This window comes from Clostridium vincentii (assembly GCF_002995745.1).
Classification (GTDB): domain Bacteria; phylum Bacillota; class Clostridia; order Clostridiales; family Clostridiaceae; genus Clostridium; species Clostridium vincentii.
This window is the reverse complement of the sequence record NZ_PVXQ01000017.1, coordinates 1-57,671: the sequence shown is the minus strand read 5'-3', so window position 1 is coordinate 57,671 and position 57,671 is coordinate 1. Positions and strand designations below refer to the sequence as shown.

Below are 57,671 nucleotides of genomic sequence, written 5' to 3'. Positions count from 1 at the left end.
AGATGGGATGAAGGACGGAAAGATATATGGAAGATTTTCTAGACTAAAGATTATGAAGCTTGGAGCATTTAGAATGATAAGAAGTTTTGCACTAAAACAGGCTCTAAAGTTTTTAGAAGGTAGTGGGGTAGAAGTTAATAAAGACAGACTAATAATAGATGTTAATAAGATTCTAGATAAAAATTGCTTTGTGAGCTTGGAAATTGTAGGGGTATATTTAAAAGAAAATTTTTTGTATGCAGAAGTTGAAGAGCTAAATATATCAGTTAAGGGTGAACTTACTAAAGAAAAAATAGAGAAACCAGATGAGACTGAGATAGTTTTAGCACCTCCAATAAAAAAAATAGAGGATAGCTATACAAGTGGAAGAAAAATCCTTCTGAATAAACTGCCAAAGAGTGCGAAACTTGCTAAGGATATAATATTCATAGTACCAGATATAATTGCCTTATTAATTAGAATGCTAAAGGATCCTAGAGTTCCAATTAAAACAAAGGTAGCTTTATCAGCATCACTTGTATATATAGTGTCACCTATTGATATAATACCTGATAGGATACCTTTAATAGGTAGTATAGATGATGTAGCTGTAATATTGTTTGCACTAAATAGAATAGCAACTGATGTAGACATAACTGTAATTATGGAAAATTGGCAAGGTAATAATGAAGTATTACTAACACTAAAAAGTGGACTTAGCTATTTGATGAACTTTACTGGAGCAAAAAATGTAGAGAAAATTTATAATTTAATAGATGGACTAAGCACATTGTAGAAGGGAATTTATAATATGGCAAAATATTATTCAGTATATAGAGGGAAGTCAGGAGTTACTAAAATCCTTAGAAGTTGGGATGAATGTAAAGAAGAGGTAAAAGGATGCAAGGGAGCAATATATAAAAGCTTTAAAACAGAAAAGGAAGCTATTGAGTTTCTATCTTTAAATTCTCAGGGGAAAGTTACCTCTACAAAGAAAGGTAGCAATGAGGAAGAGTTAGATTTGGAAAATATGGGTTTAGTAATATATGTTGATGGGAGCTTTTCTTTAGAAAAAAACAATTATTCCTATGGATTAGTTGCTATAAATAATGGAGAGGTAATTCATGAAGAATCTGGAGCTGGTGAAGATGAAGATGCTGTTTTATTACGCAATGTAGCTGGAGAAATATTAGGCTCTTTAAAAGCAGCTGAATATACTATTAAAAATGGATTTAAAGAGGTTGTTATAATTTATGATTATAAAGGGATAGAATGTTGGGCTCTTGGAACATGGAAAAGAAATAAGGAACTCACACAAAATTATAATAAAACAATGCAAGAAAATATGAAAAAAGTAAAAATTACATTCTTAAAGGTTAAGGGACATTCGGGAGATAAATATAATGATATAGCAGATAAACTAGCAAAAAGAATTCTGGGAATTATTTCATAGGGTAAAAAATCTAATACTGCACAATATAAATAAAGAATATTTAAAAATAATTATTAAGAGGTGTCGTATATGAATAGGTACATTAATGGAATGATTGCTGGAATAGTTGTTGGAGCTACCGTGGGAATAATGGTTTTACCCCAACTAGATAGAAAAACTCAAAAATCAGTAAGAAGAGCAGGGAAAAAAATAATTGATATTGCAGAAGATTCTTATGATAGCGTACGTGAAATGATTTAGGCAATGAGATTGTAAAATAGAGTCGAAAGACTCTATTTTTTTATAATAAATTAGTAATTATAACGACTTATTAAGGGCTTTTCACTAAAATTATTACATTTTGTTGCTTACTTTTACAAAATTATGATATAATTTAGTTATTAAACATAGAAATTATTTTAATTGGTAATAATACAAAAAAAGGTGAGGGTGTAATGGAAATTCTGTCATTAGGTGAAAAGATAAAAACAAAGAGAAAAGAATTAAATATGACATTGAAGGATTTAGCAAAGAATAGAATTACCCCTGGGCAGATAAGTTTAGTAGAATCAGGAAGATCCAATCCATCAATGGATTTATTAGAATATTTATCTGTAAATTTAAAGACTACTGTAGAATATTTAATGGAATCAGAAGAAAGCCAAGCTGAAACCATAAGTACGTATTATTTGCAAATGGCAGAATCTTATATAATAAGTGGAAATTTAAATTCGGCAGAAGAGTATATAGAAAAATCTTTAGTATATGTTGAGAAATATAATTTAGAGTATAGGAAAGGTAAAATACTTTTTTTATGTGCAAAAATAAATATTTATAATGGAGAATTTGCATTGGCACAACAATTTTTTCTATCAGCTAATGTAATTTTTGTTAGAAATAATAAGCATGAAGAAATAGTACAAATCTTCTTAAATCTAGGAATTATAACTTTAAGATTAAAAGCCTATCATTCAGCCAATAGTTATTTAAGGCAAGCAGAGAAGGTTTATTTGGATAATAATATAGGGGATGAATATATTATTGGAGAAATATATTATTATATGGCAAAAACTTTTTTTGCAGTTGAAAATAAAGCAAAGGCAAAGGAATATACAAATCTAGCTAAGAATAAATTTAATGGAGTTTATGATAAAGAAAAATATGCAGAGTCATTACTTCGAATTTCTGAAGAATATAATAAAAAAGATGATTTAGTAAATGCTCTAAAGTATTCTAATAAGACCTTAGAGGTATATGAAGAAATAAGTCATTTGAAAAATATTTCTAAAATAGAAAATAATTTAGGTAAGCTATTTTATAATTTCGAAAACATAGGAGAATCTTTTAAAAGATATGATTTAGCAAAAGAAGCTGTTTCTAAAAAAGATAAAAATGAAAGAGTAGAAACAATCTTAAATATTTGTAAGAATCATATTAAACTAAAGAATATAGTTGAATGTGAAGCACTTCTTAAAGAGGTATATCACCAAATTACAGAAGATAATATTGAAGGAAAGATTGAGTATAACTTGATTAGAAGCAGAGTACACATGATTGAGCAACAATTCGATGAGGCAGAAAGTGTTTTAATTCAGACTTATAAGTATGCAAAGGAAAAAGATATGTCAAAGAGAACAGGTGAATTAGCTATTATGCTTGGAAAACATTTTATGGATATGAAACAAATGGAAAGCGCAACGGAATACTTAGAACAAGGTGTAGCTATATTCAAAGAACTTGGAATTATAGAAAACTAAAATAAGATGGGTGATTTTTATGGAAATATTGTCTACTGGAGAAAAAATTAAAAGAGCAAGAGTTTATAATGGCATAACATTAAAAGAATTATGTGGAGATAAAATCTCAATTTCAAAAATGAGTTGCATTGAGAATGGGAAGGTTAAGGCTGATAATGCAACCATTAAATTTATAGCAGAAAAGATTGGAATTGAGTATGAATATATTGTTCATGATGTTTATGAACAAATAACTACGAATTTAGCTGTTATCAAGGATAGTACTAGTAAAGATAAGAATATAGAAGAAAATATTAAACATAATCTAGAGTATGCTGTGGATTATGAATATTATGAACTAGCATTTGAATTAATACATATATTATTTTCATATTATCTTAAGGAAGAAAAATATGAAAAGATACAATTAATAGTATCTCAATATTATGATTTATATCAAAAGGATAACAAAGAAGAAAATACTATAATTTATTTTAGCGATATGGCTAAATATTTATTGCAAAACAATGAGTATAATGAGGCGATAGCTTACTATAGTAGGTTAAGGGATGTAATTAAGGTTAATAGTGATGCAGAGAAATCAACATATTCCAATATAGCTTATTATGAAGGAATCTGTTACTGTTCAATAAATCAATTAGATAAGGGGTATGAGCTACTTTCACAAGCTGTAAAGTATTCAGATGCTATAGATGATATTACTATTCGGGGCAGAATATTTAAACAATACGCATTAGTTTGTATATTGTTAAAAAATTCTCAGGCTGAAGAATATATTGAAAAAACATTTAAATGTCAAAAAGATGACCCAACATTAGTAGCTACTGCTAAGGGGGAATATGGTAAAGCGTATTTTACAGCAGGTGAATATGATAGAGCTATTATGGAAATTACAGATGGCATAAATATATTTCCTCAACACGATAAAGAAAAGTATGTTGAATTTTTGAATGAATGTATATATACATTATATAAAAATAGGCAATATGATAAAGCTTATGAATTAATAGGACATGCTTTAAACCTAGCTATTGAAACTGGTGATATAAGGCTTATAGAAAGAGATTATTATTTCAAAGGGAGCATTCTTCAAAAGCAGGGCAAATATATTGAGGCTGAGATGTATATGAATATTTCCTTAGATTCAATATTAAAGTTTGGAACCACTGAACAAAGAAATCAAAGATATTTAGATATGGCTAATATGTACTATAATTTAGGGGATGTTCAGGATTCAATAAAGTATTTTTCATTAGCAATGAATAAAGATAAATTAATATAAAAAAAGGGCATTCCTTCAGGAATGCCTTTGATTTTTGACTTTTTTGCCCATAGGACGTACTATAATCAATGTTGCTCCAAAGCCTTTTAATTGAGTAATTATATTTAGAACAGAACTTTTCTTAGCATATTTAAATTCAATTTTAGGAAAAGATGCTTTAGATAAAATCTCCTTTTCCCCTATACTTAATCTATCAGGTTTACCCATAGAGAGCCAATAATTATAGGAGGATCCAGTTTTCTCGTTTATTTCATAGAAGATTATCCTAGAGTCTTTGTTAACATTAGTGAGATTTAAGGATATCTTTTTTTCAATAGTTTTAGAAATACCACGTTTAGTTAGTATACTTTCTGTATCTAGAAGGTTATCTAACAATTCATCGTAGGTATATAATAATATGTTAAACCCTTCAGAATTTTTAGTTACTATATACCCATTGTCTTTTGAAACTACTTCACCAGATAACTTGCTCATTAAATAATATGCATAATATGAAGGTTTTCTAATTGCCATATCATTAATTAAACCTGAGGAACCTATAAAGACTTCGTTATTTAAGTAGGTCTCTCTCTCAAGAACATCAAAGGCACGCAGAGAGCTCATATCATCATTCTTAAATATTTCCTTGTGAATTATATAAGGAAGCATATAGGCAGTATCATATAAGGCATTAAGTCTTCGGTTTTGAGTGAAAATATTAATTAACACTTCATAATTTAAAATTTCACTAATGTGATTTCTTAAAGCTGACTTAAGTTCATCATCTAAATTAGATCCAATTTGGAATTTAATTAAAGAAAGATCTACTGTCTCTATATCTAAAAAATAAGAGAAAAAGCTGTTTAATACCTTTTTGTAATCCTCAATGGAGAAACTTTTATTATCTAATACTATTAGAGGATTGATATTAATAAAATCTAGAAATTCTAAAACGGTTCGGGCTCTATTCCAATTATAAAAGTTACCACCCTTAAAAACCCCCATATCTTCATTAAAGAAATTCTCTAATCTTCCATGAATAAAATGGATTTCTCCCTGAAGCTCTTCTAAAATATCTCGATTATCATCTATCAACAAATCAAAGGCATCCCCAAGACTTATTATATCTCTGAATTTTTCTCTGAATTTACCTTGAGAATTAGCCATATCAACATGAATACTCCAAAGTTTGTTTTCATAATTATATCTTTCATAATCTTCAAGATATGAGGAGATAAAAGTAATGGACTCATCTAAAGGGAGATCGGTAACACTTTTCAGTTTTTCATATTCTTCAAATGAGACCTTATTTTTTCTCTTAAATTGGAGAGGAGTGCAATTATAACGAATTTTAAAATGTTTGTTTAAATATCTAACGTGAGAAAATCCAACCTCATCTGAAATTTCCGATATACTCATGTCACTAGCTAATAAGAGCTTGATAGATTCCTCAATCCTAGTTAAATTAAGAATATCGGTAAAGTTAGATCCTGTAGCATATTTTATTTCATGTGAAAGATAATGAGGACTCAAAAATTCCTTTTTAGCAATCTCTTGAAGCGTTATATTTTTGTTATAGTTAGTATAAATATATGTAGAAATTCTATGATATCTTTCAAGTTGTGCTTTATTATCTTTTAGTTCTTCCTGCTCATAGAGCAAATAATGAAAATTATTGATTAAGTGGAATAATAGATTAATTAATATACTTTCAATTTCTTCATCATAGTTTTCTTGCTTTTGAACATATTCATACAAAAGCTCTGATAAGAAAATCCTTAATTCATTGTATTCATCACCTGTTTGTGAGTCTATGCTACTTGAATCAGTATAGAAAAATATATTAGCTACATCCTTATAATATTTAGCGAAAAATAAGGGGTCTATATGAAAGAGTAAAAGCTTATTTTCATCATCAGAGCTAATACTATGAGCTTCATCTATATTAATTATTTCTAATTGATTTTCACTAATCTCAAAGTTGTCAGTATTACTTGAAATTTTAATTCGACCTTTTAACACGTAAATTATTTCTATGCAGTTATGCCAATGTAGGGGATATTCCTGTACAGAGGAATAGAAAATTTTTACAGGCAGTTCTGAATTAAAAGAAATATATTCTTTTCTCATAAGGTACCTCCTAATATTTTTGGTCTATTTAAATTATAGCAATTATTAGTATTTTACAAAAGAAAAAAATAATTCAATAATACTTTGACTTTCTTTGACCTTAGTATTATTATAAGAGTATAGATAAAATTTTTATTAAAAGGAGGATTTATTTATGAATGTAGATAAAATGACTTTAAGAGTTCAACAAGCATTAAATGAGGCGAATTTAACAGCTGTAAAATATAATCATCAACAAATTGAAATTGTTCATCTTTTTTCTGCTCTTATAGAACAAGAAGATGGATTAATTCCAAATATTTTCACTAAAATGGATATTGAGGTTAAAGATTTGAAGGGAAATATAAATCAGAAACTTAAATCTATGCCTAAAGTATTAGGTGAAGGCGCAGATTCTTCAGGAGTCTATATTACAAGGAAAGTTGAAGAGGTTTTAGTAAAAGCAGAAGATATTTCTACAAAGTTTAAAGACTCATATGTGAGTGTAGAACATTTAATGCTTGCCATTATGGAGGTTGACAGTAAAGGTACAGTTGGAGAAATTCTTAAAAAATTTAATGTAACAAAAAAAGATTTTATGAAGGTTTTAGAAGAGGTTCGTGGTAATCAAAGAGTTGAAACTCAAGATCCAGAAGGAACCTATGATGCTTTAAGTAAGTATGGTATAAACCTAGTAAATCTAGCTAAGAAGCACAAACTTGATCCTGTAATAGGAAGAGATGAAGAAATAAGAAGAATAGTTACAACTTTAGCTAGAAGAACAAAAAATAATCCGGTTTTAATAGGCGAGCCGGGAGTTGGTAAAACAGCTATAGTTGAAGGTTTAGCAGAAAGAATAGTAAAGGGCGATGTGCCAGAAGGATTAAAGGATAAGATAATATTTTCTTTAGACATGGGTTCATTAATAGCTGGAGCTAAGTATAGAGGTGAATTTGAGGAAAGATTAAAAGCTGTTTTAAAAGAGGTACAAAGTAGTGAGGGAAAGATAATATTATTTATAGATGAAATTCACACTATTGTAGGTGCAGGAAAAACTGAGGGTGCTATGGATGCAGGTAATTTAATTAAACCTTTGCTTGCAAGAGGAGAACTTCATTGTATTGGTGCTACAACCTTTGATGAATATAGACAATACATTGAGAAGGATAAGGCTTTAGAGAGAAGATTTCAACCTGTAATAATCAATGAACCAACTGTAGAGGATACAATATCAATTTTAAGAGGTCTTAAAGAAAAATTTGAAATTCATCATGGTATAAGAATTCATGATAATGCAATTGTTGCTGCTGCAAAGCTTTCTCATAGATATATTCAAGATAGATTTTTACCAGATAAGGCAATAGATTTAATTGATGAAGCTGGAGCTATGATAAGAACTCAAATAGATTCCCTTCCAGCAGAATTAGATGTTATTAGAAGAAAATTATTTCAACTAGAGATTGAAAAGGGTGCTTTGGAAAAGGAAAAGGATGAAGGTTCTAAAAAAAGACTTAAAGATATTGTAAAGGAAGCAGCTGAACTTAAAGAGAAAAATGATGAGATGACAGCTAAGTATGAAAAAGAAAAGGGGCATATTACTTCATTAAAAGAATTAAAAACTAAACTTGATAATACTCGAGGCGATGTGGAAATATATGAAAGAGCTTATGATTATAATAAGGTAGCAGAGATTAAGTATTCAACAATCCCAGGTCTTGAAGAAGAAATTGAGAAAAAAGAAAAGGAAGTTAAAGAAAATTATAAGGGAGCTCTTTTAAAGGAAGAGGTTACTGAGGAAGAAATTTCAAAAGTTCTTTCTAAATGGACTGGTATTCCAGTATCTAATTTATTAGAGGGTGAAAGAGATAAGCTTTTAAGATTAGATAAGGAATTGCAAAAGAGAGTAATAGGTCAAGATGCAGCAGTTGAGTCAGTAACTAGTGCTATATTAAGAGCAAGAGCTGGCCTTAAAGATGAGAATAAACCGATTGGATCTTTTATATTCCTTGGACCTACTGGAGTAGGTAAAACAGAGCTTGCGAAAACTTTAGCAAGAACTTTATTTGATAGTGAGAAAGCTATGATAAGAATTGATATGTCAGAATATATGGAAAAGCATTCTGTATCAAGATTAGTTGGAGCACCCCCAGGATATGTAGGATATGAGGAGGGCGGCCAATTAACAGAAGCTGTTAGAAGAAAACCATATTGTGTTTTACTTTTTGATGAAATTGAAAAAGCTCATGAAGATGTATTTAATATATTTCTTCAGATTTTAGATGAAGGTAGATTAACAGATAATAAAGGAAAGACCGTTGATTTTAAAAATACAATTATAATAATGACTTCTAATATAGGATCTCAATACTTGCTAGATAATGATAATGAAGATGAGGTAAGTGTAGAAAGTAAAAAGTTGGTTATGGGAGCTTTAAAAAATAAATTTAAACCAGAATTTTTAAATAGAGTAGATGACACTATTATGTTTAAGCCATTATCAGAAAGTGGAATTAAGAAAATAATTGATATTTTCTTAGATGAAGTAAGATATAGATTAAAAGAAAAAAATATTGAACTTGAGGTTACTGATAAGGCTAAGGATATTTTGGCAAGAGAAGGCTACGATGTTGTATATGGAGCAAGACCTCTTAAGAGATATATCCAAAATACCCTAGAAAATAATTTGGCTAGAAAAATCATAAAGGGTGATGTTCATTATGGATCAAAGGTAGTAGTGGATGGAGAAGAGGATAATTTAAAAATTTATACAAGGTAAAAATAGCTTGTATAGGAAGAGCTAAAAGTGCAGAAAATAGAATATAATTAAAAAGGGATGCATCTTAATGTATCCCTTTTTCTTTAAATTTTATGACATTTAGGAGAGATGAATATGAATTACATTACGCCAGTGAATAGTTATTTAGTTTTAATGCCATCAGGTAATATCAGAGGATTTAAAGATGTAGATCATGCTAGAGGATTAATTCAAGAATATTACTTAAAAAAAACTTTAAGTAGTATTCATAATGGGGAAGAAGGTTCACAGGATATGCATGAGGACTTCAATGATATAGGAATAGTTGCTGGAGTTGAAGACGGAGAATGTCAGATATATAATTTAGATGACTTTATGGATAAAATACGTAATTCAGATATATTTCAAGAAGAAAAAGATGAGCTGATTTCAGAGTTACTTAAGGAAAATATTAAATTAAATGTGTATGATTATGGAGTATATGATTTGTTATCTGATGTGGATGTAGAGTTGTCGTAGACAACTTCTTTAAAGAATTTAAGTTACATAACAAATTCCAAAAGTTGGTATTAATTATATTGAATTACTTGACACGTGTTAAATACGTGTTACAATAAGAGTATAAGTAAATTAGGAGATGGTACAAATGGTAAAAGACAATTACAACTATCCAATGATATTCACATATTTAGACAAAGAAGTAAAGATAAGAGCTGTAGATTTCGAAGAATGTTCTACATCTGTAGAGGGAGAAAAGGATCAAATACAAGCTGCAATGGATTTACTATCGGAGTCAATAATGGATTATGAAAAGAAAAAGAAAAAACTACCAAGCACAACTGATATTTCTAATATAGAATTAAAAGAGAATGAAAAATTATTGTATGTAAATGCTTGGATGCCATATTTTAGAAATAGAGATTAGGTAAAACAAAAATCTTATTTTTAGAAAATTATTGCAACACGTACATTGTACGTGTTATGGTAAATGTATAAAAAATAAGAGGTGCTAAAAATGTTAAAAGATACTTATAATTATCCTATGATTTTTACATATTCAGAGGATGAAGTTAAAATAAGAGCTGTAGATTTTGAAGAATGTTATTCCTTTGTAGAAAAAGAAAAGGATGCTGTTGAATATGCAATGGAAATTCTATCTAGAACAATAATAAGTTATGAAAGTAAAAAAATAGAACTACCAAGTTCAACTCAGATTTTTAAAATAGAACTAAAAGATAATGAAAAATTATTGTATCTAAATGTATGGATGCCATATTTTAGAGGTAGAGTAAAAGACACTTATGTTAAGAAGACTTTAACTATTCCAAGTTGGTTAGATATATTAGCAAAAAATCATAATATAAATTTCTCCAGTGTGTTAGTAAAAGCTTTGAAAAAAGAGTTGAATATAGAAAAATAATTGTAATAATTAAATGAATTAAAATATATAATTATACATCACATTTAGATATGTGTTTTTTTTTATACTAAAGTCAATATATAGAGTAAATGTTCTGCAGAACATGGTAGTAGAATGCGGGGTTAAGAGTTATAATAAATAAAACTGATATAAGAAAGGTAGTGATATGCATGGGATTTTTACGTTGGCTAGGAGGAATAGTAATAATCATCTGGTTATTGGGGTTATTACTTAGAATTGGTGGAGGCGTTATACATATTTTGCTTGTTGTCGCTGTGGTAGCATTTATTTTTGATTTCCTTTTTGGAAGAAGAAAATAATAGAAAGTAATTAGTAATACAAACTAGGAGGAGTGATTAACAATGGAAAAACGTGATTTGTATTTACAAAAAATTGATGCTCAGATAGATGAATATAGCGCTAAGCTAAAAGTGATGCGTAGTAAAGCTACTGTAGTTCATGTTGATATGAAGTTGGAATATCTTAATCAAGTTGAGAAGCTTGAAGAAAAGAGAGACGATTTGAAGAAAAAATACAAAGAAATTAGTAAAGCTAGCGAAAGTTCATGGGAAGATATTAAAGAGGGAACTGAAAATGCTTGGAATGATCTTAAGGAATCTCTCGATAAAGCAATAAAACATTTTAAATAATGAAAGGTCACGGTATAAACCGTGACCTTAATTTTTTTATGTACTACTTAATTCCTGTCTCGTACTGTTGAACCATTCTCTTAACCATTTCTCCACCAACACTTCCGCATTGTTTTGAAGAAAGATTTCCATTGTAGTCAGTGAAAGGAACACCCATTTCTGAAGCTACCTCACTTTTAAATTTTGATATTCCGCTTTTTGCTTCTGGTACTAGTGTTTGTGCCATAATAAATTCCTCCTCTAACGATTTATTTTTATTTGCTAAGCATTACTTGCTTGCAGTATTATTATATGTAAACCGAAAATATATAACCTATGATTATATAGGTAATGGAGGAAAAATGTACAAACTCTAATTAAGTAAAATCAATAGATAAATCAAAGTGTGCAAGTGTTAATACTGTGCATATTAAATCCTTATAAAGAATAAAGGTCACGGTATAAACCGTGACCTAAACATTTCTTAAATTATGTAATTACTTAATTCCTGTTTCGTACTGTTGAACCATTCTCTTAACCATTTCTCCGCCAACGCTTCCGCATTGTTTTGAAGAAAGATTTCCGTTGTAATCAGTGAAAGGAACACCCATTTCTGAAGCTACCTCACTCTTAAATTTTGTTATTCCGTTTTTTGCTTCTGGTACTAGTGTTTGTGCCATAATAAATTCCTCCTCTAACTTTTTTTTATTTGCTAAGCATTACTTGCTTGCAGTATTATTATATGCAAACATAATAGATATAACCTATGATTAAATAGGGAATAGAGGAAAAAAGTACAAACTATTATTAATTGAGAACACATTGATAATATAAGCAATTTCAATGGATAGAGGCTATTTTTTCAAAAATTTTGTTAGCCTAGTAACAACAGGAACTATTATGATAACAGATATTATACATTCAGGAACGCCGTTAGTTAAAGCTATAGTTCCTAATATACCAGCAACAGAGCTAGAGCTTATATCCTTTAAAGATGCATATTGTTCAGCAAAAACCAAATAAGTAAGTCCTAAAACTCCGACAGTGTTGGTAATAGTACCAACTACAGCAGCAAAGCCAAAGGCAATTTTTGGAGTGTTGAATCTATTCTTTATAAATTTATAAATATAGTATGAAGTAATTCCTATTAATAGTCTTGGAATAATCGCAACTATAGGATTCATAAAAACAGGAGATAAAAGAGTTGGGGCAGTAATGTTTTGGTAAATTGAAAAAAGACCAAATACTAATCCAACTGTAGCACCTACTATAGGACCTTCTATGATAGCACCAATAATAACTGGGATATGCATTATAGTAGCTTTCATAAAAGGAAGAGGAATAAATCCTAATCCTGTAAGTCCCATAAAAATAGATATTCCAGATAACATTCCAATTGTAGTTAATTGTCTAACTCCAAAAATTTGTTTGTTATGATTTTTTAGCATTATATGTCCTCCATTTTTAATTTATAATTAATATAATTTGGTGGATAATTAATAAAAAATTGCAAAAAAATATCGTCGCTTTTTATTGTACCATTATAAATATAAGTATCAACATAAAAAAAAGGAAGCAAATTATAAATTCGCTTCCAAAATGTTAAATTTATTGAAAATTATTTGGATTATTAAATATATCGCTTTTGTCAGGCATAATCAATGCAGCAATTATGTATAAAGCTATACCTGTACCTAAAGCACAAACAGCTAAAACCCATAGAATTCTAATTAATGTGACATCTGCTCCAAGGTATTCAGCAACACCTGCACAAACACCTAATATTTTTCCTTCATTCTTAATTTTATATAGTTTTTTACCAGTAGTCATGAAATTTGACCCCCTAAATTTTATTAAATAAATAATAAAAATATTCTTATATATAATTATAATCAATAAAATGAAAAAGTATAGCAGTTAGTGGTTATAATAATAAAAAAATAAGAATTTAATAAGGAAAACACAATAAGTCATTTTATAATAAAGGAGATAGTTTATGAGAGATAGATGTGAAGAGCTTTTAAAAGATATGCTAGGACATAATTCCATTTTTCATGATGGTCAATATGAGGCAATTGAATCGGCTTTGGATAGTAAGCGAACCTTAGTAGTACAAAGAACTGGATGGGGCAAAAGTATTGTATATTTTATTGCAGCTAAAATGTTAAAGGAAAGGCGTGGGGGTATAACGATTTTAGTTAGTCCTCTATTATCTCTTATGAGAAATCAAATAGAAACTGCGAAAAAAATAGGAATACGAGCTGTTACTATAAATAGTGAAAATGAAGATGATTGGGAAGAAATTGAGTCAACTTTAATTAACGGTGAATGTGAGATTGTTTTAATAGCACCAGAAAGATTAGCAAATAAAAAATTTATTAATAGGATTATACCGGCAATAAAGGATGGTCCTAATATGATAGTTATAGATGAGGCTCATTGTATATCAGATTGGGGGCATGACTTTAGACCAGATTACAGTAGAATAGTTGAAATTATAAGAACATTACCTCCTAATATACCTGTAATAGCTACAACGGCAACTGCTAATAATAGGGTTGTTGATGATATTAAAAGACAACTTGGAGATGATATTAAGATAATTAAAGGCTCATTAATGAGAGAATCTTTGAATATACAGGTGATAAAATTGCCAACTCAAGGGGAACGAATGGCTTGGATTGCAGAAAATATAATTAAGATAGAGGGATCTGGAATTATATACTGCTCAACTACTAGAGATTGTAATAGAATTTCCGATTGGTTACAAGAAAATAATATTAATGCATTGCCATATCATGCAAAGCTATCTTCGGATAGGAATGAAGCAAGAATTTTAAGAGAAGAACGGGAAAAGTTATTAATAGAAAATAAAGTAAAAGCATTGGTATCTACAGTAGCATTAGGAATGGGATTTGATAAAGGAGATTTATCATTTGTTATACATTTTCAAATGCCTCAAAATATAATAAGATATTATCAAGAAATAGGAAGAGCTGGGAGGAAACTAAAAGATGCCTATGCTATCCTTTTAGTAGGTAAAGAAGATAGAGAAATTGCAGAGTATTTTATAAATAACGGTTCGCCTAAGAGAGAACAATTAGAGAAAGTGCTGGATTTTATAGAAAACTCTAAAGAGGGACTGAGTTCATATGACTTAAGAAAAGTTATGAATACAAGTAATAGCAGTATAGAAAAGTGCTTAAAATTACTTGATTTGCATAATGTTGTTGCAAAGGTGAAATCAAAGTATATTAGAACACTACATCCATATGATTACGATGACTTTAATGTAGAACAAATTCTAGAAACTAGATATAAAGAGCTCCAGCTTATGGAGAAATATACCGATACAGATAAATGTTACATGAAATTCATTGCTAATGAGCTAGATGATAATACTTGTAAAGAATGCGGAAAGTGTTGTAATTGCATAGGAAAAGAGTATTTTAACAGTAATGTAAATACGGATCTATTAAAACAAGCAGAAATCTTTAGTAGAAGTAGATCAATAAAAATAAAAGTTAGAAAGCAGTGGCCAGCAGGAACTGTAGCTAACAGTGCAAAGAATATGTTAAAACAAGAATTAAATGAACCGGGGAGAGCGTTATCGTATTTTGGAAGCTCTAAATTTGGGAAACTTGTTGAAGATAATAGAGATAAAAATGAATATTTTTGTGATGAATTAGTTAAAGCTAGTATAGACTTGATAAAGAATAGGTGGAAGGAATTAGAACATATAGATTGTGTTGCAGCAGTTCCGTCCTTAAGAAGACCTGTAGTGGTTAAATCTTTTGCTATAAGAGTCGCGGAAGCTTTAGAAGTACCTTTCATAGATATGATAACAAAACCTATAGAAACTCCGAAACAAAAAACTATGGAAAATACAAATATGCAGAGCAAAAATGCTTATAATGGCTTTAAGGTTAATGGAACAGTTAAATATGAAAATGTGTTGCTAATAGATGATATTGTTGACTCTAGTTGGACATTAACTGTTTGTGGCTTTTTATTAAATATAAATGGAGCAAGCAGAATATTTCCATATGCACTAGCAGCTACAACTAATGGCGGAGGGGATGACTAATTGAATAACGAGGAATTTAATAATAATAGTTTAGCAATAATATTATTATGTAGTAATTTGGCAATAAATCATAAAGTTGATACGATAAAACCATTTACTATGGTTGAATGGAGTAAACTTGCAAAAATAATATGGAGTTCTTCAATTAAGGAACCATCAAATTTATTTAATCTATCAAAAGAACAAATTGAAAAAGAACTTCTTATTGAAGAAAAGGAAAGTGAGAGAATTATAAAGTTATTATCAAAGGCTGGGCAATTAACTTTTGAATTAAATGAACTAAAAAAATTAGGTATTAATATAACTACAAGAGCAGATAAAACTTATCCGAAAATTCTAAGAGAACGACTTAAACAGAAGTGTCCACCAATGATATATTATTGTGGCAATATAGAAATTTTGTGCAATAATTTAGTTGGAGTAGTTGGTTTGAAATCTGTAGATGAATATGATATAGAATTTACTAAGCAGTTAGCTGACAAAATAGTTAAGGATAAATATTCTTTGATATGTGGAAATGCAGATGGTGTGGACAGTGTTTCACAGGTTCAGGTGTTAAAAAACAATGGTAAAGTAGTACAATTTATAGGAGATAGCATGATAAATAGAATAAAAAAGAAAGAAGTAAGAGAGGATATAGTTAAAGGAAATCTTTTACTTATGAGTGATAGTAATCCTAGAAGTGGAATTTCAGTATACTCAGCTATGGATAGAAATAAGTATATTTATGGTTTGTCAGAGCTTACGGTTGTAGTTTCAGCAGATTATAATAAAGGTGAAACTTGGACAGGCGCTGCTGAAAATCTACAAAATCAATGGACTCCAACATTGGTTAGATTTGATGAAAATGTACCAAAGGGGAATTTAGAATTAATAAAGATAGGTGGAAAGAAATTTATTGAGGAGTCCTTTGAGAAGGACTTCACTCAAACTATTTAATGATATCCACAGTTCCTTCTTTTTTAGATCTAGCATGTGGTATATTACCTGAAGAATATCCAATAGAAGCTGAGCCGCAGACTATATAATTCTTTGGTATACCTAGTTCAGTTAGTATCATTCTGACTTTTGGTTCATCACAAAACCAAGCTAATTGATTAATCCAACATGAACCTAAATCTAATGAATGGGCAACAAGAAAAATATTTTCAAGAGCGACAGAGCAATCTGCCATGGCATTAGAATATTTCCTGTCGTTAGATACGATTATTAAAGTAGGTGCATAATAGTAAAAGCTATATCTTGGATCTATGGAGGCTTGTTTACCTGATATCTTTGATTTATAAGTCATTTTGTCAACATTCATATTTAAAAATGCTTCTTTAACAGCTTCATTAAGATCTTCAAGAAGATTAGTTTTTTGCAGTACTGTAAAAATTCTGGACTGAGAATTACCTCCACTTGGTGCATAGATGCCAGCATTGATGAGGTCAGCAAGGGATACATCAGGTATTTGTTTAGTGCTATAAGAACGTATACTTCTACGAGCTATAATATTATTCAAAATGTCATTCATTATAAAATCATCCTTTCTACATATAAAATCATAATTATATTGTTTTTATTTTTAACAGTATTTTAATCTGGTTCTATTTTACACCTTTACTAGACCTCAATCAAATATAGTATGTTAAAATGAACAAAGAAGATACTTATTAGCGATTAAACATTAACAAATTCTTAAATTTAGATATATTCCTGTCAATTGATTATAATATAGTATAATGTAGATAGTAAATAAATTATATACACGGAGGAAAATTACGATGAGATTAATAGATGTTGTTCAACTAACTAATAGTGAATATTTAAATATGTACAAATTAAAATTAATAAATAAGAAGGGTACTCCAAAGGATTACTATGTAGCAAGTAGGAGGAAAAGAGAAGAGATGTCATGTAATACAAAGAAACATGACGTTTGTGACGGAGTTATGATAATTCCAGTTACAGAGAATGATGAAATAGTAATGTTAAAACAATATAGACCTGCTATATCAGATTATCTTTATGAACTTCCAGCTGGAATGATAGATAAGGGTGAGACTATAGAACAGGCTGCAAGAAGAGAATTATACGAGGAAACTGGATTAAGAGGGAAAAGCTATGAGCTTATTCTTAAACCAAGTTATTCATCAGTAGGATTAACTGATGAGACTACAGCTATAGTAAAAATGGTTGTTGAGGGTGAAATGACAAATTATAATACTGAAGAGGATGAGGAAATAGAAGTGTTTAAGATAAAGAAATGCGATGCTAAAGACTTTGTGAAAAATCATCATGTTTCAGTAAAAGGAGCACTTGTTCTTTTAAGCATGTAGAAATAATTGTTAAGTTTAGGTATTATGATGTTTCATGGTGTTTTTCAGAACAAAACAGTTGTTTTCCTTAGGAGAACATGGTATTATGATAGCGGTATTATAATACAAAAAATTCATACAAAAGAATGTGCACATAATAAATACTTGGGGTGATAAAATGAAGTTTCAAAGTACAAGAGGCTTAGAAAGTGGAGTAGCTTCTGCTGAAGCAATAGTTAGAGGAATTGCTAAGGATGGAGGGTTATATGTTCCAGAATCTTTTCCTAATCTGTATGACTCTTTAAAAAAAGAAAAGACTTTATCTTATGAGGAATTAGCTTTTAAGATAATAAAAGAGTATTTTACTGATATTAAAGAAGAAGAATTAATGGATGCAATTAACGAGGCGTATAATGACCGATTTAATGTTGAAGTTAATAAGAATTTTTTAGAATTGTATCATGGACCTACATGTGCATTTAAGGATGCAGCTTTATTATTTCTTCCACAAGTAATGAGAAGAGCAAGAAAAGCTTTAGGACTCAAGGAAGAGGTAGTTATATTAACTGCAACATCTGGAGATACTGGAAAAGCAGCTTTAGAAGGTTTTAAAGATGTTGAAGGCTTCAAGGTTATAGTTTATTATCCTAAAAAGGGTGTAAGTGCTATACAAGAAAGACAAATGTCAACCCAAGAAGGTAAAAATGTTAAGGTTTATGGTATTACAGGTAATTTTGATAATGCACAAAATGGAGTTAAAGAAATCTTTGGTGATGAAAAATTTAAGGAAGAATTAAAGAAAGAGGGTTATCTTTTATCTTCTGCAAATTCTATAAATATTGGACGACTTGTACCTCAAATTGTATATTATTTCTATGGATACTTTAAGCTTGTTAAAGAAGGCAAGATTAAGGAAGATGAAAAGATTAATGTGGTTGTACCTACAGGGAATTTTGGTAATATTTTAGCTGCATATTATGCTAAGAGAATGGGGTTACCAGTTGAAAAATTCATTTGTGCTTCAAATGATAATAAAGTATTAACAGATTTTTTCCATACTGGGGTTTATGATAAAAGACGAGAACTTATTTTAACTGAATCACCATCTATGGATATCTTAGTATCTTCAAATTTAGAAAGATTATTATTTGAAGGTAGTGGAAAAGATGGAGAAGAAATAAAGAAGCTTATGGATTCTTTAATTAAAGAGGGAATTTATGAAGTTTCTGATAAGTTAAAAGAATTTTTAAAAGATTTTTACGGAAACTTCGCAACTCAAGAAGAAGTTTCTAAAGCAATAAGCGATATGTATAATAAAGAGGGCTATCTAATAGATACACATACTGCAGTTGCCCAGGTTGTTTATGAGAAGTATGTAAAAGAAACTGGGGCCAATAAACAAGTTTTAATAGCATCAACTGCAAGTCCATATAAATTCCCAAGAAGTATTTGTAATGCACTTGAAATTGATGTTGAGGGAATAGATGATTTTAAGGTATTAAATAAACTTTTTGAGAAAACAAAAATTGAAATTCCAACAAACCTTAGGGACTTGGATAAGAAACAAATATTACATGAAGAAGTTTGGGATAAAGATGAGATGAAAGAAGCTATTTTATCTTATTTAAAATAGGAGGCAATGAAATGATTAAAGTAAGAGTGCCTGCTACGTCAGCTAATATGGGTCCTGGATTTGATTCAATTGGGATAGCGCTAAATATCTACAATGTTTTTGGATTTAAAGAAACGGAAGATGGGCTTACTTTCAAGGGAGTACCAGAAGAGTTTTGTAATGAAGATAACGTAGTATATGAAGCGATGATGAAATGTTTTGATCGCGGTGGATATTCTCCAAGGGGCTTAGAGATATCAACACTTATTCAAGATGTACCAGTTTCAAGGGGGCTTGGAAGTAGCTCTACCTGTATAGTTGGGGGACTAGTTGGAGCTAATGAAATAATGGGAAAAAGATTTTCTCAAGATGAAATACTTGAAATGGCAGTAGAGATGGAAGGCCATCCAGATAATGTAGCACCAGCCTTGTTAGGTGGATTAGTGGTTGCTATTATTGAAGAAGGAAAGGTATATTATGAAACAATAAATGTTCATGAGAATATTAAATTTGTTCCTATTATACCTGACTTTAGGCTTTCTACTAAGGAGGCAAGAGAAGTCTTGCCAGATAAAATATCCTTAAAGGATGGAGTTTATAATGTAGGAAGAGCTGCACTTTTAGTAGCAGCTATGACAAGTGGGAAAACAGAATTACTTAAATTCGCTTGCAAAGATGCTTTTCATGAGAACTATAGAAGTGAACTTATAGAAGGATTTGAAGAGGTGAAAAGTGAGGCCTATAGAGTTGGGGCTATGGCTTCATATTTAAGTGGGGCTGGACCTACAATTATGACTATGATTTCAGAAAATCAGGTTGGCTTTAGCAATAAGATTAAAGAATTTTTACAGACAAAGGGATTAAGTTGGACTTTGCATGAACTTTCTATTGATGCAGTGGGGGCCATTGTAATGGAAGGTGAAAAGTAATGGAAGGTAATTTTTTTCTAATAGATAAAAGGGCTTTACCAGAAGTATATGAAAAAGTTGTAAATGCAAAAAAATTATTACAGGAAGGTAAAGCAAAAGAAATAACAGAAGCGACAAAAATAGCTGGGGTTAGTAGAAGTGTATATTACAAGTACAAGGATTTGGTTTTTGAATTTTCAGAGAGTCAAAAGGGAAGAAAAGCCACATTTAATGTAATGATTGTAGATGGAACAGGGGTCCTTTCAAATATACTAAATTATGTTTCTAGTATTAAGGGGAATATTCTTACAATAAATCAAGGAATACCTTTAAATGGATATGCATATATTAGTTTGACAATTGATATAAGTGATCTAAATGGTGATATAAAGACTTTAGTTCAAGACTTAAGCAAATTAGATAGAGTAGAAAAAGTGGATTTTATAGCTATGGAATAGTTATAAGATAATCATAATACAATATTTTATATTAAAAAGTTATTTAGGTTAAACACTAAATAGCTTTTTTTATGGAATAAATTTGATAAAATTTGTTAAAAAATTCACTAATAATCTTGACAGCAATATAAGGATATATTATTATAAAAGCATAGTTTAATAATTTAGCGTGCTAAATCAATAAAGCATAAGGGGGTTTATTATGAGCAAAAAATATATAACACCAGAGGGTACTAGAGATTTAGTACTTGGGGAGTGTAAAATTAAGAGAAATCTACAAAATAAAATTGAAAATGTTTTAGATAAGTGGGGATATAATGAGGTTGTTACTCCTACTATAGAGTTTTATGAAACCTTTAATTCAGGGTTCCAAAATCTTAGGGAAGAGGATGTTTATAAGTTCTTTGATAATAAAGGTAGAATACTTGTCTTAAGACCAGATATGACAATTCCAATTGCAAGGGTTGTAGCAACAAAGTTTAAGGATGTAGCTGATCCGATCAGGTTTAGATATAGTGCAGATGTTTTTAGAGTAAATCAAAGTTTAGGTGGAAAGAAAAATGAATATACTGATTGCGGAGTAGAACTTATAGGGGTTAAGGATTCATCTTCAGATTTAGAAATATTAGTCACAGCATTAGATGTATTAAAGATCTTAGAAGAAAGTGAAATAAAACTTGAAATAGGTAATATAAATTTCTTTAATTCAGCAGTAAAGAATTTAAATTTGCAAGAAGAGGAACGATTAAAGTTAGCTCAACTAATAGATAAAAAAAGTTTGAAGGAACTAGAAGACTTTTTAGCTCAACTTAAAGTTACAGAAGATTATAAAGAATTTTTCACGAAGCTTCCATGGCTTTTTGGAGGACGTGAAGTTCTAGAAAAAGCTAAGGAATATTCCTTTAATGATGAGCTTAAGGAGAGTATAGAATACTTAGAAAAATTAGCATCTACATTAGATGAATTAGGATATGGAGATTGTATATCCTTTGATTTAGGAATGGTACAAAGGCTTAACTATTATACAGGTATAACCTTTAGAGGATATGTTGAAGGCGTTGGTGCAATTGCATTAAGTGGTGGTAGATATGATAATTTAATTGCTCTCTTTGGAGAAGATAGACCAGCAGTTGGTTTTTCTATAAATTTAGATTCTTTACTTGATATTATGAAGGATAAAAATATGAATATTAAGGAAAGCTATAAGTTATATTATGGAAATGAAAGTATGGTAGAAGCATTTAAACAAGGTGAAATGCTTAGACAAGAAGGTTATGTTGTAGAAATGATTTTTGATGAGACCTTAATCGGAGGAGTTAAAAAAGAGAAAGTGGGGAAAAAAATATGAGTATAAGTATTGCCTTAACTAAAGGTAGGTTAGAGACGGAAACAGTAAAGCTACTAGATAAAGCTAATTATGGAACTGATGAATTAAAGGATAAGGGAAGAAAGCTTGTATTTAATGATACTAAAGAAGATATAAGATATTTTTTAGTTAAAGCAGCAGATTCAATTACCTATGTGGAGCACGGAGTAGCTGATATTGGAGTAGTTGGAAAGGATACATTGCTTGAAGCTGACGATGATTACTATGAAGTTTTGGATTTAGGTCTTGGAAAGTGTAAATTTATTGTAGCCTCATCACCTGAAAATGATTTTTTTAATAAGATTGGACATATAAAAATTGGTACAAAATATCCAACAGTTGCAGGAGAATATTTCAAGAAAAAGGGTATGGATGTTGAAATAATAAAAATAGAGGGTTCAGTAGAGCTTGCACCTATTCTAGGCTTATGTGATGCTATTGTGGATATTATGGAAACTGGGACAACTTTAAAAGAAAATGGACTTATAGTATATGATACTATTTGTGATATAAGCGCAAGAGTAATAGTAAATAAGGCTAGCTTTAAGTTAAAAAAGAAAGAGATAGAGTCTTTTATTAAAAGAATAAAAGCAATTTTATAGATGAATACAGAATAATTTAAAATGGGAGGTTGGAGAAATGTTAAAACTTTTCAACTTAGAAGAAGAAGGAATGGAACTTCTTTTAAAAGAGTTAAAGGATAGAGCAGAAGACACAAATGAACAAATTATTGGAACTGTTTCTAAGGTTCTAAGGGATGTTTCATTAAGAGGTGATAGTGCCTTAAGAGAGTATACTGAAAAATTTGATAAGGTTAAGCTAGAAAACTTTCAGGTTACTAAAGAAGAAATTGAAGAATGCTTTAACAAGGTTAACAAGGTTGATAAGGAATTTATCAATAACTTAAAGGAAGCAAAAGACAATATAGAATTTTATCATAAGGCACAAGTAAAGAACGGATTTATATTAAATAAGGAAAGAGGAGTGTTTTTAGGTCAAAGAGTTTTACCTCTTGAAACTGTGGGAGTATATGTCCCAGGGGGAACAGCTGCATATCCCTCTTCAGTTCTTATGAATGTAATTCCAGCAAAAGTTGCAGGAGTTGAAGAAATTATTATGGTAACTCCTCCTGATAAAGATGGCGGTATTAATCCTTATATTGGGGTTGCTGCGAAAATTTCAGGTATAGATAAGATATATAAGGTAGGAGGAGCACAGGCAATAGGTGCTTTAGCATATGGAACAGAAACAATTAAAAAGGTTGATAAGATAGTTGGCCCTGGAAATATTTTTGTAGCTACAGCTAAGAAACTTGTATTTGGAAAAGTAGATATTGATATGATCGCAGGACCTAGTGAAATACTAATAATTGCAGATGAAAATGCAGATGCGAGTTATGTTGCAGCAGATTTAATGTCCCAGGCTGAACATGATGTATTAGCCTCATCAATATTGGTTACTACATCAGAAAAACTCTATAAAGAAGTAGAAAAAGAGATTGAAAAGCAAATACAAACCTTGGAGAGAAAGGAAATAATTAAAGAATCTCTCATTAATCATGGAAAAGTTATTATTTGTAATAGTATTGATGAATGTATAGAGATCTCAAATATGGTTGCACCAGAACATTTAGAACTTATGGTTGCAAATTCTATGGAACTTTTAGGAAAGGTTAAACATGCTGGCTCTGTATTTTTAGGATACAATACAGCAGAGCCAATCGGAGATTATTTTGGAGGAACAAACCATGTATTACCTACTAGTGGTACTGCTAAATTCTTCTCAGCATTATCTGTAGATAGCTTTGTAAAAAAATCCTCCTTTTTATATTACTCAGAGGAAGCAATAAAGGCTGATGGCGAAAAAATTATAAATATAGCAAATAAAGAAGGTCTTACAGCTCATGCAAATTCAATCAAGGTGAGGTTGAAATAATGATAGAAAGAATTGCTAGTATAACTAGAGAAACAAAGGAAACCCAAATCAGTTTAACTATTAATCTTGATGGAAAAGGTAATAGCAATATTAATACTGGAGTAGGATTTTTTGATCATATGTTAACATTAATGGCTTTTCATGGGGGTTTTGATTTAGAGGTAAAGGCTAAGGGTGATATAGAAGTTTGTGATCATCACTTAGTTGAAGATGTTGGAATAACCTTAGGAGAAGCTGTTTTAAAGGCTTTAGGAGATAAAAGAGGAATAAAAAGATATGGAACATTCTTTATACCAATGGATGAGACTTTGGCACAGGTATCTTTAGATATTAGTGGAAGAAGCTTTTTAGCATTTGATTGTAGCTTTGCAAGAGAAAGTATTGGTAGTTTTTCAACCGAGATGGTTAAGGAATTTTTTAGAGCTTTTGCTTTTAATTCGGGCATAACATTACATGGTAGAGTTTTATATGGAGAAAATGATCATCATAAAGTTGAGGCTTTATTTAAGGCATTAGGAAGAGCTCTTAGAGAAGCTAAAGAAATTGATGAAAATAACATGCAATTACCATCTACTAAAGGAAAGTTATAGGAGGTTAGCTATGATAGTTATAATAGACTACGGAATGGGGAATTTAAAAAGTGTTTATAATGCATTAATAAAAATTGGCTGTGAATGTAAGATATCTTCTGATATAGGAGAATTAAGAAAAGCTGATGGACTAATATTACCAGGGGTTGGAGCTTTTAAGGATTGTATGGACAATCTTAAAAAAGCTAATCTTATAGATGTAATAAGGGAAGAGGCAGCGAAGGGAAAACCCTTACTTGGAATTTGTCTTGGAATGCAGGTATTATTCCAAAAGGGATATGAAGGTGAAGCAATGGAAGGTCTTGGTATCTTAAAGGGTGAAATAGTTAAGATGGTAGATCCTAATGTGAAGATTCCTCATATAGGGTGGAATAATCTTGAAAAAAATAAAGAAGATAAATTATTAGTAGGATTAAAGAAAGATGCTTTTGTCTATTATGTTCATTCATATTATGCACAAGGCTACGATGATACGGATTTGGTAGGATATTCAAGATACGGAACTTTGAAAATTCCAGGATTGGTTAGAAAAAACAATGTTATGGGAGCGCAATTCCATCCAGAGAAAAGTGGAACGATCGGACTTGAAATTCTTAAAAACTTTAAGGAGCTGATATTATGATAATAATACCTGCTATAGATATTATAGATGGAAAACCAGTTAGACTTTATCAAGGAGATTATAATAAAAAGGAAATAGTTGCTGAGGATATTTTAGAGACAGCAAAATCATTTCAAGACCTTGGAGCAGAGTATCTTCATTTAGTTGATTTAGATGGAGCTAAAAAAGGTGAATTAGTTAATGGAGATATAATTATAAAGGTTGCAAAGACTTTAGATATTCCTGTAGAAGTTGGTGGTGGGATTAGAAACTTTGAAACCATAGAATACTTAATTAATAACGGAGTATCAAGAGTTATCCTTGGGACAAGTGCCATGGAGGATGAAGAGCTTGTAAAGAAAGCTGTAGCATCATTTGGAGAAAAAATAGCTGTAGGTATAGATTGTAAGGATGGATATGCTTATGGACGAGGTTGGCTTGAAGGAAGTTCTCTTTATTACATAGATTTTGCTAAAAAGTTAAAGGAACTGGGTATAACGAATGTTATAGTTACTGATATTACTAAGGATGGCACGTTGCAAGGCCCTAATGTAGAAATGCTTAAAAACCTTAAGGATGAAGTTGATATTAAAATTACTGCATCTGGTGGTATTAGAGATATAGAGAATATTCAGGAACTAAAGGATATGGGGCTTTATGGAGCTATAACAGGAAAAGCTATATATGCAGATACCCTTTCTTTAGAGGAGGCAATTAAGCTAACAAAGGAGGAGAAATAGATGCTTACAAAGAGAATTATACCTTGTTTAGATGTTAGAGCTGGCAAAGTAGTTAAAGGAATAAACTTTGTAGATATTAAAGAAGTTGGAGATCCAGTTGCCTTGGCAGAATATTATTATAAGCAGGGTGCGGATGAATTAGTGTTTTTAGATATAACTGCTACTCATGAAGATAGAGGAATAATGAGAAATGTTGTTGAACGGGTAGCTGAGAAGATATTTATTCCTTTTACTGTAGGTGGAGGATTAAGATCTATAGATGATATAAAGACAATATTAAGAGCCGGTGCTGATAAGATAAGTTTAAATTCAGCTGCAGTAAGGGATAAAAATTTAATAAGAGATGGAGCTTTTACATTTGGAAATCAATGTATTGTACTTGCAGTAGATGCTAAAAAAAGGGTAGATAATACTGGATGGAATGTTGTTATTAATGGTGGAAGAATTGATACTGGACTAGATGCATTAAAGTGGATAGAAGAAGCTACAAATCTTGGAGCTGGTGAAATACTACTTACATCCATGGATGCCGATGGAACCAAGCAGGGGTTTGATATAGAACTTACAAAGTCAGTATCTAATATTACAAATGTTCCTGTTATAGCATCGGGAGGATGTGGTAGTCTTGAGCATTTTCATGAGGTGTTTGAAAAAGCATCAGCAGATGCAGCTTTAGCAGCCTCACTATTTCATTATGGAGAACTTACAGTTGATGATGTTAAGAAATATCTTAGAGAGAAAAATATTCCAGTAAGGTTATAAGGAGAAGGACATGAAAGAAGAAATATTAAAAAAAGTTGAACAGGTTGATTTTGAAAAGAGTGGAGGTTTGATTCCTGCCATTGCTCAAGATTTTAAAACAAAAGAAGTTTTGATGCTTGCTTATATGTCTAAGGAAAGTTTAATTAAAACTTTAGAAGGAGATACTGCATGGTATTATAGTAGAAGTCGAGATGAACTTTGGAATAAGGGTGCAACCTCAGGACATCTGCAATATGTGAAAGAAATAAAGCTGGATTGTGATAATGATACACTATTACTTTTAGTAGAGCAGGTTGGAGCAGCTTGTCATACTGGTAACAGAACTTGTTTTTATAAAGATTTATAGGAGGAATTTAAAATGGATAATGTAATAAAGGAATTATACTCAAAAATAATAGACAGAAAAAATGGTGGAGAGGAAGGTTCTTACACTGTATATTTATTTGAAAAAGGGAAAGAAAAGATTTTGAAGAAAGTTGGGGAAGAAGCAACTGAAGTTATAATAAGCAGTATGGGTGATAATAAAGAAGATCAGGTTAGTGAAATATGCGATTTAACTTATCATCTATTAGTTTTGATGGCAGAATTAAATATACCTATTGAACTAGTTGGGGAAGAACTAACTAAGAGAAGTAATAAAATAAATAATTTTAAGGGTGAAAGACCTACAATAGACAATGTATAAATTTTTGAAATCAATACTATAATTAAGATATTAAATTAACCATATATAACAGAAAAACATAGTCTTATAAAATAAGGCTATGTTTTTCTTTCTATTTATCCTAATTAAAGAGTGAAGTTATGGAATTTCATAGGGGTTGTTTTTAAAAATTCGTTTCCATGATCCTGACTATGATATATTTGCTCATTACCTGAATATACTATTAAAATATTTAATGGAACCTTATTCCAGAAAAAACTATTTTCTAAAGGAACACTTACAAAGCAATAATAGTCCTCTTGACTTGAGACATATAGTAGCTCTTGAATATTTGTATAAGCGTAAAATTGTTCAGTATCATATATTAAAAGGGTAAGTTTATTACCCTGAGATAAGTCTTTTGTTATGGAATCTATAACTTCACATCTTTCTTTACTATTTAATGGGTTACCTTTTTCTTGTGTTTTTTTGTTTATACAATCGACTAGATATAGAAGGATACATTCGCTATCTGTTTCTCCAAGTTGCTTGTCCCTAAAAGGTAGTAGCTGTGAGCCTGTATAAATATTGCCATTGTGTGCAAGAGTCCATCTGCGACCAGTACAATCATTAGTTGTAAAGGGATGACTATTTTTATCACTCATCAATCCAACTGTTGCAGTACGTATATGGCCAATAGAAACTTTGCTTTCTATTGGGTGACTTAAAATATCTTGTAATAGGTCACTGTCATTTGCTGATTTACCCTCATTGTAAATTGTAATTTCAGATTTATCATTCCAATAAGATAGACCCCATCCTTTAGGATTTTGAGCGCTGTGTTTGTAAAACAATTTTAAACTTTCATTTAGAGAAATAGGTTTGTTGCTGATAATTCCATATAATTCGCACATATAATTCACCTCACCATATTCAACAATATATTTATCTAAGATATAACACTTGGATAAATTGTTAAATATTATATTTATAGAATGTAGTAGATTTTCTCTTTATCTAAATGTTAAAATTGTCAAAGTTACTAAGAGTGGCTTTTATAAATTCATTACCATGATTCTTGCCAGAATATATCTGGTTAATACCAGAATATACTAGAAGACTATTTAATGGAACCTTGTCCCACAAATAAATATTTTCTAAAGGCATAGTTGAAAAACAATAGTAGCCATCTTGGCGAGAAAAATATAATGTGTCTTTGATGTTTGTATGAACATAATATTGTTCAGAATCATATATTAACAGATTAAGTCTATTACCAAGGGATAGCTCAGCTACAATTGAATCTACAACGCCACATCTTTCTTGGCTATTTAATGATCTGCCCTTTTCTTCTGATTTCTTATTTATACAATCTACTAAATATAGAAGGATACGTTCGCTATCTGTTTCTCCAATTTGCGTTTTTCTAAAAGGAAATAGCTGCAATCCAACAGACATGTTGCCATTGTGCGCAAGAGTCCATTCGCGGCCGTTAGAATCAGTTTTTGTAAAGGGGTGACTATTCCTATCACTAATTACACCAGCCGTTGCAAAACGTATATGTCCTATGGAAACTTGGCTTTCTATAGGAGAAACTAAAAGATTTTGTAATAAGTCACTATCATTACCGCATTTACCCTCAGCGTAGAGTATAAGCTCAGAATTTTGATTCCAATAGGCTAAACCCCATCCGTGAGAATGCTTAACACTGTGCTTATAAAATAAGTTTAAATCTTCATTTAGCGAAATCTTTTTAGCCCCGATTGTTCCATATAATTCACACATATAATTCACCTCAATTTAAATTCAAACATATTTAATAGATAAGTTTACTATGAATTAATATTACCACCTTGACAGGGTTTGTCAATAGTTTTGTAGAAAACATATTTTTAATTATTTCAAACTCTTCAACAATATCATATTTTTTAGTGCAAAAGCAAATAATATTAGGTATAATATCTATAAATGGATTTTGAAAGGAGTAATAGATGAAAGAATTATTTAAAGTAAATGATTTGACCTTTTACGAAGAAGATTTTCTAGATGATATAACAGAATATGAGGATATTTTTCCTATAATAAAAGAATTAGAAGGTAAACTTAATTATGAAAAAATATGTTGTGCAGAGGATAATGAGTGCTGTGGTGTAAGTAAAAATAATTATTTTGTTGAGATATATGGATACATAGATCAGGAAGATGAATTTATAACTAAAGAAGAACTAGAACTTTTTAATTGTACCCTTAACAAAGAAGACCTAGATTTGTTTGTAATAAGAATCTATAAATGTGTTGATTGCGGTAAATGGGTAATAGACATATTAGAATAATTTATTAAGCTTAAAGGTAACTATTTGGTAATAGTTACCTTTTTTAAAAATGGCTTGTTATTTAATAAGATTACAACTAAAATAAAATTGTGTATTTTTAATATAAGGAGATTTTTGATGAAATATAAGATTTCTACATTAAAAGAAATAATAATGAATTACTTTAAAACATTATATATAGATATAAAACAAATAGGTAAAAGTAATTTCATAGATTTTTTTAAGAGGAGAGTAAAGCTAACTGTGGTTTTAATCCTATTCATATTTATGTGCGGAGGGTATTGGATTGGGAGTATTACTAGTACTCAAAGTAGGGTATTAGCTAAATTGGAAGTTGCATTGAAAGATGGAAATCTTAGCAAGCTAAGAACGCAGGTTAGGTTAGATGGAGAAAAGGTTAACAAGGAAGAATTAAAACCATTAATTGATTATTATACAGGGGATACTACTAAGGTAGATTCAACTATACAAAAACTTAAAATAGGTGAAGAAACTGAGGCTTTTAAGCTAATAAAAGAGGATAGAATTTTTACAGACAAATATTATATAGCTCTTAAAAGTTATGAATTAAAGGTTAGTAGTAATTTTAATGAGGCCACTTTTACAGTAAACCAAAAAGATTATATAAATGGCTCACAAAGCATTAAAAGAATTATTCCTGGAGTATATACACTCGAAGGTAGCCTAGAGAGTGAATTTGGAGAAATTACATCTTCCAAAGAAGTTCTAGTTATGAATGAACAGGAGGTAACTCTAGATTTCTTAGCAATTAAAATAAATGTATCATCTATTTATGAAGATGCACAGCTATATATTAATGATTATAATACTGAAATAGAAGTTAAGGATGCAAAAAACATTGGCCCAATTCCAAGCGATGGTACAGTATCAGTACATATAGAAAGAGATTTCCCCTGGGGTGCTTTAAAGGGTAGTAAAGTTGCAATCAATGATACCCCAAATATAATTCTAAGTATTAACATGGAAAATGATGAGATGAAATCAGATATGAGCACAAGAACTATAAGTTTTTATAATAGTGTATTCACTGCATTAAATGAGGAAAATAAGGCTAGTATAAATAATTCAACTGAAGAAACCAAGGAAAAAATTTATAGTATATTGGAGAAAAGGTATATATTTTTAAAAAATAAGTATACAATTGCTAATGTAAGTATCAAGGATGACAAAACTCAATATGTTTTTGAGGGTGGAGTTTACACGGCAACTCTTGTAGTTGAAGTTGATTATGAGATAGAAAAGAAGTTTCTTGGATTAAGTAAAAGTAATGATTCAAAAATGTTTTTCACCAAGCTTATTTATGATGAAGGACTTTGGAAAATAGAAGATGTTGAAAATTTCAGCTTATAACATATGATTAAAATCTTAATAGCACTAAAGTGGGAGGTACTACATGAATAAAAAGATAAAATTTGGAGCTTTCTTAGTTGTACTAAGTTTAACTTTGAGTCCATTGAAAGCCTTTGCTACTGATTTGGAAGACCAAATAAATAGCAATAACCAACAAAAGAATGAACTGGAAAAAAGAAAAGAAGAGGTTAATAATCTTGGAGACAGTGCTAATAAGGATTTGCAAGGAATATTAGAACAAGTAGAATCTAAAAATATTGAATTAACTGCATCTAATGAAAAGGTACAAGCCTTTCAAACTGAAATTGATGCATTGCAGGGACAAATAGATGGATTGCAGGGAAGTACGGATAAGGCTCAAAATGATATAGATTCTAAACAAGAACTTATAGAAAAAAAAGAGCAAGAAAGTATAGAAAGACAAACTATGCTTGGGAATAGGCTTAGAAGTTATTATAAAAATGACATGAATAGCCAAGCCTTATATGTAGTATTAGAAAGTGAAAGTATCACTGATTTAATTAGCAATATGATAAATGTATCAAAGTTATTAAATTTAGATGAAGATTTAATAAATGAAATAAAAGATATACAAGCAATCCTTGATGAGGAGAAGTTATTGTCACAAAAAGAGATGGACAAGCTTAATAAAGAAAAAGAACAAATAAAGAGTAAACAGCAAGAACAAGTTGATGCTCAAAAGGGCTTTATAGATGAGAAAAATAAATATGAAGCAGAAATGCAAGAATTAGCAACTTTAGAAAAATCAAAGGAAGACGCTGTTAATTCGTTATCTCAGCAGGAAAAAGAAATTCAAGATAAAATTGGAGATATAAATTCGTACAATCAGGACCTACAGGACCAAATTAATAAAGTCTTTGAGAATATTAATAATAATAGTAACAATGGGAATACTAATCAAGATATAGCTAATGGAGAAGGGTTTTTAACACCAGCTGGTGGAAGTATATCAAGTCCATATGGCGCTAGAGTTCATCCGATTACAGGAGTAAGTGGATTTCATACTGGCGTTGATTTTGCAGCTTCAAATAATTCTGCTATACTGGCATCAAAGAGTGGTACAGTAGCATTTGCAGGAGTTCAAAGTGGGTATGGTAATGTTGTTATACTTGATCATGGTAATGGAATACAAACGCTATATGCTCATTGTAGCTCTATTTTAATATCCAATGGACAGACAGTTAGTAGAGGTGAAACTATTGCAAAGGTAGGATCAACTGGAAATAGCACAGGGCCCCATTTACACTTTGAAGTAAGGGTTAATGGTAAACATACAAACCCTATGAATTATTTATAGAAAACAGCACTTAGATATACTAAATAATATAGATAGTATATCTAAGTGCTTTTTAAAATAAGTTAAATCATATTAAAAAGCCTGTACTTAAGAAGTACAGGCCAAAGGGTTATGTTCATCCTTTTGAAAGGGATGAATGAACATAATTAGGGGTTATATGAACTCAATTAGTTTAACTAATTGAGCGGTGTGGGCAAAAATAATATATATAAATATATTATAATACAGAAACAAACAAATACCAATATTTTTTGAATTTTAGTAGAATTTAGAATTATATTAGTATATTACAGATAAAAAGATTTAGGAGGAGTAGATTAATGGGTGATAAGAATTTATTAAACGAAATAGATAAAACTATGATGTGTATACTTAAAAGAATTACTGATGGTAGTATAATCGTAGATGAAATTAATCAAGAAAAAAAATTATTAATTAATATTAAAAATGGAGAATATGAAATTATAAAGTGTAATATAGATACAAATAGCAACTGTAATGGTATTTTTATTATAGGAGACGAGAGAAATACATTAGAGGAACTTAAGAGGGAAGTAGAAAATGAAAATTCTACCTTAGATAATGGAGGATTATTAATTATAAGACACATAATTTCTAATAAAGAACATATGGATTCAGTGAAGGAAAAAATATTAGACTTTATTAATGCAAAAGGAATAGAGGATATTAAAGTATATTTTACTTGTTCTAAAAATAATGAAAAACTAGGTTTAGTTACAATTGGACGAAAACACTTAGACTTATTAGCTGATAGACCAGAATATGAAGAATATTCAAGCAATATAGTTGCAGATAAAAAGTGCGGAGGGTGTTGCAGTATAAAAGAAGGAAGTAGCAACAGTGGTTGCGGTAGTAAAGGATGTTGTAAAAATTAAGAATTATTTAATTAAAAAATATGTAAAAATAAGATAGAATAGGTTATAATGTAAGATAGATAGTGGGAAGTTATGATTGTAAATAGATGCTTTCTACAGGAGGTTAGGGTATTGGCTAAACCAAGTATTTTTAGTAAAAACTATGAAAGACGAATGAAAAGAAGAAGGAACAAGATTATATTTACAGCAATTTTAGCAATAGTTGTAGCTGTGATTATAAGCTTTAATTCAGAAATTAAAAATTTTAACTTAACAAATGTGAAAGATAAAATGCAAGCATGGGTAGACAGTGGTAATCAAAATGAGGAAGTTGAAGAAGTTGAGCAAGTTGAAGAAACTGAAACTCCTAAGACTCCAGAAAAAACCTATATTGATATAAATGTTGCTGAAGGAATTGTAGCAAAGGCAGAATATATTGAGGAAGATGGTAAGAAAAAATTTGTATCGGTAGAACCAATAGATGGAATAAGCTTTAATATAAGTCCTTTAAAGGAACAAATATTATTTTTAGATAAGTCACAAAATCTAAAAATTGCTAATAATGAAGGTGTTATTAAAGACTTGACTAAAAAGGAATATGTATCACAGGCAGGTCAAAGTTTCCCGAAAGACCGAATTTTAAGCAGTACACCGACTTATATATGGCATTCACAAGGAAAATTCATAGATGATACTAAAATAATTTATGTAAGTGAGCTACCTTATTTCAGGAATGATGGACAAAAACAATTTGTATGGCTATATGATTTAGCTACAGGTAATGAAAATCCATTATGGAGTTTAGTTGGAAATCAGATAGTGGTAGGGGATATAGTTCCTGATAAGGGAATTGCTATTACAGTAAATGGGGTAGTATTTTACTTGAAAGCTGATGGAAGTGTTTCAAAATAGAATCTATTAATAACAAATAAATTGATAATAATTAGGTATATGTGTTACAATATCCTAGTATATCAAAAGGATAATAAAAAAAGACGACTATTTTAGGAGGAATATAAAAGATGGAAGCTAAAATGGAAAAAATAGAAGTAAACTTAGTGAAAATTGAAGTAAGAGTAGAGGCAGAAAAGTTTAGTGAGGCTTTAAAGAAATCTTATAATAAGAATAAGTCAAATTATACTGTTCAAGGATTTAGAAATGGAAAAGTACCAATGTCAATGGTTAAAAAGTTTTATGGAATAGAAGTATTATTTGAAGATGCTATTAATTTTGCTATAGATGATACTTATGCTAAGGTTTTAGATGAAAACAATATAAAGCCTGTAGATTATCCAAACATTAATGTAGTTGAAGTTGGAGAAGGTAAAGACTTAGTATATACTGCAGAAATAACAATATTCCCAGAAGTTAAACTTGGAGAATATAAGAAATTAGATGTTAAAAAACCAGTATATGATGTAAAAGATGAAGATATAGAAAAAGAATTAAAGGCTATGCAAGAAAAAAATTCAAGAGTTGAAACTAAAACAGAAGGAACTGTTGAAAATGGAAATATAGCCATTATAGATTTTAAAGGATCCGTTGATGGTGTTTTATTCGAGGGTGGAGAAGGAACAGATTTTTCTCTAGAAATAGGTTCAGGTTCATTTATAGGTAACTTCGAAGAACAATTAGTTGGAGCTGCAGTTGGAGAAAAGAGAGAAGTTAAAGTAACTTTCCCTGAAAACTATGGCAAAGAAGAATTAAACGGAAAAGAAGCTTCTTTTGAAGTAACAGTAAATGTAATAAAGGTTAAAGAACTTCCAGAATTAGATGATGAATTTTCTAAAGAAGTATCAGAATTTGATACTTTAGAAGAAGTTAAAGCAGATATAAAGAAGAAGATGGAAGAAAATAATGAGAAAAAAGCTATTAGTGAATTCGAGAATGCAGTAATTGCAGCAGCTGTTGAAGCGTCAGAAATCGAACTACCACAAATAATGATTGAAAAAGAAATTAATGGTATGGTTTCAGATCTTGAAAATAGATTAAAGCAACAAGGATTGACTTTAGATCAATACATGGAATTTACAGGAAGCTCTACTGAGAAAATGAGAGATTATATGAAATCAAATGCTGAAGCGAAAGTAAAAGCTGATTTGGTTTTAGAAGAAATAAGTAAGGCAGAAAAAATTGAAACTACTGAAGAAGAAGTAAAAGAAAAAGCTTTAGAACTTGCAAAGATGTATTCAGCTTCAGAACATGAAAAAATGGCTGAAATGCTACTTAAGTCACAAAAACCTATGATAGAAAAAGATATAATTATAGAGAAAACAATAAAGGTGTTAACTAATAACGTAAAATAGTTTAATATTGAAAAATAATTGCCAAAATTAATTTTTGGCAATTATTTCAAATATAAGTGTTAACAAAAGTTATAAAATCTTGTATAATTGTATATAACTCTAAAGTTAAAAGATAGAGATATATAAATAGGAGGTAATAAAATGGCATTAGTACCTATGGTAGTAGAACAAACTGGTAGAGGTGAAAGATCATACGATATATTTTCTAGATTATTAAAAGATAGAATAGTAATGCTAAGTGGAGAAGTAAACGATGATTCCTCAAATCTTATCGTTTCTCAATTACTATTTTTAGAGAGTGAAGATCCAGATAAGGACATTTATTTATATATAAATAGTCCAGGAGGTTCTGTAACAGCAGGAATGGCTATATATGATACAATGAATTATATTAAGGCTGATGTTTCAACTATTTGTATAGGATTAGCTGCATCAATGGGTGCTTTCTTATTATCTAGTGGAGCAAAGGGAAAGAGAGTAGCTCTTCCAAATGCTGAAATTATGATTCATCAACCATCAGGTGGTTTCCAAGGGCAAGCAACAGATATTGATATTCATGCAAAAAGAATATTAGTTACTAAAGAAAAGCTTAATAGAATATTAAGTGAAAATACAGGGAAATCTATAGAAGTACTTTCTAAAGACGTAGAAAGAGATTATTATTTAGATGCAGATGAAGCTGTTGAATATGGAATAATTGACAAGGTTATGATAAAAAATGAAATAGGTAAAAAGAAGTAATATAACATTACTCAAAGTGAGGTGAATAAATGGCTAAGTATGATGACAAAAAACAATTAAAATGTTCGTTTTGTGGCAAAAATCAGGATCAAGTTAAGAGATTAATAGCAGGTCCTGGAGTCTATATATGTGATGAATGTATTGATTTATGTTCAGATATTATTGCTGATGAATTTGAGGAAACTGTAGAGTTTGATTCAAAAGAATTACCAAAGCCACAGGAAATTAAAAAGTATCTAGATGATTATGTTATTGGGCAAGAAAGAGCAAAAAAAGCTCTCTCCGTATCTGTATATAATCATTATAAAAGAGTTAATTCTAAGGATGTAAATGATGAAATTGAACTGCAAAAGAGTAATATATTACTCTTAGGACCTACAGGTTCAGGTAAAACATTTTTAGCTCAAACTTTAGCTAGATATTTAAATGTACCATTTGCAATAGCTGATGCTACAACGTTAACTGAAGCAGGATATGTTGGAGAAGATGTTGAGAATATTCTTTTAAGACTTATTCAAAATGCTGATTATGATGTAGAAAAAGCTGAAAAGGGAATAATTTATATTGATGAAATAGATAAGATTGCTAGAAAATCAGAAAATCCATCTATTACAAGGGATGTATCTGGAGAAGGTGTTCAACAAGCCTTACTAAAAATATTAGAAGGAACTGTAGCATCTGTACCACCTCAAGGGGGAAGAAAACATCCACATCAAGAATTTATTCAAATAAATACTGCTAATATATTATTTATATGTGGTGGAGCTTTTGATGGAGTAGACAAGATAATTGAAAAGAGAACTAGAACTAGTTCAATAGGTTTTGGTGCTGATATACAATCTAAAGAAAATAAGGATGTTGGAAAATTATTCAAAGAAATTCTTCCAACAGATTTATTGAAATTTGGATTAATACCTGAATTTGTAGGTAGAGTACCAATTGTTGTGACTCTTGATTCATTAGATGTATCAGCTTTAGTTGATATACTAAGCAAACCTAAAAACGCTTTAATAAAGCAATATAAGAAATTAGTTGAAATGGATAATGTTGAACTTGATTTTACTCCGAAAGCTTTACAGGCTATAGCAGAAAAGGCTATAGAAAGAAAAACTGGTGCTAGAGGGTTAAGGTCTATAATAGAAGATGTACTGACTGAAATAATGTTTGATATTCCTTCTGATGAAAGAATAACAAAGATTGTTATTACAGAACCGACTATTACAAAAAGAGAACAACCGGAAATTCATAGGCTACCTGAAGGAGAAGAAAGACTACTTCAAAAGCCTAAAAAGATAAAAAAGAGTAAGGGTATGGAAACAGCTTAATTCAAAGTACAATGGCAATAGCTATTGTACTTTTTTTATAGAAAAAAATTTAATTGTAATTGAATAGTACAACCTTCATAAGTTCATAATTATAACAAAAGAAGTTATAAATTATGGAGGGGATATAGATAATGGCAGAAATATTAATCATATTACAAGTAGTGTTAATGGCAGTGTTAATATATTTTATAGTCAGTAGTAATAAAGGAATGAAAACTAAAAAAATAATAATAAATAAAGAGAATAGAAAAGAGATGGATAAATTAAAAAAAATGAGAAGCATAGCGTTAACTATTCCTTTAACTGAAAAAAGTAGACCAAAAAAATTAGAAGAAGTAATTGGTCAAGAAAAAGGAATACTTGCATTAAAAGCAGCTCTTTGTGGTCCTAACCCACAACATGTTTTAATATATGGGCCACCCGGAATTGGGAAAACTGCAGCAGCTAGATTGGTTTTGCAAGAAGCAAAAAACAATCCTAAATCACCTTTTAAAAATGCGGCTAAATTCGTTGAGATAGATGCAACTATATTAAGGTTTGATGAAAGAGGAATAGCAGATCCTTTAATTGGTTCTGTTCATGATCCAATATATCAAGGAGCTGGAGCACTTGGCGTTGCAGGAATACCTCAACCAAAACCAGGAGCTGTAACAAAAGCTCATGGAGGAATGTTATTTATTGATGAAATTGGTGAACTTCATCCAATTGAATTAAATAAATTACTGAAGGTTCTAGAGGATAGAAAAGTCTTTTTAGATAGTGCATATTACAGCTCAGAGGATCCTAATATGCCAGATTATATAAAAGAGATTTTTGATAATGGATTGCCAGCAGATTTTAGATTAATTGGGGCCACAACACGAAGACCGGACGAAATTTTGCCTGCTATTAGATCAAGATGTGTAGAGATATTTTTTAGAAGTCTTATGCCAGATGAAATAATAGAAATTGGTAATAATGCAACAGCTAAATTTGGACTTGAAATAGAGAAAAAGGCAGAGAAAGCTATAGGAGAATATTGCTATAATGGTAGAGAAGTTGTTAATTTAATTCAATTATCTGGAGGGATAGCCTTAAATGCAGGAAGAAATAATATTACTTTTGAAGATGTAGAATGGGTAATTGAAAATGGACAATATACGAAGCGAATAGAAACAAAAATTAGCAAAGAACCACAGGTAGGTATTGTAAATGGATTAGCTATTTATGGAGCAAATCAAGGAATTACTATGCAGATTGAGGTATCAGCAAAGAAAGTACTAGGAAACAAGGGAACTTTGAAGGTATGTGGAATGGTTGAAGAAGAGAGTATTTCTAATTCTAATAGAAGAATAAAATTAAAAAGTACTGCAATATCTTCAGTAGAGAATGTAGTTACTGTATTAAATAATATTTATGATCTTAATTGTAGTAAGTATGATATTCATATAAATTTTCCTGGAGGTACACCGGTAGATGGACCTTCAGCAGGCATAGCAATTGCTACTGCCATATACAGTGCTATTAAGGGAATTAAAATAGATAATCATATTGCAATGACAGGTGAAATTGGCGTATTAGGTGGAGTAAAACCTATAGGTGGAGTTAAAGCTAAAATCATGGGGGCTAAGAAAGCAGGTGCAAATATTATTATTATTCCTAAAGAGAATTGGAGTTCAAGTTTAGATGGTATCAAAGGAATTAAGATATATTTAGTTGAGAGTATAGGAGAAGTATTTAATAAAGTGTTTTATAAAAATGAAGAACTTAGATTTGTTGAAAATGATGCAAATATAGATATACTTTCGGCAAGCCTAAGAGATGATATAAAAGGTACTATCTAGTTTAAGCACAATCAAAAAAATATATATCGTATCTTTGGCCTATTATTTTCTTTCATGTGCATAAGTGACTTTTTCATTATTATTTATTGAAAAAAAAAATTATTATGTGTATACTATTTAAGACTAATAAATAATATGTGGATGGAGGAAAGAAATATGGATAAAAAGAATACACTTCCATTAATTCCTCTAAGAGGAGTAACTATTTTTCCTAATATGATACTGCACTTTGATGTAGGTAGAAAAAAATCTATTGAAGCTATAGAAGTAGCTATGCTAAATAATGAAGATATTTTTTTAGTAGCACAAACTGATATTGAAAAGGATGATCCTACAAAAGAGGATTTAACTGATATAGGAACTTTATGCAAAATAAAGCAGATCATAAAATTACCTGGAGATATTATGAGAGTTCTAGTTGAAGGTAATGCAAGAGGAAAAGTAAAAGAATATCTAGATAATGAAGAATATTTCGAAGTTATTGTGGAGACTATTGAAGAAAAGGGTATAGAAGATATAGAGACTCAAGGGTATTTTAATAGCCTAAGGAAATCTTTTAAGAAATTCGTAAAAATGGCTGGTGATAACTCTGAGGAAATGGATAAAAATATAACATATGAAAAAAATCCTTATGCTTTTACTGATATAGTGTCTAGTTATCTTCCATTGCAAGAAGATACTAAACAAGAGTTGTTAAAAACTTTAGATATTAAAAAAAGAATTGAGCTACTGTTAGTGACATTAGAAAATGAGTCTAAGGTCATTACAGTTCAAAACAAGATTGCAAATAAAATGAAGAAAAGTATTGATGACTCTCAAAAGCAATTTTATCTTAGGGAACAACTTAAGTTTATTCAAGAAGAACTTGGAGAAGATGATGAGGAAAAAGTTATAATAAAAGACTTTGAAGAAAAGATAAATAACAATAAGCTACCAGATGAAGTTAAGACTAAGGCTTTGAAAGAGTTGGGTAGACTGAAAATTATGAATATGTCTTCATCAGAAGGAAATACAGTACAATCTTATTTGGAATGGTTACTGGACGTGCCTTGGGGTAAATATACCAAAGAAAGATTAGATTTAGCTAAAGCTGAGAAAGTGTTAAATGATGAACATTATGGGTTAGAGGATGTTAAAGAAAGAATTATTGAATACCTTGCAGTAAAGAAAATGAGTGGATCAATGAAAGGCCCTATTCTTTGTTTGGTAGGACCTCCGGGGGTAGGTAAAACTTCTATTGGAAAGTCTATAGCTAAAGCCATTAATAGAAAATATGTAAGGATGTCCTTGGGTGGGTTAAAAGATGAATCCGAAATTAGAGGTCATAGAAGGACTTATGTAGCAGCACTTCCTGGTAGAATTGTTTATGGATTAAAGGAAGCTGGGTCCATGAATCCATTAATACTTTTAGATGAAATTGATAAGTTAAGTTCTGAATATAAGGGGAATCCTGCTGATGCTTTTTTAGAAGTATTGGATGGTGAACAAAATAAAACCTTTAGAGATAATTTCATTGAGTTACCTATTGATTTGTCTAAAACTTTATTTATAACTACGGCAAATAGCTTAGATACAATTCCAATAGCACTCCTAGATAGAATGGAAATAATTGAAGTTTCAGGATATACTTATGAAGAAAAGTTCCATATTGCTAAATCTCATCTTATGACTAAGATACTTAAAGAATATAATATTGATAAAAAAACAATAAAGTTGCAAGATGATGCAATTAGGGAAGTAGTAGATGGATATACAAGAGAATCAGGAGTTAGAGGCTTGGAGAGAACCTTAGGAAAACTTATTAGAAAAGCTGTTGCTAATTTGGCAAAGGAAGAAAAAGCAAGCATAACTATTAACCTAAAAAAAGTTGAAGAGTTATTAGGGGCTAGAACATATACTTTTGATAAAATAGAAAATGAAGATAAGCTGGGAGTAGTAACTGGAATGGCATGGACTGCATATGGTGGAGATACTCTACCTATAGAAGCTATGGTTATGAAAGGCGCTGGTAAACTTGAATTAACAGGACAACTTGGAGATGTAATGCAAGAATCAGCAAGGGCAGCATATTCTTTTGTTAGAGCAAATGCACAGAAATATGGTGTTAAAGAAGATTTTTATAAAAACAGAGATATTCACATTCATGTTCCTGAGGGCGCAGTGCCAAAGGATGGCCCTTCAGCTGGAGTTACTATGGTTACAGCTTTAGTGTCAGCTTTATCTGGTAGAAAAGTTAAAGGCAATGTTGCTATGACAGGAGAGGTTACCTTAACTGGCAGAGTTTTGCCTATTGGAGGATTAAAAGAGAAAACTTTAGCAGCATTTAGAGCTGGAGTGGATACTATAATAATTCCTAAGGAAAATGCAAGAGACATAGAGAAGATACCAACTAGTATAAGAAGTAAGTTAACTATAATAGAAGCTGCACATGTTGGAACAGTTTTAGAAAATGCTTTAATTGGAGATGATACGAATGATAATTAAAACGAGTGAATTTATTATTTCAGCTGTAAAGAAATTTCAGTACCCTATTGATAATAGAGTAGAAATTGCCTTTGTAGGAAGATCAAATGTAGGTAAAAGTTCAATAATCAATGCCTTAACAAACAAGAGACATTTAGCGAAAATTGGTAAGACTCCAGGAAAGACAAGATTAATTAATTTTTTTCTTATAAATAATGACTTTCATTTAGTAGATTTACCTGGATATGGATATGCTAAAGTATCTAAGAAAGAACAGGCAAGTTGGGGAAAAATAATTGAAACATATTTATATGATAGAGAAGAACTTAAGAGAGTTGTTTTATTAGTAGATTCAAGACATAAACCTACTGCTGATGATATTACTATGTATGAATGGATTAAACATTATGGATACGACGTTATTGTAGTAGCCACTAAAAAAGATAAAATATCAAACAATGATTTAAGAAAGCAAGAAAAGTTAATTAGAGAAACGTTGAAAATACCTGATGATAAAAAATTATACCTATTTTCCTCTGCTAATAAAAGAGGAAGAGATGAGTTAGTGGATTATTTGTTTGAAGATTTAGCTAGTGAATAAAAAGTTTGAAGAGAGTGTAAGATGAAATTCTTACACTCTCTTTTTTTTCAACATTATATAATCATTTCAAACAAAATAATTCTAAATATCTTTATGCTAAAGCTGTGGCAAATAAATTTAGAGAGAATAGTATATAGTATGAAATACAAATATAAGATTCAAGGAGGAAATGATTATGGAAATCAATGACATTATTAACGGTTTAAATTCCAATAATAGTGGTAGCAACACTAATAATAATTGTAATAATGCTTGTGGTGGCGGCGGATTCGGTGGCGGATTTGGTGGCGGAGCATGGATATGGATTATTTTAATTCTCGTATTCTTCAGTGGAGGAACTGGATTTGGTGCAGGAAACCAAGGCGCATGTTGTTGCCCAGAACCTAAGTGCTATTGCAAGAAAAAAGAATATGTAGATCCATGTTGTGAGAAAAAAGGTGGGTTATTTGGTGGATCATGGTGGTTATTCTTATTAGTATTATTGTTTATTTGTGGTAGCGGTAATGATTGCTGTGGACCATGTAACTCAGTTGCAAATAATGATAATTTTGGAACCTGTGGATGCTAATAAAAAGCTATCTGATTAATCAAAAGGAGGAGAGATAGTTATGTCAAAGAAAAAGAGAAAAGAAGAATATTGCTGCTGCGAAGCAAATAGTGGATATGGCGGAGGTGGTATACTAGACGGATCAGGCGGCGGAATATGGGAAGTTATACTGTTTTGGTTAATAGCTTGTGGAGCTGGCCTATTAAATAATAATTCAATATTGATAATATTACTATTTTTACTTTACGGCTGCAGCCAAGATTCTTTATAACTGCTAAAGGGTATTGTTGGTAGTAAAGTTAAACGGAGGGCAGAGATGCCCTCCAAAAATTTATAAATTAATATTTAACAGATTAGAAGATTCTACATATAATGATTTATATAATACGTAAATAGGAGGATCGATTATGGCAAAACATAGACATAAATCTTATGAAGGAAATGATATACATGGTAGTCGTCCTATTGGTTCTATGAATAACAATCCATTTGGCATTAATCCTCAGCAACTTTTATCAATGCTAGGTGGAAATATTGATATGAGTGGATTAGGAAATTTATTATCATCAATGAATAAGGATGGATTTGATTTAAATTCATTAAATAATTTTAATTCTACTAACAATAATAATGCAAACAATAACAATAATGCAAACAATAATAATAGTGCGAATTTCAATAATAATGCTACAGGTAATAATACTACACACAACAATAATACTGGTAATAATGCTATCAACAACAATAATAATAATACTCAAAACAACAATGCTACAGATAATAATAATGTTGCAAATAATAATGCTACTGTTAAGACTAAAGCTGCAAGTAAGAATGATAATGTTAATAAGTCTACCCAACATAAGAAAAAAAACCGTGAGAATGAAATCTTAGATTCAGAAGAGGATGAGAATATGGAATTTTTGAAATCTCTAAGAAAAATAGTTGATATAAATAAAATAGAATTTATAGATAAAATAATAGAATTATATGATAAAGGAACTTTTAAAGATAATTCTGAATAAGTGTATAAATTAAGAATGTTTAGTCAATAATAATAATGTACCGGAGAAGATATTCTCCCATAGCTAAGTGAAGATTTTCTTCATATAAGCTAATCCCCCCCAATCCCCCTTTTAGGCCGCCTAGTAAGCGGCCTTTTGCTTTATTGAATATAAAATGATGAAATTTTGTAGGAATTTTCAATAATTTTTTCGAATGTTACATATATTACTAACTCTGTTTTAGAAGAATCATCTTTATCTTTAACATACTTTTCAAAGGTTAACCTCCATTTTAGGGAAGTTATATTTCCATTAGCATTAATATTTTCATCGTAGAAGAACGCATCTTGAAAGCTATAGGAATTTTGTTCCTTATCAAGATTCCATAGAGCTGCTAATTCCTTTGTATCTATACTTTCTTTAAAAATATCTGGAATTTCCTCTAATTCATAATCTTTTTGCACCAAATCTATAAAAGTTTGAATAATTTCTAAATTGAATATAGGTTTACAATCTTTTGTAATATCCAAGATTTCATTATCTAGGACCATAAATGAGTATAACGAAGGTATTCCTGAGAAGGAATTAATATTATAGCATTGAGGAGTTCTGTTCCCACTAGAGTTCAATATTCCAAAGATATTTTTTGAAGCTTCATATATATTAACAAAGTTATCTTCATTCCAAGTAAATAAATAGGTGACAGGTTTTTTATTTTTTGTTCCTTGGATCATGATTTCAGGAGTGGTATTTCTTGATATTTCCTTTACATAAACTTTTAATGGCCACCAAGATACATCATCACATAGGATATTATCTAAGATAAGCTCACTTAAGAAAAATGCTTTATTATTAACAGTTATTTTGATGTCTTTTTTATCATTTTTTGAAATAACTTCTAGAATATCATCTTTACCATCACCAGTAAAATCTGAGGATAAGTTTTTGTTTATATCTATTGGATTAAAAACATTTTCAGATTCAGGAGTATCTAGGGGTAAAATAAGTAATAATAGTAATATTATTAGAATAATCACTACAGAAACATTGAAAAGTTGTTTTTTCTTTAAGATAATGAACTTCATTAAATAATCACCTCAGTTATGTATATGAAATGATTCTAAACATTATAATTCATATAAATGAGAACATAAAAAAGGTTGCTTTATAAAAAGCAACTTTTATTTATCACAGTCTTTACATACACCATAAAAGTATACTTGACTAAATAGAATTCTGAAATCTGTATGTTTATTTGCATCTTCATTTAAGTAATTTAGATCCAAAGAAGAAATATCCTCTACCTTTTTACAATTTATACATTTAATATGAGGATGTGATTTAATATTACCATCATATCGAAAATTTCCTTCACAAACATTTATTTCTTGAATAAGATTAACTTCAACGAGAGTTTTTAATGCTTTATATACCGTTGCAAGACTCATTGTTGGATATTCAGGTTGTATAGCCGTATAAACTGTTTCAGCAGAAGGATGATTAGTAGTGTTCATTAAATATTTGTAAACTGCTAACCTCTGAGGAGTAAGCTTTAACTTCTTCTCTCTAAAGATATTTATTATAGCATTCATAAATTTCATCCCTCCAATTTTAGTATAATTAATTATAATAAAATATAAAATTAATGTCAATTGTTATTTGTAAAATACTATACCTAGCTAATAACAATTATCCAATTATAGAAAGTTTTACAGTTGTGATTAAAGGCAACGAATATTGTTTTTATATAAGATTTATGATAAGATAAAGTAATTGCATTGTTAATTTATTAACAAATATTTTATAAACTTGACTAGATTTAAATAGATGCTATTGCATTTGTTTTATAGTAGGGATAAACTGAAATAAAATAGAATAGTTCAGAATATTTAAGGAGGAAAGTAGAATGGCAAAGTACAAAGTTGGCGATAAATTGGTAATAGTAAATGATCCAAGTAAAGAAAAGAAAAGATTAAAGGAACTTACTCATTTAACTGTTGAAGATGATTATGCGCAGTTTTCTTGGGGTATTAAAATACTAAACGTTGAATATGAACAACCTAATGTTACTTTAACATACAGAAACTTTAAAGGACAAAAAAATAAAGTTTTTGCAGTATGTTCTGAGATAGAAAGTTTTGACCAAGAAAAAGTATTAGAAAAAGCTCTTTTAAAAGCTTTTCAAAATGAAATAATTGATCTTACAGTTATAAAAAACAATGTTCTTGAAAAATAAGGGGTTAAACCCTTTTTTTTATAATTATGTGGAAAATTAAAGAAATTTTTATTTCAATTTATAAGAATATAATATATAATGAAATAAAAAAGGTGTAGAGGAACTTAAGATGGATATATTTTTAGCTAGGCAAGCAATATATAATACAGAAAATGAAGTCGTAGCCTATGAGCTATTATTTAGAAACTCCAATTCAAATTCATTTGCTGGGGATGTTAATGAGGAAAAGGCTACAATTAAATTAATCTCAAATTGCGCAACTATAGGTTTAAGTAATTTAACTAATGGGAAAAGAGCCTTTATAAATTTTCCAAAAGGGGTTTTACTTAAGGATATAATTTGTTTGCTTGAAAGGGAAGAAATAGTAGTTGAGATATTGGAAAATGTTAATCCTACTTATGAAATACTTACTTATTTAATGGAATTGAAAAATAGAAAATATATTATTGCTTTAGATGATGTTGTAATAGATTACAGATATAAAGAATTTGGTGCTTTAATAGATATTTATAAAATAGACTTTGTGGCAACGACAAAGTCAGAGCGGGTAATAATTTTGAATGAGATTAGAAAAATTAATCCACAGGGACAATTATTGGCCGAAAAAGTTGAAACAAAAGAGGATTATAAAGAAGCTTTGAAAAATAATTATTTATATTTTCAAGGGTATTATTTTAGCAAACCTACTATGATATCTGCAAAAGATATAGCTGTAAGAAATGTTAGCTGTTTTAATATTATGGTGGAATTGCTAAGTCCTGATTTTGATGTGGATAAAATTGAAAAAACAATAAAGTCTGATGTTGCAATAAGTTATAAATTAATTAAGTTTTTAAATTCAGCTAGTTTTTCTTTTGTTCAAAAAATAAGATCTATAAAGCAATCTATAGCGCTGCTTGGGAAGAAAGATCTTGCAAAATGGCTATCCCTAGTAGTAATTAGTGAAATGCAAAATAGTAATGCTGAATATACAAATAATACTATAATTAGAGCGCGTTTTTGCGAACTGATTGCTAAAGAAGCAAAATCATCAAAAGAGTCATTAGTTTTTATGGTAGGGCTATTCTCAAATTTAGATGTATTTATGAATAGAAGTATGAAGGATATTATAGTAGAGATTCCTTTAGAGGAAGAGGCAAAAGATGCTTTGCTAGGGTGTGAAAATGATCTTTCAGGAATTCTAAATTTAGTTAAGGCATATGAAAAGATGGATATGAAAAAGGTAGAGGAATACAGTGATAAATTAAATATTGATAAGAAGGGTCTTATTAATATTTATATTGAATCAATTGAATGGTTAAATTGTCTTACAAAAAATTTCTAAATTTAGATTTGTAGATATTTAATATATATTTTAGTTTGCTATATTAATTTTAATTAAATAGAGTATAGTGCATTGGTGTAAGGTGGGGAGAAGATGAGTAAATGTCCGTTTTGGTCAACCGGTATGGAAAAAGTTGAATGCTATAAAGAATGTCCCATGAATATGTTTTTTTCTGTTGAAGAAAACTGTCCATTTAAGGAATATTTATTAAACAACAAAATTTCAGTTAAGGGAATAGAAGAATATGATTATAGAGTTAGTGAAGAAAGAGGATTTGATTTTATATCAGAGTTTACTAAATAGTAAGTTTTCATATAAAATAAAAAGGATGAATAATGAAGGCGTAAAGCCTTATATTCATCCTTTTTTATTTTGTTATTTATAAAAAGTGCCATACTGATTAAGAAGGTCTTGCTTTAAAGACCATAGCTTATCTGAAAGATCCACAAAATAGGTATGAGGATTTTCAAATCTAAGAACTGCAGGCCATAATTTTTTTATTTCTTCTTGAGCAAAACTTTTTATTTCTAATACACTTGGACTAGTATAAACTAATTGACCTTTTTTAAAAATAGGGACTAATAAATCTTTAGTGTAGAAGTTAGTTATTTTTTTCCTCTTCCAAGTATGGATTGGATTAAATAATTCCAAAGATTCATTCTCATCAATTATCTCGTCATGGAGAGTTAAAATATCAGCTATAGCCATGTGTGACTCTTTGTGAAAAATTCGTACAGTCTTCTTAAATCCTGGATTAGTTATTTTTTCATCATTTTCGCTAATCTTAATTTTAGGAAGTATTTGACCTTCCTTTTCAACTGCAGAGAGTTTATAAACTCCTCCAAAGACAGGTTCAGACTTAGCCGTTATTAATCTTTCTCCAACACCGAATGAATCAATAGATGCGCCTTGTTCTAGAACATCCCTTATTATATATTCATCTAATGAGTTAGAAATAACAATTTTACAGTCTTCATATCCAGCCTCATCAAGCATCTGCCTACAAAGGTTAGATAAATATGTTATGTCTCCAGAATCTATTCTAATACCAACATTACTTATACCTTGAGGTTTTAATATTTCATCAAATACCTTTATTGCATTGGGGATACCTGATTTTATTACATTGTAGGTATCAACTAATAATGTACAGTTCTCTGGATAGATTTCAGCCCAGGACTTAAAAGCTTCATATTCTGTATCAAATAATTGTACCCAACTATGTGCCATGGTACCAATTGCAGGTATATTAAACATTTTATCTGATATTGTACATGCTGTTGCACTACAGCCCCCAATAATAGCCGCTCTTGCTCCATATATGGCACCATCATAGCCTTGGGCTCGTCTTGAACCAAATTCCATAACAGATCTACCATTTGCAGCTCTACAGATTCTATTTGCCTTAGTAGCTATTAAGGTTTGATGATTTATAGTTAAAAGAAGCATAGTTTCTATGAATTGAGCTTGTATAACAGGACCTCTTACAGTAACTAAAGGCTCATTTGCAAATACTGGGGTTCCTTCAGGTATAGCCCAAATATCACAGCAAAATTCAAAGTTTTCTAAGTAATTCAAAAAACTTTCAGTAAATAGTTCCTTATTTCTTAAATAATCTATATCATCCTTTGTAAATTTAAGTGAACTAAGGTATTCTATAAGCTGTTCTACTCCAGCCATAATACAATATCCACCACCATCAGGAACTTTTCTAAAAAACATATCAAAATAGGCAATTTTGTCTTCAAGCCCGTGGCTTAAATACCCATTGCCCATAGTCAATTCATAAAAGTCCACTAGCATTGTTAAATTTCTTTGATTTCTCAGGTCAAATGAATTATTATTCTTCATTATAATCTCCTCTTATTAAAATAATTGCATAATACTATTGTACCTCTAGGCGAAAATTATTACAATATAGGTAAAGGTGGGTTGCGTTTATGAATTTAGATAAATATCAGGTAGCCGCTGTTAAAGCGAAGGAAAGAAATCTTCTTGTGGTTGCAGCTCCAGGCTCTGGTAAGACAACAGTTATAGTTAATAGAATAAAGTACCTTGTGGATGAGCTTATGGTTAATGAAGGGCATATAATAGTGCTTACATTCACAAAGGTTGCTGCGGGAAATATGAAAGATAGATATATAGATGCTTTCAAAAAACAAAAAAGCCCTTTTTTTGGAACATTTCATGGATTGTTTTATAAAATGCTTTTAAGGGAAGGCTGTAAAATAAATATAATACAAGGTTATATAACAAATAAAATTATGGAGAGTGTACTTAAAAAGTATTCTGATGAAATAAATGAGGATAGAGTAAAGGAAGCTATTAATAACATTTCATTATATAAAACTTCTAGGGTCAGTCTTGAAGAGTTTGTGCCATCCTTTGGAAAAGATATTTTTATAGAATGTTATGAAAAGTATTCTGAATATAAAAAAGAGAATAATCTATGGGACTTTGATGACCTAGCTATCCAAGTAATTGATCGTATGAGGGAAAATAAGAATCTAAGGGATGGATACAGAAGCTTGTTTAAATATATTTTAGTTGATGAATTCCAAGATTGTGATGAGCTTCAAGTGGACTTTCTAAAAATGATGAATGAGGATACAGATGTCTCGTTATTTGCTGTAGGGGACGAGGATCAATGCATTTATTCATTTAGAGGATCAAAACCTGAGTATATGGTTACCTTCGATAAAATATATTCAGGCGGAAAAAAATATTATCTTTCTAAGAATTATAGAAGTAGTAAGAATATTATAGAATCATCAAAAAAAGTTATTGCCTTTAATAAGGAGAGAAATAATAAGGAAATACTTTGGAATAAGGAAACGGATGGGATAATAAATTGTAGCACTCCATATGATGAAAGGATTCAAGGGGAAGATATAGCCAAAGTTATTAAAAGCCTTAAAGATGGCGGAAAAGATTATAGAGATAACATGATTTTATATAGGACTAATATGGAGTCTATAAGTATAATTGACTCCTTCATAAAGAATAAGATTCCCTTTACTATGATTGATAAAGAATATAATTTCTTCAACCATTTTATTTGCAAAGATTTAATAGCTTATCTTTCAGTAGCCTATAATCCAAATGATAGAGAAGCTTTTGTGAAAATAATCAATAAACCCTTTAGATATATAAGTAAAAGTAATCTAGTTTATTTAAGAGAATATAGGGATGATATAAATCCCTTTGATATATTGATGGAAAAGAATGATACTCCACCCTTTCAAAAAAATAAGCTTCATGATCTAAAGAAGGATTTTAATTATATGAAGAAGTCCTCTTTAAATAGCGTTATTCAATTTATAATATCAGATTTAGGGTACATAGATCATCTTAAGTCCTATGCTCAAAAGTTTGGGAGTAGTATTGAGGATTTAGAAGAAATACTAGAGGAATTTAAATCTTCAGCGGCAGCTTTTAGAAGCATTCCTGAATTCTTTGCTCATATAGATGAGTATGCAAGGAAACTTGAGGAGAGTAAGAAAAACAAGGACGAGGATAGAGTTTTACTTAGTACCATTCATGGGGTTAAGGGAATGGAATTTAAAAACGTCTTTATAATTAACTGTAATGAGGATACAATTCCCCATGCTTCAAGTAAGGAAGAAAACATTGAAGAGGAAAGAAGATTATTTTATGTAGGGATAACTAGAGCAATAGACAATCTATATCTTTTTGTACCTAAGATGAGAAAGGGACAATTTAAGGATGCCTCAAGGTTCATTATAGAAGGAGAATTTATGGCGGCAACAAAGTCCCAACATGGGCTAAAGGCTGATCTGCAGATTAATCATAGAGCATTTGGAAGTGGTGTAATTACTGAGGTTAATGATGATGAGGTTAAGATTAAATTTGATGATGGGATAAGTCGTAAATTTTCTGGAAAGGTGCTTTTAGAGCAGGGATTGGTTATGATTATAGATTAATATGAAGATGATAAATTGGATTTAGAATAGTAGTTCGTTCCATACACGGAAATGATTAAATTTAGGGACATGAATGGAATGATATTGATGGCAAAACTACGATTAAAGACACTAAGAATCAACAATAACTATTAAAATATGTTACGAATAGTACATGGGCTATTGCAAGTCAATAGGGTAACGCCCAGCCACTTTGACAAGTAAGACAAGGTTTTACATCTATGAATTATTGAAACTCGTAGGGGAGGAAGACTGTATATTCAACATAGTTTATAAACCCTGAATCGTCAAACTAAAATCATATCAATTAGGAAAAGACTGTCTTAAAAGCCCGTTAGTATTTTCATTTGTTCCTATAGCTTATAATACAATACCTAAAGATATATGTAATGACACTATTAGAATATGTTTCACTAGGGTTATAAAAGGATAGATCAAATGTTTCAAATATAAATGGATTGATTAACACATATAAAACTATATATAGCCACATGTTGGATATTGATTCCAGCATGTGGCTTATTTTTATACTTATGTTGGCTGTACTTGTTGTTAAATCTTTTGAGAGGTGGAACTGATAAAAATAAGATTTTTAATTACTCGCAAAGCGGTGTTAAATATTATTTTTTCGCTCTAATTTGAAGGCTCAACTTTGATAGTAACCAATTTCCCCAATAGCTTCCCAGTCAAAGAGAATGTCATGGTGCTTGGTTGTCATATTAAAGGTACGAAAGGCAAATGATTTCCTCCCCTCATTTATAAAGATTTCAACAAAACTATTATCAATAAATACATCAACTTGGTAGCTGTTTTTATTTAATCCTATGGTTTTTCGGATTTCTCCATTTGGTACATCCACAGGAAGTGACAAATGAGATCGATCAACACAAATCTGATTCTGCTTAAAATTGAATTGCAATTTCCAATAGTCTCTTGAAGAACCAAATTGAATGGACATCACATCTTGATGATTAGAAACTTCAAAAGCAAGATGATAGGAATTGGACTCTGTACTTAACTTTTGATTATGGAAGGGTTGTTTCTGCTTAAATTGCTCCAGTAACTCAGGAACAACGAAATGCGTTAAATGATTTTGTTTTAATTTCAGTTCATATGGCATAGTTAATCCATGTTTCCACATATCTTTATCAGAAGGAAGCTCTTGTTCTCCGCATCCAAACCAAGCCACCATCATTGGGACATTATTTTTGCCATAAAATGCTTGCGGAGCATAAAAATCAAATCCGGAATCTACTTCATTACTATATTCCGCATAAAAAACTTTATCTGATAAATCCAATTTTCCAACCAAGTACACTGTAGAAAATTGATTTTGATAACGAGTTTCTTCTTTTTCAAGTCCCATTGGTGAAATAATTAAAACATCTTTTCCTTCAACTTGAATGAGGCTCGGACATTCTAACATATAACCCTTATCAATTGGCAGAGAAATGATTCCTTGATATCCCCAATCAATTAAATTCTGACTAGTATAAAGAAGTAACTGACCTACATCATGCTCGTCTTTTGCTCCTAATAACATATAGTAACTTCCATCTCGTTCAAACACAAATGGATCTCGTATTTCCCCTGACATTCCTTCTGGTGCTCCATCAATAATTGGATTTTTTTCTGACTTTTGAATAATACCTGATTTATCCATAATGCACACTGCCTGTTTAGGGATTTTACCTTGAGGCGTTTTATAATTTGCGGTATAAAACAGATACAATAGACCATCTTTTTCAATGGAGTTACCAGAGTAGCAGCCATTCTTTTCATACTCTTGATTTGGAATAAGTGCAATTGCTTTATCTTCCCAATGAACTAAATCAGCTGATTTGGCATGTCCCCAATGTTTCATGCCGTGATTTGGTTCAAATGGAAACCACTGATAGAAAAAATGGTATTGATTATTAAAATAAGCAAGTCCATTGGGATCATTCATCAATCCTGTTTTTGGATAAAGATGATAGTGAGGCAAAAAAGAACTTTTTTGCACAAAATTTTCTAATTGTTTTAGATAATATATATGCTTGTCCTCTAAATATGTGTAATGATTAAATGTTTGAAATTTCATTTTATAACTCCTTTTATTCATGTGAACCTGGTACTCTTTTAAATTTATTGTAAATTAGTAGTAAAAGAATAGTAACTCCAAAGGTAATTAGATTTCCAATGATGTAATGAATCATCACAGGAGGATTTACAATAGTCACACCTGGAATACCCGTTAATCCAAAACCAAGGGCCTTCACAGCAAGAATTTTCATATAAATTCCTCCAAAACCTGCACCGACTACAGCACAAGCAAATGGGATAATCGAATCTTTTATGTTTACGGCGAAAATAGCAGGTTCTGATACACCTACCAGTGTTGGCACAAAACTAGATATTGCTATTTCTCTTCTTTTCGATTTTTTCTTTGCTAATAAAAACATACCTACGCAAGCTGCACCTTGAGCAGTAATTGATACTGCCCATAAAGGTTGTATATAATTAAACCCTGTACTGGCAATCAATTGAGCTTCTATGCTTCCAATAGCATGGTGTGTCCCTGTGATTACCAATGGTTGTAAAACAGCGGCAAAAATAAACGCGCCAAATACTCCGGATTTCATATATAATAACTCAATAACATATCCTAAACCCGTTGCAATTACGTCACCTAGAGGTCCAAACACTAAGAAGAGAGCAGCTGCTGACACAATAATAGTTAGAGTTGGTACTAGAATAAAGGATAATATTTGTGGCACTCGTTTCGTAAGAAATTTTTCAAACTTGGCCAAAAATAGAGAAGTTAGAATAGCTGGGAAAACACCACCTTGAAATGCTACTTCAGGGATATTGATCCCGAAAAAATTCCAATAAGTGATATCAGTTAAATTTCCTTGTAAATAATCAAAACGATTTCCTAATTCGGGGTGAACAAGGACTAGTCCTATAATAATACCTAAAACTGGATTTCCACCAAATCTTTTTGTGGCTGAATACATAATAAATACTGGTAAGAACTTTAAACCTGTTGCAATAACATTTAAAAATGCAGATAAATCGCTAGCCCATTTGTAAGTGTCAGCTAAAGTTGCTTCTAATCCAAATAATCCACTCGTTATTAGAATTGCACGAAAGCCTAATATCATGGCACAACCAACAATCCCTGGAATCAGAGCAACAAAAATATCTGAAAAGGCTTTAAACATTTCTTGTAATTTTCCAGTGCTTTTCCTGCCTTCTGTTTTAACGTCCTCTAAAGAAGATTCTTTGATATCTGCTTCTTCAACAAATGCTGCATAAACCTGGTCGACTAAACCTGTTCCAAAAATGACTTGTAATTGACCACTATTAAAGAAAACACCTTTTGCTCCTTCAATGTTTTCAAGAGCTACTTTATCATATTTTGATGTGTCTTTTAAGACTAAGCGAAGTCTAGTAACACAATGAGCAGCGCTTATTATATTGTCTTTACCTCCAACATTCTCTAATACTTCTTTTGAAATTTTGTTATAATCCATATCTACACTCCTTAATATTATTTATTTAGAAAGCTATTTTTTGGAACGTTCCATGTTTGTCGATTTTATTATAATATGAATTTATTTAGAATGCAATGCTTTTCTGAAAACGGCTTCTTTTTAGAAAACATTTTCTTTTAGCTTAAAAAATAGTTTAAAAAAGATTGTCTGATAGTAAAATCATCAAACAATCTTCGTAACTTTTCCTAAATATTTTAGTTAGATTTGGTAGTTTTTAGATCAAGAAATGTGACGGGAAGCACTTTACTAGTTTTTTGTTTATCTTTATTAACAACAGCAATCAGAAGATTCACTGCTTCTTCTGCAATTTTCTCAACTGGCTGACGAATAGTTGAGATTTTTAATTCTTCTGTTGCATAGCTTCGAGATCCATCAAAACCAATGAGCTGAACATCCTCTGGAATACCGATTCCCATATCCATCAATGCATCTTGACAATAACTTGCATAACGATCCGTAGCACAGAAAATACCATCAAAGTATTGCCCTTTTTCAAACGCTTCTTTAAGAAATAGAGTTATATCTTTGTGGAATACTGCAGAAGAAGTCTTTGGACTAAATATCTCATAATCCACTTTTTCTTCTTTACAAGCTTCTTCAAAGCCTTTTTTTCTAGCTATTAAAGCATTATTACCGTCTACTTGTCTCGTTACGTGAAGAAGTTTTTGACAACCTTTTTTTATTAGTTCGTCTACAGCCATTTTCCCCCCACCCTCATTGTCACTTGTCACATAGGGAATATCGTCATTATAGTAACGCTCAATAGCAACATATGGTGTTTCAGAAGTTAGATAAGGCATAATATTACTGTAAGATATTGAAATAATACCAAAAACTTTATTTTGTTGAGCTATTTCAAGGTATTCTAATTCTGCACGATAGTCATCTTGGGAATTACATAATAGCAATTTCATCCCTTTTTGTTTTAATTTAATTTGCAGTTGATAGGTTAACTCTGAAAAAAATGGGTTCCAGACAGTTGGTAAAATAAATACTACATTACTGGATTTATTTGTTTTAAATTCTCGCGCAGCTACATTGGGAATATAGCCTAATTCTTTAATAGCTTCGTCTACCCTAATACGGGACTCTTCTTTAATTCTCACATTATTAATATAATTAGAAACTGTTCCTCTAGAAACCTTTGCTAGTTTTGCCACATCGTTCATATTTACCATAATTTATTCCTCTTTTTCTTGGCTAATATATTTATTTTTAATCTTACTATCTTGTATAAGCATGTTAATATATCCTTCACATTCGATAATATCATATTCTATTCCCTACTACAATTATCATAATACCAAGGGCGATAAAGCAACAAATACGAAGGTTTGTAACAAAATATTCTTAGTTTGAGTCACACTGGCAAGATATTAGAACACTATTAAGATTAAGACAAGCATTGAGTTTATTCTGCAAGATAAGTAATAATGGAGATTATAAAATACATTTTGAAAAAGAAATTAAAAAGAATAAAGAGCTGGGGTTATAGAATTATAGCTTTATCTTTTTGTTCCTAAAATGAGAAAGAGACAATTCAAGGATGCCTCAAGGTTGATCATAGAGCATTTGGAAGTGGTGTAATCACTGAGGTTAATGATGATGAGGTTAAAATTAAATTTGATGACGGGATAAGTCGTAAGTTTTCTGGGAAGGTGCTTTTAGAACAGGGGTTGGTTATGATAATAGATTAAATAAATGGGAAGATTTTTTGATTTGTTATAGGAGTACAGGATATAATTTTTTAAGGCTGTAAGATAGAGAAATACTATCTTGCAGCCTTGAATTATGTATGGTAAAAGTGGCAAGAAGTTAAGTAATTAAGAAATTAAGAAATTAATAAATTAAGAGATTACATAGTTAATAAATTAAGAAATTACATAATTAATAACTTAAGCGATTAATTTATTAAGAAATTAAACAATTAAATAATTAAGAAGTTATAGGAAACATCAGGCTTTGAGCAATTTTAATAGGATATATTTTTAGGTGCTCTTGCAGCATATAATAGAGAGGTATTGTCAGGAGAACGCGAATCATCTGGTTCTAAATACTCATGGACTATATAATAATCGTAGGAGACCTTTCATTTTGTGGTATAATACTAATAGAAGGGTGGCGATGCTTATGAGTAATGTTCAATTAACTAAAAAAGAAAAAATTAAGTTCGTGAAGGAAGTATTAGATTCAGAAAAAGAATTGTACCGGAATTCAGATAAAGAATATGACTATAAAGATAAATTCTGGCTACATAAATATATAACAAAAGCTGATAGTAGAGCTCTGATAAGAGCTAGTTTGAAACCACTTTATCAAACAGCATTAAACTTAGCTAAAAACAAATAATACTGATTATTCCTAGATAAGGATATACTTTAGACTTATTAAGGGGACATAACTAAATACAAAAGAAAAAGAGATTAGAAGAAATTCTAATCTCTTTTATTCTGGTGCGCCCAGCATGGGCGTGCACTAATCGGTGAAAGTCCGTAATGGAGGCTGATAGTGCCAACCATTTAGCTTAAGACAAGGGTGTCCATTGTGAGGTGGAATCTGAAGGAAGTCGGCGGCAAACCT

The 57,671-nt window shown here is 30.3% G+C and carries 59 protein-coding genes (1 of these 59 running past the window's edge); 45 read left to right on the top strand and 14 right to left on the bottom strand.

The features are described from left to right. The 5 genes from CLVI_RS09185 to CLVI_RS09170 form a co-directional block, all read left to right on the top strand. Positions 1 to 775, top strand: partial view of a YkvA family protein gene (locus CLVI_RS09185; RefSeq protein WP_106059832.1) — the 3' portion only. 176 nt of this gene lie to the left of the window's left edge; only the last 775 of its 951 coding nucleotides appear in the window; the start codon falls outside the window, past its left edge; its stop codon occupies positions 773 to 775. Between the two features lie 15 nt (positions 776 to 790). Then, positions 791 to 1,432: a ribonuclease H1 domain-containing protein gene (locus CLVI_RS09180; protein WP_106059831.1), complete on the top strand. Its 642-nt coding sequence runs from the start codon at positions 791 to 793 to the stop codon at positions 1,430 to 1,432. Between the two features lie 69 nt (positions 1,433 to 1,501). Continuing rightward, on the top strand, positions 1,502 to 1,672 hold the full coding sequence (locus tag CLVI_RS17270) for a YtxH domain-containing protein (RefSeq protein ID WP_146127319.1): 171 nt from the start codon (positions 1,502 to 1,504) through the stop codon (positions 1,670 to 1,672). A gap of 194 nt (positions 1,673 to 1,866) precedes the next feature. Continuing rightward, complete coding sequence (locus CLVI_RS09175) at positions 1,867 to 3,168, top strand: helix-turn-helix domain-containing protein (protein WP_106059830.1); 1,302 nt, start codon at positions 1,867 to 1,869, stop codon at positions 3,166 to 3,168. Between the two features lie 19 nt (positions 3,169 to 3,187). After that, positions 3,188 to 4,450 carry a helix-turn-helix domain-containing protein gene (locus CLVI_RS09170; protein WP_106059829.1) on the top strand — a complete coding sequence of 421 codons (1,263 nt, stop codon included), beginning with the start codon at positions 3,188 to 3,190 and terminating at the stop codon, positions 4,448 to 4,450. Between the two features lie 15 nt (positions 4,451 to 4,465). On the opposite strand, the gene CLVI_RS09165 is transcribed toward CLVI_RS09170, so the two are convergent. Continuing rightward, positions 4,466 to 6,559, bottom strand: coding sequence for a helix-turn-helix domain-containing protein (locus CLVI_RS09165; protein ID WP_106059828.1), 2,094 nt, complete (start codon positions 6,557 to 6,559; stop codon positions 4,466 to 4,468). 154 nt (positions 6,560 to 6,713) lie between these two features. Between CLVI_RS09165 and clpB the strand changes: the two genes are divergently transcribed. The 6 genes from clpB (at position 6,714) to CLVI_RS09135 (ending at position 11,363) form a co-directional block, all read left to right on the top strand. Continuing rightward, a complete protein-coding gene (clpB, locus tag CLVI_RS09160; RefSeq protein WP_106059827.1) occupies positions 6,714 to 9,314 on the top strand; it encodes an ATP-dependent chaperone ClpB in 2,601 nt (866 codons plus the stop codon). Between the two features lie 114 nt (positions 9,315 to 9,428). Next, positions 9,429 to 9,812, top strand: coding sequence for a hypothetical protein (locus tag CLVI_RS09155; RefSeq protein ID WP_106059826.1), 384 nt, complete (start codon positions 9,429 to 9,431; stop codon positions 9,810 to 9,812). Positions 9,813 to 9,939: 127 nt separating this feature from the next. Further along, on the top strand, positions 9,940 to 10,218 hold the full coding sequence (locus tag CLVI_RS09150; protein WP_106059825.1) for a hypothetical protein: 279 nt from the start codon (positions 9,940 to 9,942) through the stop codon (positions 10,216 to 10,218). Between the two features lie 90 nt (positions 10,219 to 10,308). Then, positions 10,309 to 10,713 carry a type II toxin-antitoxin system HicB family antitoxin gene (locus tag CLVI_RS09145; RefSeq protein WP_106059824.1) on the top strand — a complete coding sequence of 135 codons (405 nt, stop codon included), beginning with the start codon at positions 10,309 to 10,311 and terminating at the stop codon, positions 10,711 to 10,713. 170 nt (positions 10,714 to 10,883) lie between these two features. Then, complete coding sequence (locus tag CLVI_RS09140; RefSeq protein ID WP_106059823.1) at positions 10,884 to 11,033, top strand: lmo0937 family membrane protein; 150 nt, start codon at positions 10,884 to 10,886, stop codon at positions 11,031 to 11,033. A 42-nt stretch (positions 11,034 to 11,075) separates the two neighbouring features. Continuing rightward, complete coding sequence (locus CLVI_RS09135) at positions 11,076 to 11,363, top strand: sll1863 family stress response protein (RefSeq protein WP_106059822.1); 288 nt, start codon at positions 11,076 to 11,078, stop codon at positions 11,361 to 11,363. Between the two features lie 43 nt (positions 11,364 to 11,406). Here the strand turns inward: CLVI_RS09135 and CLVI_RS09130 are convergent, their stop codons facing one another. The 4 genes from CLVI_RS09130 to CLVI_RS09115 all read right to left on the bottom strand — a co-directional run bounded on the left by CLVI_RS09130 (position 11,407) and on the right by CLVI_RS09115 (position 13,172). Next, positions 11,407 to 11,589, bottom strand: a complete 183-nt coding sequence (locus CLVI_RS09130) for an alpha/beta-type small acid-soluble spore protein (protein ID WP_106059821.1) — start codon at positions 11,587 to 11,589, stop codon at positions 11,407 to 11,409. Between the two features lie 250 nt (positions 11,590 to 11,839). After that, positions 11,840 to 12,022, bottom strand: a complete 183-nt coding sequence (locus tag CLVI_RS09125) for an alpha/beta-type small acid-soluble spore protein (protein WP_106059820.1) — start codon at positions 12,020 to 12,022, stop codon at positions 11,840 to 11,842. A gap of 174 nt (positions 12,023 to 12,196) precedes the next feature. Further along, positions 12,197 to 12,790, bottom strand: a complete 594-nt coding sequence (locus tag CLVI_RS09120) for an ECF transporter S component (protein ID WP_106059819.1) — start codon at positions 12,788 to 12,790, stop codon at positions 12,197 to 12,199. A 160-nt stretch (positions 12,791 to 12,950) separates the two neighbouring features. After that, the gene (locus CLVI_RS09115; RefSeq protein ID WP_106059818.1) at positions 12,951 to 13,172 is read right to left on the bottom strand and encodes a PspC domain-containing protein; all 222 of its coding nucleotides are present in this window, start codon (positions 13,170 to 13,172) and stop codon (positions 12,951 to 12,953) included. A gap of 166 nt (positions 13,173 to 13,338) precedes the next feature. On the opposite strand from CLVI_RS09115, the gene CLVI_RS09110 reads away from it, so the two are divergent. Together CLVI_RS09110 and CLVI_RS09105 are read left to right on the top strand one after the other, a co-directional pair. After that, on the top strand, positions 13,339 to 15,429 hold the full coding sequence (locus CLVI_RS09110; protein WP_106059817.1) for a RecQ family ATP-dependent DNA helicase: 2,091 nt from the start codon (positions 13,339 to 13,341) through the stop codon (positions 15,427 to 15,429). Then, positions 15,430 to 16,368, top strand: a complete 939-nt coding sequence (locus CLVI_RS09105) for a DNA-processing protein DprA (protein WP_106059816.1) — start codon at positions 15,430 to 15,432, stop codon at positions 16,366 to 16,368. On the opposite strand, the gene CLVI_RS09100 is transcribed toward CLVI_RS09105, so the two are convergent. Beyond that, positions 16,361 to 16,945, bottom strand: a complete 585-nt coding sequence (locus CLVI_RS09100; protein ID WP_106059815.1) for a nitroreductase family protein — start codon at positions 16,943 to 16,945, stop codon at positions 16,361 to 16,363. The genes CLVI_RS09105 and CLVI_RS09100 overlap by 8 nt on opposite strands. 250 nt (positions 16,946 to 17,195) lie before the next feature. On the opposite strand from CLVI_RS09100, the gene CLVI_RS09095 reads away from it, so the two are divergent. The 13 genes from CLVI_RS09095 to hisE all read left to right on the top strand — a co-directional run bounded on the left by CLVI_RS09095 (position 17,196) and on the right by hisE (position 27,386). Beyond that, complete coding sequence (locus CLVI_RS09095) at positions 17,196 to 17,750, top strand: NUDIX hydrolase (protein ID WP_106059814.1); 555 nt, start codon at positions 17,196 to 17,198, stop codon at positions 17,748 to 17,750. Between the two features lie 157 nt (positions 17,751 to 17,907). Continuing rightward, a complete protein-coding gene (gene thrC, locus CLVI_RS09090; protein WP_106059813.1) occupies positions 17,908 to 19,362 on the top strand; it encodes a threonine synthase in 1,455 nt (484 codons plus the stop codon). 11 nt (positions 19,363 to 19,373) lie between these two features. Beyond that, complete coding sequence (gene thrB / locus CLVI_RS09085) at positions 19,374 to 20,270, top strand: homoserine kinase (RefSeq protein WP_106059812.1); 897 nt, start codon at positions 19,374 to 19,376, stop codon at positions 20,268 to 20,270. Then, entirely contained in the window at positions 20,270 to 20,707 is a 438-nt protein-coding gene (locus CLVI_RS09080) for an ACT domain-containing protein (protein WP_106059811.1), read from the top strand. Before thrB ends, CLVI_RS09080 begins: the two co-directional genes overlap by 1 nt. 202 nt (positions 20,708 to 20,909) lie before the next feature. Beyond that, positions 20,910 to 22,055 carry an ATP phosphoribosyltransferase regulatory subunit gene (hisZ, locus tag CLVI_RS09075; RefSeq protein ID WP_106059810.1) on the top strand — a complete coding sequence of 382 codons (1,146 nt, stop codon included), beginning with the start codon at positions 20,910 to 20,912 and terminating at the stop codon, positions 22,053 to 22,055. Further along, entirely contained in the window at positions 22,052 to 22,675 is a 624-nt protein-coding gene (hisG, locus tag CLVI_RS09070; protein ID WP_106059809.1) for an ATP phosphoribosyltransferase, read from the top strand. Before hisZ ends, hisG begins: the two co-directional genes overlap by 4 nt. 37 nt (positions 22,676 to 22,712) lie before the next feature. Further along, the gene (gene hisD / locus CLVI_RS09065; protein WP_106059808.1) at positions 22,713 to 24,008 is read left to right on the top strand and encodes a histidinol dehydrogenase; all 1,296 of its coding nucleotides are present in this window, start codon (positions 22,713 to 22,715) and stop codon (positions 24,006 to 24,008) included. Then, positions 24,008 to 24,598: an imidazoleglycerol-phosphate dehydratase HisB gene (gene hisB / locus CLVI_RS09060; protein WP_106059807.1), complete on the top strand. Its 591-nt coding sequence runs from the start codon at positions 24,008 to 24,010 to the stop codon at positions 24,596 to 24,598. The genes hisD and hisB overlap by 1 nt, the downstream gene beginning before the upstream one ends. Before the next feature lie 10 nt (positions 24,599 to 24,608). Then, on the top strand, positions 24,609 to 25,220 hold the full coding sequence (gene hisH / locus CLVI_RS09055) for an imidazole glycerol phosphate synthase subunit HisH (protein WP_106059806.1): 612 nt from the start codon (positions 24,609 to 24,611) through the stop codon (positions 25,218 to 25,220). Further along, positions 25,217 to 25,939, top strand: a complete 723-nt coding sequence (gene hisA / locus CLVI_RS09050) for a 1-(5-phosphoribosyl)-5-[(5-phosphoribosylamino)methylideneamino]imidazole-4-carboxamide isomerase (RefSeq protein WP_106059805.1) — start codon at positions 25,217 to 25,219, stop codon at positions 25,937 to 25,939. The genes hisH and hisA overlap by 4 nt, the downstream gene beginning before the upstream one ends. Beyond that, complete coding sequence (gene hisF, locus CLVI_RS09045; protein ID WP_106059804.1) at positions 25,940 to 26,701, top strand: imidazole glycerol phosphate synthase subunit HisF; 762 nt, start codon at positions 25,940 to 25,942, stop codon at positions 26,699 to 26,701. A 10-nt stretch (positions 26,702 to 26,711) separates the two neighbouring features. Next, positions 26,712 to 27,047 (top strand): phosphoribosyl-AMP cyclohydrolase, encoded by a 336-nt coding sequence (hisI, locus tag CLVI_RS09040; RefSeq protein ID WP_106059803.1) that lies wholly within the window; start codon positions 26,712 to 26,714, stop codon positions 27,045 to 27,047. 12 nt (positions 27,048 to 27,059) lie between these two features. Continuing rightward, positions 27,060 to 27,386 carry a phosphoribosyl-ATP diphosphatase gene (gene hisE, locus CLVI_RS09035; RefSeq protein WP_106059802.1) on the top strand — a complete coding sequence of 109 codons (327 nt, stop codon included), beginning with the start codon at positions 27,060 to 27,062 and terminating at the stop codon, positions 27,384 to 27,386. Positions 27,387 to 27,490: 104 nt separating this feature from the next. On the opposite strand, the gene CLVI_RS09030 is transcribed toward hisE, so the two are convergent. Both CLVI_RS09030 and CLVI_RS09025 read right to left on the bottom strand, forming a co-directional pair. Next, the gene (locus CLVI_RS09030; RefSeq protein ID WP_106059801.1) at positions 27,491 to 28,258 is read right to left on the bottom strand and encodes a class II glutamine amidotransferase; all 768 of its coding nucleotides are present in this window, start codon (positions 28,256 to 28,258) and stop codon (positions 27,491 to 27,493) included. Between the two features lie 103 nt (positions 28,259 to 28,361). Further along, complete coding sequence (locus CLVI_RS09025; protein WP_106059800.1) at positions 28,362 to 29,129, bottom strand: class II glutamine amidotransferase; 768 nt, start codon at positions 29,127 to 29,129, stop codon at positions 28,362 to 28,364. A gap of 206 nt (positions 29,130 to 29,335) precedes the next feature. Between CLVI_RS09025 and CLVI_RS09020 the strand changes: the two genes are divergently transcribed. The 14 genes from CLVI_RS09020 (at position 29,336) to CLVI_RS08955 (ending at position 44,072) form a co-directional block, all read left to right on the top strand. Further along, complete coding sequence (locus CLVI_RS09020) at positions 29,336 to 29,677, top strand: hypothetical protein (RefSeq protein WP_106059799.1); 342 nt, start codon at positions 29,336 to 29,338, stop codon at positions 29,675 to 29,677. Between the two features lie 117 nt (positions 29,678 to 29,794). Then, entirely contained in the window at positions 29,795 to 31,048 is a 1,254-nt protein-coding gene (locus tag CLVI_RS09015) for a TcaA 3rd/4th domain-containing protein (RefSeq protein ID WP_106059798.1), read from the top strand. Between the two features lie 43 nt (positions 31,049 to 31,091). Beyond that, entirely contained in the window at positions 31,092 to 32,366 is a 1,275-nt protein-coding gene (locus CLVI_RS09010; protein ID WP_207655352.1) for a murein hydrolase activator EnvC family protein, read from the top strand. 320 nt (positions 32,367 to 32,686) lie between these two features. Beyond that, complete coding sequence (locus CLVI_RS09005) at positions 32,687 to 33,262, top strand: hypothetical protein (protein ID WP_106059797.1); 576 nt, start codon at positions 32,687 to 32,689, stop codon at positions 33,260 to 33,262. A 111-nt stretch (positions 33,263 to 33,373) separates the two neighbouring features. Further along, positions 33,374 to 34,153, top strand: a complete 780-nt coding sequence (locus tag CLVI_RS09000) for a hypothetical protein (protein WP_106059796.1) — start codon at positions 33,374 to 33,376, stop codon at positions 34,151 to 34,153. A gap of 110 nt (positions 34,154 to 34,263) precedes the next feature. Continuing rightward, positions 34,264 to 35,547: a trigger factor gene (gene tig / locus CLVI_RS08995; RefSeq protein ID WP_106059795.1), complete on the top strand. Its 1,284-nt coding sequence runs from the start codon at positions 34,264 to 34,266 to the stop codon at positions 35,545 to 35,547. A 141-nt stretch (positions 35,548 to 35,688) separates the two neighbouring features. Further along, positions 35,689 to 36,288 carry an ATP-dependent Clp endopeptidase proteolytic subunit ClpP gene (gene clpP, locus CLVI_RS08990; protein WP_106059794.1) on the top strand — a complete coding sequence of 200 codons (600 nt, stop codon included), beginning with the start codon at positions 35,689 to 35,691 and terminating at the stop codon, positions 36,286 to 36,288. A 29-nt stretch (positions 36,289 to 36,317) separates the two neighbouring features. Continuing rightward, the gene (gene clpX / locus CLVI_RS08985) at positions 36,318 to 37,613 is read left to right on the top strand and encodes an ATP-dependent Clp protease ATP-binding subunit ClpX (protein WP_106059793.1); all 1,296 of its coding nucleotides are present in this window, start codon (positions 36,318 to 36,320) and stop codon (positions 37,611 to 37,613) included. 131 nt (positions 37,614 to 37,744) lie between these two features. Next, positions 37,745 to 39,436: an ATP-dependent protease LonB gene (lonB, locus tag CLVI_RS08980; protein WP_106059792.1), complete on the top strand. Its 1,692-nt coding sequence runs from the start codon at positions 37,745 to 37,747 to the stop codon at positions 39,434 to 39,436. Positions 39,437 to 39,592: 156 nt separating this feature from the next. Further along, complete coding sequence (gene lon, locus CLVI_RS08975) at positions 39,593 to 41,920, top strand: endopeptidase La (protein ID WP_106059791.1); 2,328 nt, start codon at positions 39,593 to 39,595, stop codon at positions 41,918 to 41,920. Next, positions 41,910 to 42,500 carry a ribosome biogenesis GTP-binding protein YihA/YsxC gene (gene yihA, locus CLVI_RS08970; protein ID WP_106059790.1) on the top strand — a complete coding sequence of 197 codons (591 nt, stop codon included), beginning with the start codon at positions 41,910 to 41,912 and terminating at the stop codon, positions 42,498 to 42,500. Before lon ends, yihA begins: the two co-directional genes overlap by 11 nt. Positions 42,501 to 42,675: 175 nt before the next feature. Next, entirely contained in the window at positions 42,676 to 43,068 is a 393-nt protein-coding gene (locus CLVI_RS08965; protein WP_207655351.1) for a hypothetical protein, read from the top strand. Positions 43,069 to 43,108: 40 nt separating this feature from the next. Then, the gene (locus tag CLVI_RS08960; RefSeq protein ID WP_106059789.1) at positions 43,109 to 43,318 is read left to right on the top strand and encodes a hypothetical protein; all 210 of its coding nucleotides are present in this window, start codon (positions 43,109 to 43,111) and stop codon (positions 43,316 to 43,318) included. A 136-nt stretch (positions 43,319 to 43,454) separates the two neighbouring features. After that, positions 43,455 to 44,072 (top strand): hypothetical protein, encoded by a 618-nt coding sequence (locus tag CLVI_RS08955; protein ID WP_106059788.1) that lies wholly within the window; start codon positions 43,455 to 43,457, stop codon positions 44,070 to 44,072. 140 nt (positions 44,073 to 44,212) lie between these two features. Here CLVI_RS08955 and CLVI_RS08950 read toward each other — a convergent pair whose 3' ends face one another. Next, complete coding sequence (locus CLVI_RS08950; protein ID WP_106059787.1) at positions 44,213 to 45,136, bottom strand: hypothetical protein; 924 nt, start codon at positions 45,134 to 45,136, stop codon at positions 44,213 to 44,215. A 96-nt stretch (positions 45,137 to 45,232) separates the two neighbouring features. After that, positions 45,233 to 45,643 (bottom strand): transcriptional regulator PerR, encoded by a 411-nt coding sequence (perR, locus tag CLVI_RS08945; RefSeq protein ID WP_106059786.1) that lies wholly within the window; start codon positions 45,641 to 45,643, stop codon positions 45,233 to 45,235. Between the two features lie 314 nt (positions 45,644 to 45,957). Here perR and CLVI_RS08940 point away from each other — a divergent pair, with 314 nt between their 5' ends. From CLVI_RS08940 to CLVI_RS08930, 3 genes are all read left to right on the top strand, one after another. Then, positions 45,958 to 46,287 carry a hypothetical protein gene (locus CLVI_RS08940; RefSeq protein ID WP_106059785.1) on the top strand — a complete coding sequence of 110 codons (330 nt, stop codon included), beginning with the start codon at positions 45,958 to 45,960 and terminating at the stop codon, positions 46,285 to 46,287. A gap of 109 nt (positions 46,288 to 46,396) precedes the next feature. Next, on the top strand, positions 46,397 to 47,611 hold the full coding sequence (locus CLVI_RS08935) for an EAL and HDOD domain-containing protein (protein ID WP_106059784.1): 1,215 nt from the start codon (positions 46,397 to 46,399) through the stop codon (positions 47,609 to 47,611). A 123-nt stretch (positions 47,612 to 47,734) separates the two neighbouring features. Continuing rightward, positions 47,735 to 47,914, top strand: coding sequence for a hypothetical protein (locus CLVI_RS08930; protein WP_242980631.1), 180 nt, complete (start codon positions 47,735 to 47,737; stop codon positions 47,912 to 47,914). Positions 47,915 to 47,986: 72 nt separating this feature from the next. On the opposite strand, the gene CLVI_RS08925 is transcribed toward CLVI_RS08930, so the two are convergent. Then, positions 47,987 to 49,462 carry a nicotinate phosphoribosyltransferase gene (locus CLVI_RS08925; protein ID WP_106059782.1) on the bottom strand — a complete coding sequence of 492 codons (1,476 nt, stop codon included), beginning with the start codon at positions 49,460 to 49,462 and terminating at the stop codon, positions 47,987 to 47,989. Positions 49,463 to 49,551: 89 nt separating this feature from the next. On the opposite strand from CLVI_RS08925, the gene CLVI_RS08920 reads away from it, so the two are divergent. Next, complete coding sequence (locus tag CLVI_RS08920) at positions 49,552 to 51,555, top strand: ATP-dependent helicase (protein ID WP_106059781.1); 2,004 nt, start codon at positions 49,552 to 49,554, stop codon at positions 51,553 to 51,555. A gap of 646 nt (positions 51,556 to 52,201) precedes the next feature. Here the strand turns inward: CLVI_RS08920 and CLVI_RS08915 are convergent. From CLVI_RS08915 to CLVI_RS08905, 3 genes are all read right to left on the bottom strand, one after another. Further along, positions 52,202 to 53,635: a glycoside hydrolase family 32 protein gene (locus CLVI_RS08915; RefSeq protein WP_170065633.1), complete on the bottom strand. Its 1,434-nt coding sequence runs from the start codon at positions 53,633 to 53,635 to the stop codon at positions 52,202 to 52,204. 13 nt (positions 53,636 to 53,648) lie between these two features. Then, the gene (locus tag CLVI_RS08910; RefSeq protein WP_106059779.1) at positions 53,649 to 55,070 is read right to left on the bottom strand and encodes a PTS transporter subunit EIIC; all 1,422 of its coding nucleotides are present in this window, start codon (positions 55,068 to 55,070) and stop codon (positions 53,649 to 53,651) included. Positions 55,071 to 55,285: 215 nt separating this feature from the next. Further along, on the bottom strand, positions 55,286 to 56,269 hold the full coding sequence (locus tag CLVI_RS08905; protein WP_106059778.1) for a LacI family DNA-binding transcriptional regulator: 984 nt from the start codon (positions 56,267 to 56,269) through the stop codon (positions 55,286 to 55,288). Positions 56,270 to 57,221: 952 nt separating this feature from the next. On the opposite strand from CLVI_RS08905, the gene CLVI_RS08900 reads away from it, so the two are divergent. Further along, positions 57,222 to 57,440: a hypothetical protein gene (locus tag CLVI_RS08900; RefSeq protein ID WP_146127318.1), complete on the top strand. Its 219-nt coding sequence runs from the start codon at positions 57,222 to 57,224 to the stop codon at positions 57,438 to 57,440. Positions 57,441 to 57,671: the final 231 nt, after the last annotated feature.

Coding starts and splice junctions, on each gene's coding strand:
- CLVI_RS09180 (WP_106059831.1), top strand. CDS start 791: ATGGCAAAATATTATTCAGTATATAGAGGGAAGTCAGGAGTTACTAAA.
- CLVI_RS17270 (WP_146127319.1), top strand. CDS start 1,502: ATGAATAGGTACATTAATGGAATGATTGCTGGAATAGTTGTTGGAGCT.
- CLVI_RS09175 (WP_106059830.1), top strand. CDS start 1,867: ATGGAAATTCTGTCATTAGGTGAAAAGATAAAAACAAAGAGAAAAGAA.
- CLVI_RS09170 (WP_106059829.1), top strand. CDS start 3,188: ATGGAAATATTGTCTACTGGAGAAAAAATTAAAAGAGCAAGAGTTTAT.
- CLVI_RS09165 (WP_106059828.1), bottom strand. CDS start 6,559: ATGAGAAAAGAATATATTTCTTTTAATTCAGAACTGCCTGTAAAAATT.
- clpB (WP_106059827.1), top strand. CDS start 6,714: ATGAATGTAGATAAAATGACTTTAAGAGTTCAACAAGCATTAAATGAG.
- CLVI_RS09155 (WP_106059826.1), top strand. CDS start 9,429: ATGAATTACATTACGCCAGTGAATAGTTATTTAGTTTTAATGCCATCA.
- CLVI_RS09150 (WP_106059825.1), top strand. CDS start 9,940: ATGGTAAAAGACAATTACAACTATCCAATGATATTCACATATTTAGAC.
- CLVI_RS09145 (WP_106059824.1), top strand. CDS start 10,309: ATGTTAAAAGATACTTATAATTATCCTATGATTTTTACATATTCAGAG.
- CLVI_RS09140 (WP_106059823.1), top strand. CDS start 10,884: ATGGGATTTTTACGTTGGCTAGGAGGAATAGTAATAATCATCTGGTTA.
- CLVI_RS09135 (WP_106059822.1), top strand. CDS start 11,076: ATGGAAAAACGTGATTTGTATTTACAAAAAATTGATGCTCAGATAGAT.
- CLVI_RS09130 (WP_106059821.1), bottom strand. CDS start 11,589: ATGGCACAAACACTAGTACCAGAAGCAAAAAGCGGAATATCAAAATTT.
- CLVI_RS09125 (WP_106059820.1), bottom strand. CDS start 12,022: ATGGCACAAACACTAGTACCAGAAGCAAAAAACGGAATAACAAAATTT.
- CLVI_RS09120 (WP_106059819.1), bottom strand. CDS start 12,790: ATGCTAAAAAATCATAACAAACAAATTTTTGGAGTTAGACAATTAACT.
- CLVI_RS09115 (WP_106059818.1), bottom strand. CDS start 13,172: ATGACTACTGGTAAAAAACTATATAAAATTAAGAATGAAGGAAAAATA.
- CLVI_RS09110 (WP_106059817.1), top strand. CDS start 13,339: ATGAGAGATAGATGTGAAGAGCTTTTAAAAGATATGCTAGGACATAAT.
- CLVI_RS09100 (WP_106059815.1), bottom strand. CDS start 16,945: ATGAATGACATTTTGAATAATATTATAGCTCGTAGAAGTATACGTTCT.
- CLVI_RS09095 (WP_106059814.1), top strand. CDS start 17,196: ATGAGATTAATAGATGTTGTTCAACTAACTAATAGTGAATATTTAAAT.
- thrC (WP_106059813.1), top strand. CDS start 17,908: ATGAAGTTTCAAAGTACAAGAGGCTTAGAAAGTGGAGTAGCTTCTGCT.
- thrB (WP_106059812.1), top strand. CDS start 19,374: ATGATTAAAGTAAGAGTGCCTGCTACGTCAGCTAATATGGGTCCTGGA.
- CLVI_RS09080 (WP_106059811.1), top strand. CDS start 20,270: ATGGAAGGTAATTTTTTTCTAATAGATAAAAGGGCTTTACCAGAAGTA.
- hisZ (WP_106059810.1), top strand. CDS start 20,910: ATGAGCAAAAAATATATAACACCAGAGGGTACTAGAGATTTAGTACTT.
- hisG (WP_106059809.1), top strand. CDS start 22,052: ATGAGTATAAGTATTGCCTTAACTAAAGGTAGGTTAGAGACGGAAACA.
- hisD (WP_106059808.1), top strand. CDS start 22,713: ATGTTAAAACTTTTCAACTTAGAAGAAGAAGGAATGGAACTTCTTTTA.
- hisB (WP_106059807.1), top strand. CDS start 24,008: ATGATAGAAAGAATTGCTAGTATAACTAGAGAAACAAAGGAAACCCAA.
- hisH (WP_106059806.1), top strand. CDS start 24,609: ATGATAGTTATAATAGACTACGGAATGGGGAATTTAAAAAGTGTTTAT.
- hisA (WP_106059805.1), top strand. CDS start 25,217: ATGATAATAATACCTGCTATAGATATTATAGATGGAAAACCAGTTAGA.
- hisF (WP_106059804.1), top strand. CDS start 25,940: ATGCTTACAAAGAGAATTATACCTTGTTTAGATGTTAGAGCTGGCAAA.
- hisI (WP_106059803.1), top strand. CDS start 26,712: ATGAAAGAAGAAATATTAAAAAAAGTTGAACAGGTTGATTTTGAAAAG.
- hisE (WP_106059802.1), top strand. CDS start 27,060: ATGGATAATGTAATAAAGGAATTATACTCAAAAATAATAGACAGAAAA.
- CLVI_RS09030 (WP_106059801.1), bottom strand. CDS start 28,258: ATGTGCGAATTATATGGAATTATCAGCAACAAACCTATTTCTCTAAAT.
- CLVI_RS09025 (WP_106059800.1), bottom strand. CDS start 29,129: ATGTGTGAATTATATGGAACAATCGGGGCTAAAAAGATTTCGCTAAAT.
- CLVI_RS09020 (WP_106059799.1), top strand. CDS start 29,336: ATGAAAGAATTATTTAAAGTAAATGATTTGACCTTTTACGAAGAAGAT.
- CLVI_RS09015 (WP_106059798.1), top strand. CDS start 29,795: ATGAAATATAAGATTTCTACATTAAAAGAAATAATAATGAATTACTTT.
- CLVI_RS09010 (WP_207655352.1), top strand. CDS start 31,092: ATGAATAAAAAGATAAAATTTGGAGCTTTCTTAGTTGTACTAAGTTTA.
- CLVI_RS09005 (WP_106059797.1), top strand. CDS start 32,687: ATGGGTGATAAGAATTTATTAAACGAAATAGATAAAACTATGATGTGT.
- tig (WP_106059795.1), top strand. CDS start 34,264: ATGGAAGCTAAAATGGAAAAAATAGAAGTAAACTTAGTGAAAATTGAA.
- clpP (WP_106059794.1), top strand. CDS start 35,689: ATGGCATTAGTACCTATGGTAGTAGAACAAACTGGTAGAGGTGAAAGA.
- clpX (WP_106059793.1), top strand. CDS start 36,318: ATGGCTAAGTATGATGACAAAAAACAATTAAAATGTTCGTTTTGTGGC.
- lonB (WP_106059792.1), top strand. CDS start 37,745: ATGGCAGAAATATTAATCATATTACAAGTAGTGTTAATGGCAGTGTTA.
- lon (WP_106059791.1), top strand. CDS start 39,593: ATGGATAAAAAGAATACACTTCCATTAATTCCTCTAAGAGGAGTAACT.
- yihA (WP_106059790.1), top strand. CDS start 41,910: ATGATAATTAAAACGAGTGAATTTATTATTTCAGCTGTAAAGAAATTT.
- CLVI_RS08965 (WP_207655351.1), top strand. CDS start 42,676: ATGGAAATCAATGACATTATTAACGGTTTAAATTCCAATAATAGTGGT.
- CLVI_RS08960 (WP_106059789.1), top strand. CDS start 43,109: ATGTCAAAGAAAAAGAGAAAAGAAGAATATTGCTGCTGCGAAGCAAAT.
- CLVI_RS08955 (WP_106059788.1), top strand. CDS start 43,455: ATGGCAAAACATAGACATAAATCTTATGAAGGAAATGATATACATGGT.
- CLVI_RS08950 (WP_106059787.1), bottom strand. CDS start 45,136: ATGAAGTTCATTATCTTAAAGAAAAAACAACTTTTCAATGTTTCTGTA.
- perR (WP_106059786.1), bottom strand. CDS start 45,643: ATGAATGCTATAATAAATATCTTTAGAGAGAAGAAGTTAAAGCTTACT.
- CLVI_RS08940 (WP_106059785.1), top strand. CDS start 45,958: ATGGCAAAGTACAAAGTTGGCGATAAATTGGTAATAGTAAATGATCCA.
- CLVI_RS08935 (WP_106059784.1), top strand. CDS start 46,397: ATGGATATATTTTTAGCTAGGCAAGCAATATATAATACAGAAAATGAA.
- CLVI_RS08930 (WP_242980631.1), top strand. CDS start 47,735: ATGGAAAAAGTTGAATGCTATAAAGAATGTCCCATGAATATGTTTTTT.
- CLVI_RS08925 (WP_106059782.1), bottom strand. CDS start 49,462: ATGAAGAATAATAATTCATTTGACCTGAGAAATCAAAGAAATTTAACA.
- CLVI_RS08920 (WP_106059781.1), top strand. CDS start 49,552: ATGAATTTAGATAAATATCAGGTAGCCGCTGTTAAAGCGAAGGAAAGA.
- CLVI_RS08915 (WP_170065633.1), bottom strand. CDS start 53,635: ATGAAATTTCAAACATTTAATCATTACACATATTTAGAGGACAAGCAT.
- CLVI_RS08910 (WP_106059779.1), bottom strand. CDS start 55,070: ATGGATTATAACAAAATTTCAAAAGAAGTATTAGAGAATGTTGGAGGT.
- CLVI_RS08905 (WP_106059778.1), bottom strand. CDS start 56,269: ATGGTAAATATGAACGATGTGGCAAAACTAGCAAAGGTTTCTAGAGGA.
- CLVI_RS08900 (WP_146127318.1), top strand. CDS start 57,222: ATGAGTAATGTTCAATTAACTAAAAAAGAAAAAATTAAGTTCGTGAAG.